This is a genomic window from Clostridium sp. 'White wine YQ' (genome assembly GCF_028728205.1).
GTDB lineage: Bacteria > Bacillota > Clostridia > Clostridiales > Clostridiaceae > Clostridium_T.
This window is the reverse complement of record NZ_JAQYUU010000011.1, coordinates 1-57,671: the sequence shown is the minus strand read 5'-3', so window position 1 is coordinate 57,671 and position 57,671 is coordinate 1. Positions and strand designations below refer to the sequence as shown.

The 57,671-nt window shown below is 30.6% G+C and carries 60 protein-coding genes, 10 tRNA genes, 1 pseudogene and 1 riboswitch (1 of these 72 running past the window's edge); of the genes and pseudogenes, 21 read left to right on the top strand and 50 right to left on the bottom strand.

What is annotated here, in order from left to right:
* The 8 genes from PTZ02_RS18735 to PTZ02_RS18700 all read right to left on the bottom strand — a co-directional run.
* A protein-coding gene (locus tag PTZ02_RS18735) for a trans-sulfuration enzyme family protein (protein WP_274229266.1) crosses the window boundary here: on the bottom strand, nt 1–1,115 show its 5' portion. The gene continues 19 nt to the left of window position 1, outside the view; the window shows 1,115 of its 1,134 coding nt (coding positions 1–1,115); it begins with the start codon at nt 1,113–1,115; its stop codon lies beyond the left edge, outside the window.
* 5 nt (nt 1,116–1,120) lie between these two features.
* Entirely contained in the window at nt 1,121–2,281 is a 1,161-nt protein-coding gene (locus tag PTZ02_RS18730) for a trans-sulfuration enzyme family protein (protein WP_274229265.1), read from the bottom strand.
* Nucleotides 2,282–2,366: 85 nt separating this feature from the next.
* Nucleotides 2,367–2,483: riboswitch (SAM riboswitch) on the bottom strand.
* Nucleotides 2,484–2,581: 98 nt separating this feature from the next.
* Nucleotides 2,582–3,223 (bottom strand): lactate utilization protein, encoded by a 642-nt coding sequence (locus PTZ02_RS18725; RefSeq protein WP_274229264.1) that lies wholly within the window; start codon nt 3,221–3,223, stop codon nt 2,582–2,584.
* A 95-nt stretch (nt 3,224–3,318) separates the two neighbouring features.
* Nucleotides 3,319–3,822 carry an SEC-C metal-binding domain-containing protein gene (locus PTZ02_RS18720; protein ID WP_274229263.1) on the bottom strand — a complete coding sequence of 168 codons (504 nt, stop codon included), beginning with the start codon at nt 3,820–3,822 and terminating at the stop codon, nt 3,319–3,321.
* A 114-nt stretch (nt 3,823–3,936) separates the two neighbouring features.
* A complete protein-coding gene (locus PTZ02_RS18715; protein ID WP_274229262.1) occupies nt 3,937–4,095 on the bottom strand; it encodes a CxxH/CxxC protein in 159 nt (52 codons plus the stop codon).
* Between the two features lie 16 nt (nt 4,096–4,111).
* A complete protein-coding gene (locus PTZ02_RS18710) occupies nt 4,112–4,903 on the bottom strand; it encodes an MBL fold metallo-hydrolase (protein ID WP_274229261.1) in 792 nt (263 codons plus the stop codon).
* 17 nt (nt 4,904–4,920) lie between these two features.
* The gene (locus PTZ02_RS18705) at nt 4,921–6,183 is read right to left on the bottom strand and encodes a UDP-N-acetylglucosamine 1-carboxyvinyltransferase (protein WP_274229260.1); all 1,263 of its coding nucleotides are present in this window, start codon (nt 6,181–6,183) and stop codon (nt 4,921–4,923) included.
* Between the two features lie 347 nt (nt 6,184–6,530).
* On the bottom strand, nt 6,531–6,692 hold the full coding sequence (locus tag PTZ02_RS18700; protein ID WP_274229259.1) for a DUF1540 domain-containing protein: 162 nt from the start codon (nt 6,690–6,692) through the stop codon (nt 6,531–6,533).
* Between the two features lie 130 nt (nt 6,693–6,822).
* On the opposite strand from PTZ02_RS18700, the gene PTZ02_RS18695 reads away from it, so the two are divergent.
* From PTZ02_RS18695 to PTZ02_RS18675, 5 genes are all read left to right on the top strand, one after another.
* Nucleotides 6,823–7,371, top strand: a complete 549-nt coding sequence (locus PTZ02_RS18695) for a 2'-5' RNA ligase family protein (RefSeq protein WP_274229258.1) — start codon at nt 6,823–6,825, stop codon at nt 7,369–7,371.
* 136 nt (nt 7,372–7,507) lie between these two features.
* Entirely contained in the window at nt 7,508–7,984 is a 477-nt protein-coding gene (locus PTZ02_RS18690) for a dUTP diphosphatase (RefSeq protein ID WP_274229257.1), read from the top strand.
* Nucleotides 7,985–8,097: 113 nt separating this feature from the next.
* Nucleotides 8,098–8,526 (top strand): DMT family transporter, encoded by a 429-nt coding sequence (locus tag PTZ02_RS18685; protein WP_274229256.1) that lies wholly within the window; start codon nt 8,098–8,100, stop codon nt 8,524–8,526.
* Nucleotides 8,527–8,535: 9 nt separating this feature from the next.
* Nucleotides 8,536–9,351: an MBL fold metallo-hydrolase gene (locus PTZ02_RS18680; RefSeq protein WP_274229255.1), complete on the top strand. Its 816-nt coding sequence runs from the start codon at nt 8,536–8,538 to the stop codon at nt 9,349–9,351.
* Between the two features lie 74 nt (nt 9,352–9,425).
* Nucleotides 9,426–10,619: a S8 family serine peptidase gene (locus tag PTZ02_RS18675; protein WP_274229254.1), complete on the top strand. Its 1,194-nt coding sequence runs from the start codon at nt 9,426–9,428 to the stop codon at nt 10,617–10,619.
* A 53-nt stretch (nt 10,620–10,672) separates the two neighbouring features.
* Here PTZ02_RS18675 and PTZ02_RS18670 read toward each other — a convergent pair whose 3' ends face one another.
* Entirely contained in the window at nt 10,673–11,923 is a 1,251-nt protein-coding gene (locus PTZ02_RS18670) for a peptidoglycan DD-metalloendopeptidase family protein (RefSeq protein ID WP_274229253.1), read from the bottom strand.
* Nucleotides 11,924–12,239: 316 nt separating this feature from the next.
* Here PTZ02_RS18670 and PTZ02_RS18665 point away from each other — a divergent pair, with 316 nt between their 5' ends.
* Entirely contained in the window at nt 12,240–13,235 is a 996-nt protein-coding gene (locus PTZ02_RS18665; RefSeq protein WP_274229252.1) for a DnaD domain protein, read from the top strand.
* Nucleotides 13,228–14,217 (top strand): ATP-binding protein, encoded by a 990-nt coding sequence (locus PTZ02_RS18660; protein ID WP_274229251.1) that lies wholly within the window; start codon nt 13,228–13,230, stop codon nt 14,215–14,217. Before PTZ02_RS18665 ends, PTZ02_RS18660 begins: the two co-directional genes overlap by 8 nt.
* A gap of 91 nt (nt 14,218–14,308) precedes the next feature.
* Here the strand turns inward: PTZ02_RS18660 and PTZ02_RS18655 are convergent.
* The 12 genes from PTZ02_RS18655 to PTZ02_RS18600 form a co-directional block, all read right to left on the bottom strand.
* Nucleotides 14,309–14,385: transfer RNA gene (locus PTZ02_RS18655), tRNA-Asp, on the bottom strand.
* 14 nt (nt 14,386–14,399) lie between these two features.
* Nucleotides 14,400–14,475 (bottom strand) — tRNA-Val (locus tag PTZ02_RS18650).
* Between the two features lie 22 nt (nt 14,476–14,497).
* A tRNA-Glu gene (locus PTZ02_RS18645) sits at nt 14,498–14,572 on the bottom strand.
* Between the two features lie 9 nt (nt 14,573–14,581).
* A tRNA-Thr gene (locus tag PTZ02_RS18640) sits at nt 14,582–14,656 on the bottom strand.
* Between the two features lie 28 nt (nt 14,657–14,684).
* Nucleotides 14,685–14,761: transfer RNA gene (locus tag PTZ02_RS18635), tRNA-Asp, on the bottom strand.
* Between the two features lie 12 nt (nt 14,762–14,773).
* Nucleotides 14,774–14,849 (bottom strand) — tRNA-Val (locus PTZ02_RS18630).
* Nucleotides 14,850–14,870: 21 nt separating this feature from the next.
* Nucleotides 14,871–14,945: transfer RNA gene (locus tag PTZ02_RS18625), tRNA-Glu, on the bottom strand.
* A gap of 31 nt (nt 14,946–14,976) precedes the next feature.
* Nucleotides 14,977–15,053, bottom strand: a tRNA-Asp gene (locus PTZ02_RS18620).
* An 11-nt stretch (nt 15,054–15,064) separates the two neighbouring features.
* Nucleotides 15,065–15,140, bottom strand: a tRNA-Val gene (locus tag PTZ02_RS18615).
* A gap of 22 nt (nt 15,141–15,162) precedes the next feature.
* Nucleotides 15,163–15,237 (bottom strand) — tRNA-Glu (locus PTZ02_RS18610).
* A 215-nt stretch (nt 15,238–15,452) separates the two neighbouring features.
* Nucleotides 15,453–15,602: a hypothetical protein gene (locus PTZ02_RS18605; protein WP_274229250.1), complete on the bottom strand. Its 150-nt coding sequence runs from the start codon at nt 15,600–15,602 to the stop codon at nt 15,453–15,455.
* Between the two features lie 17 nt (nt 15,603–15,619).
* The gene (locus PTZ02_RS18600) at nt 15,620–15,979 is read right to left on the bottom strand and encodes a CoA-binding protein (RefSeq protein ID WP_274229249.1); all 360 of its coding nucleotides are present in this window, start codon (nt 15,977–15,979) and stop codon (nt 15,620–15,622) included.
* Between the two features lie 167 nt (nt 15,980–16,146).
* Between PTZ02_RS18600 and PTZ02_RS18595 the strand changes: the two genes are divergently transcribed.
* Nucleotides 16,147–17,406 carry an NAD(P)/FAD-dependent oxidoreductase gene (locus PTZ02_RS18595; RefSeq protein ID WP_274229248.1) on the top strand — a complete coding sequence of 420 codons (1,260 nt, stop codon included), beginning with the start codon at nt 16,147–16,149 and terminating at the stop codon, nt 17,404–17,406.
* Nucleotides 17,407–17,424: 18 nt separating this feature from the next.
* Here the strand turns inward: PTZ02_RS18595 and PTZ02_RS18590 are convergent, their stop codons facing one another.
* Together PTZ02_RS18590 and PTZ02_RS18585 are read right to left on the bottom strand one after the other, a co-directional pair.
* A complete protein-coding gene (locus tag PTZ02_RS18590; RefSeq protein ID WP_274229247.1) occupies nt 17,425–18,174 on the bottom strand; it encodes an acyl-[acyl-carrier-protein] thioesterase in 750 nt (249 codons plus the stop codon).
* A gap of 132 nt (nt 18,175–18,306) precedes the next feature.
* Nucleotides 18,307–18,489: a DUF1858 domain-containing protein gene (locus tag PTZ02_RS18585; protein ID WP_274229246.1), complete on the bottom strand. Its 183-nt coding sequence runs from the start codon at nt 18,487–18,489 to the stop codon at nt 18,307–18,309.
* A gap of 172 nt (nt 18,490–18,661) precedes the next feature.
* On the opposite strand from PTZ02_RS18585, the gene PTZ02_RS18580 reads away from it, so the two are divergent.
* The gene (locus PTZ02_RS18580) at nt 18,662–19,711 is read left to right on the top strand and encodes an AI-2E family transporter (protein ID WP_274229245.1); all 1,050 of its coding nucleotides are present in this window, start codon (nt 18,662–18,664) and stop codon (nt 19,709–19,711) included.
* 37 nt (nt 19,712–19,748) lie between these two features.
* On the opposite strand, the gene PTZ02_RS18575 is transcribed toward PTZ02_RS18580, so the two are convergent.
* Complete coding sequence (locus tag PTZ02_RS18575; protein ID WP_274229244.1) at nt 19,749–21,029, bottom strand: adenylosuccinate synthase; 1,281 nt, start codon at nt 21,027–21,029, stop codon at nt 19,749–19,751.
* A 397-nt stretch (nt 21,030–21,426) separates the two neighbouring features.
* Between PTZ02_RS18575 and PTZ02_RS18570 the strand changes: the two genes are divergently transcribed.
* Complete coding sequence (locus PTZ02_RS18570) at nt 21,427–22,599, top strand: NAD(P)-dependent malic enzyme (protein WP_274229243.1); 1,173 nt, start codon at nt 21,427–21,429, stop codon at nt 22,597–22,599.
* 60 nt (nt 22,600–22,659) lie between these two features.
* Here PTZ02_RS18570 and PTZ02_RS18565 read toward each other — a convergent pair whose 3' ends face one another.
* Nucleotides 22,660–22,818 carry a hypothetical protein gene (locus PTZ02_RS18565; RefSeq protein WP_274229242.1) on the bottom strand — a complete coding sequence of 53 codons (159 nt, stop codon included), beginning with the start codon at nt 22,816–22,818 and terminating at the stop codon, nt 22,660–22,662.
* Between the two features lie 504 nt (nt 22,819–23,322).
* On the opposite strand from PTZ02_RS18565, the gene PTZ02_RS18560 reads away from it, so the two are divergent.
* On the top strand, nt 23,323–23,715 hold the full coding sequence (locus tag PTZ02_RS18560) for a hypothetical protein (protein ID WP_274229241.1): 393 nt from the start codon (nt 23,323–23,325) through the stop codon (nt 23,713–23,715).
* Nucleotides 23,716–23,767: 52 nt separating this feature from the next.
* On the opposite strand, the gene mgtE is transcribed toward PTZ02_RS18560, so the two are convergent.
* The 13 genes from mgtE to PTZ02_RS18495 all read right to left on the bottom strand — a co-directional run bounded on the left by mgtE (nt 23,768) and on the right by PTZ02_RS18495 (nt 35,037).
* Entirely contained in the window at nt 23,768–25,111 is a 1,344-nt protein-coding gene (gene mgtE / locus PTZ02_RS18555; RefSeq protein WP_274229240.1) for a magnesium transporter, read from the bottom strand.
* A gap of 129 nt (nt 25,112–25,240) precedes the next feature.
* On the bottom strand, nt 25,241–26,572 hold the full coding sequence (locus PTZ02_RS18550) for a replicative DNA helicase (RefSeq protein WP_274229239.1): 1,332 nt from the start codon (nt 26,570–26,572) through the stop codon (nt 25,241–25,243).
* Nucleotides 26,573–26,720: 148 nt separating this feature from the next.
* Nucleotides 26,721–28,580, bottom strand: coding sequence for a Lon family ATP-dependent protease (gene lonC, locus PTZ02_RS18545; protein ID WP_274229272.1), 1,860 nt, complete (start codon nt 28,578–28,580; stop codon nt 26,721–26,723).
* A gap of 52 nt (nt 28,581–28,632) precedes the next feature.
* A complete protein-coding gene (gene rplI / locus PTZ02_RS18540; protein WP_274229238.1) occupies nt 28,633–29,079 on the bottom strand; it encodes a 50S ribosomal protein L9 in 447 nt (148 codons plus the stop codon).
* A gap of 1 nt (nt 29,080) precedes the next feature.
* Complete coding sequence (locus tag PTZ02_RS18535; protein ID WP_274229237.1) at nt 29,081–31,036, bottom strand: DHH family phosphoesterase; 1,956 nt, start codon at nt 31,034–31,036, stop codon at nt 29,081–29,083.
* A gap of 30 nt (nt 31,037–31,066) precedes the next feature.
* The gene (locus PTZ02_RS18530; protein WP_274229236.1) at nt 31,067–32,020 is read right to left on the bottom strand and encodes a DUF2232 domain-containing protein; all 954 of its coding nucleotides are present in this window, start codon (nt 32,018–32,020) and stop codon (nt 31,067–31,069) included.
* 32 nt (nt 32,021–32,052) lie between these two features.
* Nucleotides 32,053–32,373: a MazG-like family protein gene (locus PTZ02_RS18525; RefSeq protein ID WP_202765890.1), complete on the bottom strand. Its 321-nt coding sequence runs from the start codon at nt 32,371–32,373 to the stop codon at nt 32,053–32,055.
* A 166-nt stretch (nt 32,374–32,539) separates the two neighbouring features.
* Nucleotides 32,540–32,785, bottom strand: coding sequence for a 30S ribosomal protein S18 (rpsR, locus tag PTZ02_RS18520; RefSeq protein ID WP_202765889.1), 246 nt, complete (start codon nt 32,783–32,785; stop codon nt 32,540–32,542).
* Nucleotides 32,786–32,808: 23 nt separating this feature from the next.
* Nucleotides 32,809–33,258, bottom strand: coding sequence for a single-stranded DNA-binding protein (locus PTZ02_RS18515; RefSeq protein ID WP_274229235.1), 450 nt, complete (start codon nt 33,256–33,258; stop codon nt 32,809–32,811).
* A 14-nt stretch (nt 33,259–33,272) separates the two neighbouring features.
* Complete coding sequence (gene rpsF, locus PTZ02_RS18510; RefSeq protein WP_238886543.1) at nt 33,273–33,560, bottom strand: 30S ribosomal protein S6; 288 nt, start codon at nt 33,558–33,560, stop codon at nt 33,273–33,275.
* Between the two features lie 97 nt (nt 33,561–33,657).
* Nucleotides 33,658–33,864 (bottom strand): DUF951 domain-containing protein, encoded by a 207-nt coding sequence (locus PTZ02_RS18505; protein ID WP_202765886.1) that lies wholly within the window; start codon nt 33,862–33,864, stop codon nt 33,658–33,660.
* 28 nt (nt 33,865–33,892) lie between these two features.
* Complete coding sequence (locus PTZ02_RS18500) at nt 33,893–34,774, bottom strand: mechanosensitive ion channel family protein (RefSeq protein ID WP_274229234.1); 882 nt, start codon at nt 34,772–34,774, stop codon at nt 33,893–33,895.
* Between the two features lie 17 nt (nt 34,775–34,791).
* Nucleotides 34,792–35,037: a DUF3343 domain-containing protein gene (locus PTZ02_RS18495; RefSeq protein WP_202765884.1), complete on the bottom strand. Its 246-nt coding sequence runs from the start codon at nt 35,035–35,037 to the stop codon at nt 34,792–34,794.
* 184 nt (nt 35,038–35,221) lie between these two features.
* Between PTZ02_RS18495 and PTZ02_RS18490 the strand changes: the two genes are divergently transcribed.
* From PTZ02_RS18490 to yyaC, 3 genes are read left to right on the top strand one after another with little or no spacing between them, the layout of a single operon-like run.
* Nucleotides 35,222–36,382, top strand: coding sequence for an aminotransferase class V-fold PLP-dependent enzyme (locus PTZ02_RS18490; protein ID WP_274229233.1), 1,161 nt, complete (start codon nt 35,222–35,224; stop codon nt 36,380–36,382).
* Nucleotides 36,379–37,437 carry a sporulation integral membrane protein YtvI gene (gene ytvI, locus PTZ02_RS18485; RefSeq protein ID WP_274229232.1) on the top strand — a complete coding sequence of 353 codons (1,059 nt, stop codon included), beginning with the start codon at nt 36,379–36,381 and terminating at the stop codon, nt 37,435–37,437. Before PTZ02_RS18490 ends, ytvI begins: the two co-directional genes overlap by 4 nt.
* A 58-nt stretch (nt 37,438–37,495) precedes the next feature.
* Nucleotides 37,496–38,092 (top strand): spore protease YyaC, encoded by a 597-nt coding sequence (gene yyaC, locus PTZ02_RS18480; protein ID WP_274229231.1) that lies wholly within the window; start codon nt 37,496–37,498, stop codon nt 38,090–38,092.
* Between the two features lie 48 nt (nt 38,093–38,140).
* Here the strand turns inward: yyaC and PTZ02_RS18475 are convergent, their stop codons facing one another.
* The 12 genes and pseudogenes from PTZ02_RS18475 to rpmH form a co-directional block, all read right to left on the bottom strand.
* Complete coding sequence (locus tag PTZ02_RS18475) at nt 38,141–38,641, bottom strand: DUF4446 family protein (RefSeq protein ID WP_274229230.1); 501 nt, start codon at nt 38,639–38,641, stop codon at nt 38,141–38,143.
* A gap of 40 nt (nt 38,642–38,681) precedes the next feature.
* On the bottom strand, nt 38,682–39,533 hold the full coding sequence (locus tag PTZ02_RS18470; protein ID WP_274229229.1) for a ParB/RepB/Spo0J family partition protein: 852 nt from the start codon (nt 39,531–39,533) through the stop codon (nt 38,682–38,684).
* Nucleotides 39,530–40,303: a ParA family protein gene (locus PTZ02_RS18465; protein WP_274229228.1), complete on the bottom strand. Its 774-nt coding sequence runs from the start codon at nt 40,301–40,303 to the stop codon at nt 39,530–39,532. Before PTZ02_RS18465 ends, PTZ02_RS18470 begins: the two co-directional genes overlap by 4 nt.
* 171 nt (nt 40,304–40,474) lie before the next feature.
* Complete coding sequence (gene noc, locus PTZ02_RS18460) at nt 40,475–41,251, bottom strand: nucleoid occlusion protein (protein ID WP_274229227.1); 777 nt, start codon at nt 41,249–41,251, stop codon at nt 40,475–40,477.
* Nucleotides 41,252–41,395: 144 nt separating this feature from the next.
* Nucleotides 41,396–42,115 carry a 16S rRNA (guanine(527)-N(7))-methyltransferase RsmG gene (rsmG, locus tag PTZ02_RS18455; RefSeq protein WP_274229226.1) on the bottom strand — a complete coding sequence of 240 codons (720 nt, stop codon included), beginning with the start codon at nt 42,113–42,115 and terminating at the stop codon, nt 41,396–41,398.
* Nucleotides 42,116–42,124: 9 nt separating this feature from the next.
* The gene (mnmG, locus tag PTZ02_RS18450; RefSeq protein WP_274229225.1) at nt 42,125–44,008 is read right to left on the bottom strand and encodes a tRNA uridine-5-carboxymethylaminomethyl(34) synthesis enzyme MnmG; all 1,884 of its coding nucleotides are present in this window, start codon (nt 44,006–44,008) and stop codon (nt 42,125–42,127) included.
* 7 nt (nt 44,009–44,015) lie between these two features.
* Nucleotides 44,016–45,389, bottom strand: a complete 1,374-nt coding sequence (gene mnmE / locus PTZ02_RS18445) for a tRNA uridine-5-carboxymethylaminomethyl(34) synthesis GTPase MnmE (protein WP_274229224.1) — start codon at nt 45,387–45,389, stop codon at nt 44,016–44,018.
* A gap of 177 nt (nt 45,390–45,566) precedes the next feature.
* Nucleotides 45,567–46,193: an RNA-binding cell elongation regulator Jag/EloR gene (gene jag, locus PTZ02_RS18440; RefSeq protein WP_274229223.1), complete on the bottom strand. Its 627-nt coding sequence runs from the start codon at nt 46,191–46,193 to the stop codon at nt 45,567–45,569.
* A gap of 49 nt (nt 46,194–46,242) precedes the next feature.
* A complete protein-coding gene (gene yidC / locus PTZ02_RS18435) occupies nt 46,243–46,923 on the bottom strand; it encodes a membrane protein insertase YidC (protein ID WP_274229222.1) in 681 nt (226 codons plus the stop codon).
* A 28-nt stretch (nt 46,924–46,951) separates the two neighbouring features.
* Complete coding sequence (yidD, locus tag PTZ02_RS18430) at nt 46,952–47,161, bottom strand: membrane protein insertion efficiency factor YidD (RefSeq protein WP_274229221.1); 210 nt, start codon at nt 47,159–47,161, stop codon at nt 46,952–46,954.
* Nucleotides 47,124–47,514 (bottom strand): annotated as a pseudogene (rnpA, locus tag PTZ02_RS18425) (ribonuclease P protein component). The gene yidD and the pseudogene rnpA overlap by 38 nt, the downstream one beginning before the upstream one ends.
* 53 nt (nt 47,515–47,567) lie before the next feature.
* Complete coding sequence (gene rpmH, locus PTZ02_RS18420) at nt 47,568–47,702, bottom strand: 50S ribosomal protein L34 (protein WP_040214767.1); 135 nt, start codon at nt 47,700–47,702, stop codon at nt 47,568–47,570.
* A gap of 554 nt (nt 47,703–48,256) precedes the next feature.
* On the opposite strand from rpmH, the gene dnaA reads away from it, so the two are divergent.
* The 7 genes from dnaA (at nt 48,257) to gyrA (ending at nt 57,180) form a co-directional block, all read left to right on the top strand.
* On the top strand, nt 48,257–49,615 hold the full coding sequence (gene dnaA / locus PTZ02_RS18415; RefSeq protein ID WP_274229219.1) for a chromosomal replication initiator protein DnaA: 1,359 nt from the start codon (nt 48,257–48,259) through the stop codon (nt 49,613–49,615).
* A gap of 267 nt (nt 49,616–49,882) precedes the next feature.
* A complete protein-coding gene (gene dnaN, locus PTZ02_RS18410) occupies nt 49,883–50,995 on the top strand; it encodes a DNA polymerase III subunit beta (protein WP_274229218.1) in 1,113 nt (370 codons plus the stop codon).
* Between the two features lie 61 nt (nt 50,996–51,056).
* Nucleotides 51,057–51,263, top strand: coding sequence for a S4 domain-containing protein YaaA (gene yaaA / locus PTZ02_RS18405; RefSeq protein ID WP_274229217.1), 207 nt, complete (start codon nt 51,057–51,059; stop codon nt 51,261–51,263).
* A gap of 33 nt (nt 51,264–51,296) precedes the next feature.
* Nucleotides 51,297–52,382, top strand: a complete 1,086-nt coding sequence (gene recF / locus PTZ02_RS18400; RefSeq protein WP_274229216.1) for a DNA replication/repair protein RecF — start codon at nt 51,297–51,299, stop codon at nt 52,380–52,382.
* A 15-nt stretch (nt 52,383–52,397) separates the two neighbouring features.
* Nucleotides 52,398–52,658: an extracellular matrix regulator RemB gene (gene remB, locus PTZ02_RS18395; protein WP_202765865.1), complete on the top strand. Its 261-nt coding sequence runs from the start codon at nt 52,398–52,400 to the stop codon at nt 52,656–52,658.
* 61 nt (nt 52,659–52,719) lie between these two features.
* Nucleotides 52,720–54,636 (top strand): DNA topoisomerase (ATP-hydrolyzing) subunit B, encoded by a 1,917-nt coding sequence (gene gyrB, locus PTZ02_RS18390; protein WP_274229215.1) that lies wholly within the window; start codon nt 52,720–52,722, stop codon nt 54,634–54,636.
* Nucleotides 54,637–54,657: 21 nt separating this feature from the next.
* Nucleotides 54,658–57,180, top strand: coding sequence for a DNA gyrase subunit A (gene gyrA / locus PTZ02_RS18385; protein ID WP_274229214.1), 2,523 nt, complete (start codon nt 54,658–54,660; stop codon nt 57,178–57,180).
* The last annotated feature ends 491 nt before the right edge of the window (nt 57,181–57,671 follow it).

The window sequence follows — 57,671 nt, the reverse complement described above, 5'->3', positions numbered from 1 at the left end:
AAACTTTCAACTAAATCTTCAAATTCTTCAAGTCCAACAGATACCCTGATTAATGTATCACTCACTCCAAGTGCTTCTCTTTCTTCTCTTGGAATAGCTGCATGAGACATTTTAGCTGGATATGAAACTATAGTTTCCACTCCTCCTAAGGATACTGCAAAAGCTGCATTTTCTATATTATTTAAGAAATATTTTGTTTGTTCCAAAGTCTTAAACTTAAAAGAAAGTACTGCTCCAGCTCCTGACGCTTGAGAGAAGTGAATTTCTTTTCCTGGATGTCCTTCTATTCCTGGATAATAAACCTCTTCAACTTGTTCTTTTTCACTTAACCACTTAGAGAGTTTTCCGGCTGTTTCTTGATGTGCATCTAGTCTTACTTTAAGGGTTTTAATTCCCCTAAGTAATAACCAGCAATCCTGTGGTCCTAATATCGCCCCGAAAGAATTTTGAATTGCATATATTCTATCTGCTAAGTCCTTATTTTTTGCTACTGCTAAACCACCAACTACATCACTATGCCCACCTATAAATTTAGTTGCACTATGTACCACAATATCTGCTCCTAAGTCTAAAGGTTTTTGAAGATATGGTGACATAAAAGTATTATCTACTATAACAAGTATGTCCTTTTCTTTTGCTATTGAGATAGCACCTTTTAAGTCAGTTATCTTTAATAATGGATTTGAAGGTGTCTCTAAAAATATTGCTTTTGTATTTTCTTTAATAGCTTTTCTTATATTCTCTACATCAGAAGCATCTACAAAAGTAAATTCTATATTGAATCTGCTTAAAACTTTAGTAGTTATTCTATAAGTTCCCCCATAAACATCTTCACAAATTACTATGTGATCTCCTGCAGAAAATATTGATAAAACTGATGAAGTGGCTGCCATTCCAGATGAAAAAGCAAATCCCTTATATCCATTTTCAAGCTGTGCTATAGTGTTTTCTAATGCTTCTCTTGTAGGATTTCCACTTCTTGAATAATCATACTTCCCAAAGTTATCGATATCTCTTTGATGATAAGTTGATGCTTGATATATTGGTATACTTAATGCCCCAGTTTCTTCATCTATTTCGTTGCCATTATGAATTAATTTTGTTCCAAATCTCATTTATATCACCCCAATGCATATTCTAAATCTTCAATTAAATCATTAACATTCTCAATTCCAACAGAAAGTCTAAGAAGCGTTTTTGTTACCCCAAGCTTTTCTTTTATTTCATCTGGAACCTCTGCATGTGTTTGAGTTTGAGGATATGTAATCAAGCTTTCTACTCCCCCTAAGCTTTCAGCAAAAGTTATAACCTTTACTTTCTTTAATACCTTTGCTACATCCTCCACATCTTTAACTTTAAATGAAATCATTGCTCCAAAGCCAGTAGATTGTTTTTTAGATATTTCATATCCCTTAGATTCTGGGAGTCCCACATAAAATACCTCTTCTACCTTTGGATGCTTCTTTAAGAATTCAGCGATTTTTATTGCATTTTCTTGGCTTTTCTCCATTCTTATATGAAGAGTCTTAATACCTCTTAATAAAAGCCATGAATCAAATGGTGATAATGTTGCCCCAGTAGATTTATGATAAAATCTTAATTTTTCATCTATTTCCTCATCATTTGTTGCTATGAATCCTGCTAATGTATCATTGTGTCCTCCTAAAAATTTAGTTCCACTATGAACTACAATATCAGCACCTAAGCTTAATGGTTTTTGGAAATATGGTGTTAAAAACGTATTATCTACGATTACCTTAATTCCCTTTTCTTTTGCAATTTCAACTATAGCTTTTATATCAGCAACCTTCATCATAGGATTTGATGGAGTTTCAACAAAAATTGCTTTAGTATTTTCTTTAATATTATTTATTACATCATTTAGATCTGTAGTATCAACAAATGTATGTTGAATTCCAAAAGGTTCATAAATATCTCTAAATAATCTAAAGGTACCTCCATATAAATCATCTGAAACAATAATATGATCTCCTGCCTTAAACAAATTAATTATAGCTGTTATGGCTGCTACCCCTGTAGAAAAACCTATGCCCCATTTAGCTCCCTCTAACTTAGCAACCGTACTCTCTACTTCTTCTCTCGTAGGATTTTGAAGTCTAGAGTAATCATATCCAGTACTTTCATTTAAACCACCATGTTTGAAGGTAGCCGTTTGATAAATTGGAAAACTTATTGACCCTGTTAGTGGATCAAATCCTTTATCTCCATGTACTGCTGTCGTTTCAAATCTTAATACGTTTTTTTCACACTCTCCACACATATATAATGCCCCCTTAATATTTTTGGAAAATAAAAAATGCCAGAGAATAAACCCTGACATTGTGATAAACAGCAACAGAAATCTATTCTCATCTACCAGTTAATTAAAACTGCAGGAATTAGCACCAATACATAAGTTAAATGGAACCTACGCTGGTTGCTGGGCTTCATAGGGCCAGTCCCTCCACCTCTCGTGATAAGATTATAAAATTATTATTTAATTTATAAGTATTATATACACCTTTTGGTTTTTTTGTCAAACCTTTTTATGAAACTTAAGATATATATTTTAAATTTATTTCTAATATCCAAGTTCCTCATTTAAGAAAATCACATGGATTCTATCCTTATCCCCTTGGCTTTTTATCACTGTATATTCTCTACATATCCTATCTGGTGATTTACAATCCATGCAATAACCAACCCTAGTACAAGGAGTTGCTTTGTTAAGTCTCTTTGCATTTGCCGGAGCTGAAACTGCCCTATTTCTCTTTATTGCTTCATCTAAGTCCTTAACTATTTTATTAATTCCAGCTACTATTATTACCTTATCTGGTCCATATAATATAGCTGCTACTCTATTACCATTCCCATCAACGTTATATATTTCACCACTTTCAGTTATTGCATTAGAGCTAGCAAAATATGCATCACTAAAAAATGATTGTCTAAATATATTTTTTATTTCTTCTCCTGTTAAACCTTCTTCATATCTATCTAAAAAATCATATCTATTACTTCTTAAGTGTTCTATTACCCCTGTTTCAAAAAGTGTCATTGAACCACCACAAGCTACTTTAGAACCTTCTTTAACAAGTTCCTTGATTTTATCAATTAACTCATCCTTCGAATTTACAAGGTATCCGTTCATATTATTTTTATTTAGTGCATCTATTACTCTCTCAATTTTTTTCTCTTTAACATAAGCTATACTACTATCCATAACTATCCCCTCCTAAATAATATTATATCACCATAATAAATTAAAAAAAATTAGGAATCCCTTTAAAGGATTCCTAATTTATAATTATCTTTATGTTATTTTCCTGCTCCACAGCACTTCTTGTATTTCTTTCCGCTTCCGCATGGACAAGGATCATTTCTTCCAATTTTGTTTTCGTTTCTTACTGTTTTAGAATCTTTGTATTTTCTAGCTATTTCTTCTCTCTTTTCAACAGAGAAAATTCCATCCCATTGTGGTAACTCATACAAATACTCAGCCTTAGCATCTAACATATTAAAGTATAAGTTCTCAAAATCTATATCAAAAGTTAATTCTTCCTCTGCAGTAACTTTTTCTAAATCAAATGGAGTCTTTAAACTATCATTAACACCATCCACAAATCCCATTACAAACTCATTAGATGCATTAAATTCTTTAGCCAAAGCTTCTATGCTTATTTTGACTACTTCATTGTGGTTAGCTAGTAACTTTTTGTAAATTCTAGTTTCTATGTCACTATATTCTTCCCAAAAAGCTTCTTCTCCTCTTGTTTTAACATATTCTACAACCATGTCGGTCCATTGTTTGTAAAGACTCATTTTATCTTCTCCTCTTCTTTAATTATGTTTATTATAAGGCTTTTATGAACTTAATCAACTATTACGACCAAAACCCTATGAAAAATTATACTAAAGCTTATATGTAATAGCAAGTTATCCCTGTTTTTCCAAGGAATAGCTTGCATCTTTTTCACAAAAACTACATACTCCTTCTTGAACCTTCTCCAAGATTGGAAATGTTTCTTTCTCTACAATGAATTCATCTAAAGCTTCGTCTATATGTTCCTCACATGCTAATATTTTGTTATCCATATAGTTTTCTCTCCTTTTAGAATTCTATATAATTACTTGGTCTATGCCTTTCAGCAATTGCTACTCCAAGATCTACATTTACCTTAATATTGTTCTCATTAAGTACATTAATTACTGTTTGATATGCTAAATCAGGGTGATTATTTGTATTACTTAAGTGACCTAAAAATAAATTCTTAAGCTTTCCATTAGAAAATAAATCTACTATAGCTTTGCCACAATCTTCATTTGATAAATGGCCTATTTCACTTAAAATTCTTCTTTTTAGAACATAAGGATATGGTCCATACTTTAACATCTCAATATCATGATTGCTCTCTAGTAGTATTACCTCAGAGTCTCTTATATTATCCCTTATTTCCTCTGTAAATGTTCCAAAGTCAGTTGCCACACTAGCTTGCTTTCCTTTAGAAAAGAAGGTATATCCAACTGGTCCTGCTGCATCATGTGGAATATTAAATGATTTAACACTAATATCTTTTATTTCTACAGTAGTTCGCTTGTCCATCACTCTTATATTATGTTCTTTTATTTTTCCTAAACCTGATTCCATTGCACACCAAGTAGAATCATTTGCGTAGATTGGAATATCATATTTTCTAGATATTACTCCAACCCCTTTAATATGATCTGTATGCTCATGAGTTATAAATATCCCATCTAATTCTTTTGGATTTTGCCCTATGGATTCAAGAGCTTCATCTATCTTTTTTCCTGGAAGACCTGCATCTACCAAGATTTTTGCGTTCTCTGAACCAACGAAAATTGAGTTTCCGCTGCTCCCACTATATAGTGAACAAAAAATCATCTCTTGTTCCCCCAATTTTATTCAGTTTCTATTCTTGTTATTTGGGCTCCTAGTGCTTTAAACTTTTCTTCAATATGAGGATACCCTCTATCTATATGTTCTATACTTAATATTTCTGTTTTTCCTTCTGCTATAAGTCCTGCAATAACCATAGCTGCTCCTGCTCTAAGGTCTGTCGCTTTAGTTATAGCTCCAGTTAATTTCTTAACTCCATCTATAATTGCAGTTCTTCCTTCAACCTTTATGTTTGCTCCCATTTTCTTAAGCTCATCTATATGTTTATGTCTACTTTCCCATATAGATTCTGTAATAATACTTCTTCCGGCTACAGAACTTAATAAAGTTGACATTGGTTGCTGAACATCAGTTGGGAATCCTGGGTATGGTGCTGTTTTTATATTTACACCTTTTAATGCTCCCTCTACATAAACTCTTACTGAATCGTCACCCTCTTCTACCTTAGCGCCCATTTCAATAAGTTTTGCTGAAATAGACTCTAAGTGCTTAGGAATAACATTCTTAACTAATACATCTCCTCCTGTTGCAACAGCTGCAATCATAAATGTACCAGCTTCAATTTGGTCCGGTATAACACTATAGTTACATCCCTTAAGTGAGTCTACCCCCTTAATTCTTATAACATCTGTTCCCGCGCCCTTAACATCTGCTCCCATGGAGTTCAGAAAATTCGCCACATCAACAACATGTGGTTCCTTTGCAACATTTTCAAGCACAGTAGTTCCCTCTGCTAATGTTGCTGCTATCATAACATTAATAGTTGCTCCAACGCTTACAACATCAAAAAATACGTTGGCTCCTTTTAACTTTTCTGCCTTTACTCTAACTGCTCCATGCTCTATAGTTACGTCTGCACCTAATGCCTCAAATCCTTTTATATGTTGGTCAATTGGTCTTACTCCTATAGGGCATCCCCCTGGAAGGTCAACTTTTGCTTCCTTAAACCTAGCTAAAAGTGCACCAATAAAATAGTAAGAAGCTCTCATTCTCCTCACATCTTCTGTGCATGCATCTACGCTTGCAATTGTTGTTGCGTCTATTTCTAATGTATTTCTATCAATTTTATTTACAGAACAACCTAATCCCTTAAGTATTCTTTCTAAACAATGTACATCCTCTATGTCAGGTATATTATCGATTAAACATTTATTTTCACTAGCTAAAATGGCAGCTGGTAGAATGGCAACCGCAGCATTTTTGGCACCATTTATATCAACTTCTCCTTTTAAGGACCTGCCTCCCTCTATAACTAATCTTTCCATATATATTCACCCTTACTAAATTATTTATAATATAATTATAAAGTTCCCAAATTCAAAATAATTATCCATTTTTTCCATCAATTTCATATATTTAAGTAATTATTAATTATTTAGTGCTTATTTAAATATATCCATTAGTTTTCATTATAACATAAACAGAGAATATTTAAATAATTTTTTAGTGGTTTTTTTTAGTAATTTGTTGGGTTTAAGAACATTTTAGCAATATTTTATTTTTACGGAGGATATTTAATTAATATTAATAAAAATAAATTAATTGTCTTAATGACTTTTCATAACTATTCTAAACAGTAAAAAAATCGAACCATTAGGTTCGATTTTAATTATTAATAATTAGATTCAAAGCTTCCACAATCAGTGCATTCTGTTGTAGTGGCTTTCATTTCATGTTTTACTACTTGTATTTGATCTAAAGTGCAATAATCATCGTCTTTACAATGATATTTGCATTCCTCTACTGTACATCCAATGCTTTCATTATGATCCATTAGTTATTCCCTCCTTTCACTCAAAACTAGTATTGTTCTTAAGAAAATTTTTTATACTAGTTTTACTTTGTAAAAGTGTGATATAATCTATAGAAATGATGAAATTATTTACAATGAGTGAGGGTATAAAATGAGGTATTATCTAGTAGCATTATTTGATGATGAGTCATATAAACAAATTGAACCTATTCAAAAGAGTATTTCTAAGAAACATAGGTTATACAGAAATCTTCCTACGCTTCATATAACTTTGGAAATTATCGAAGACCCAAATATTGAAAAGTTAGATGCAGTTTTAACGAAAATTATAAATCCATATAAGAGATTTAAGGTAGAACTTAAGGATATAATTTGTTTTAATGAACCTCATAAATCTGTTAATCTTAAGGTGGAGAAAAAAGGATATATAAGTAGATTATCTAGAAACATAAATGATACACTAAAACTCCATGGTTTTAATGTTAGAGATAATATTGAATATTGGGATCTTCACGTATCCTTAGCAAATACAAACTTCGCTCAAAGAGAATGGAAAAAGAATGAGTATGAATTAGCTTGTAGTACTGCAAAGACTCAAGGGTTCTACGATATGGCTAAAATTGATAGAATTGAATTATGGAAGCCAGTAAATAATAAGAAAGAAATGGTTATAAAATCTTATAAATTGAAAAGTTACTAATATAAGTTTTTATAAATTCGAAAAAAATTTTTCTGAAAATTCCGTGTATTCGTTTTCCCCTTCTTTTCAATATTGAAAAGATTATGTACAATATAGAAAGCAGGTTTTGCTAAGTTGAAACGGGGGAGTAAATATTATGAATTTACAAAAGTTTTTTAATGCACAAGAAGAAGCAAATAATAAGTTAATAATAAATGAAAAGCTTAGTGATTATCAATTAACAGCTAGAAGATTCTTAGCTCTTCATACAAAAATCAGCGAATTAGCAAATGAAACTAAGTGCTTTAAGTTTTGGAAGGATTCCCAAGAAGAACTTATATCAAGAGAAAATGTTATGGTTAAATACATTAAATGTTTAAGTTGTATATTAAACATCGGTTTAGATAAAAAATATACCGATTTAGAAGATATAGAAATTAGACCTAATGATTATTGTTTAAGTGATCAGTTTTTAAATATTCTTATAGATCTTAACGACTTAATAATTTCTCCCTCACAAGATCACTATAAGACACTCCTTGAGGATTTTGTAAGTATTGGCATAAGTTTAGGCTACTCAGAAAAGATTATAGAAGATATGTTTTTTTCAGATATTTACAGCCTATCAAGATAGAATATACATATAATTTAATAAACAACTGAAGGCTAAGGAATATTAAAAGTTTTCCTTAGCCTTTTATATTTAGAGATTTTTTGTGGAATAATACTCTTGAGGTGATAAATCATATGGGAATAATTTTTTCTATAATTGCTGGTCTTGCAATGTCATTACAAGGAGTATTTAATACAAGGTTAAGTGAAAAGGTTGGTATTTGGGAAACAAATGTTTTTGTTCAAGGTTCTGCCTTTATTGTTACACTTATAATTACTTGGTTTTTCGGTAAAGGTGATTTTAAACAATTATTAAGTGCTAAAAAATTATATTTACTTGGAGGAATTTTAGGTGTAATTATTATTTTCACTGTAATGTATGGTATAAAAGATCTTGGAGCTACTTATGCCATAGGAATTATTCTAGTAGCTCAACTTACAGCTGCTGGTCTTATAGACGCCTTTGGAATTTTTGATACAACAAAAATAACCTTTGGTTTAAATGAGATCATTGGTGTTGTTCTAATGATTGTTGGAATAATAGTTTTTAAATGGAGGTTCTAAAAGTACAAAATGAGAGTATTATCAAATATTAAGTTCTTAACTACACTAACAATAAATAACATAAAAACTTACGGTAAACCCGCAGGTGTAGAGTTTAATGACCCAATTGAGAACAATTCTGTTTACTGGTATGGTCATGCTACAACAATAATAAATCTTGAGGGGAAACTAATACTTACAGATCCTGTTATTACTAATAATTTAGGATATTTTAAAAGGCAAGTTAAAATTCCAATGAACTTAAGGACTCTAAAGTTTGATTATATTCTTTTATCCCATGGTCATTCTGACCATATACATTTCTCATCACTCATGCAAATTAACAAAGATGCTAAGGTTATAGCTCCAAAGGGATATAAGAGATTCCTAAACCTTTTGGGCTTTAAAAATGTTTTTATATTAAATCATGGTAAGGTATATGATGATGACATAATAAAAGTTAAGTCCATAGAAGCAAAACATGACGGAAGAAGATATTATTTAGGAAAGCCAACTGAAAGTCATTCATTTTTAATTAAAGGAAAATATAAAAGTGTTTTTTTTGCAGGTGATACTGCATATACAGAAAACTTTAAAGGTATCAGTTGTGATATAGCTCTAATGCCCGTAGGATGTTATAAACCAGATAAGTTCTTAGCGATGCATTGTTCACCCTTAGAAAGTTACAAGATGTTTGAAATGATGGATTGTCCAATTATGCTTCCAATTCATTATAAGACCTTTATTTTATCCCTTGAAGACTTTAATGAAACTTTTACTTCATTAACTTCTATTGAAGATGAAAAAGTAGCTATTGCTAAAATAGGTCAAGTAGTTAAATTCTAGCTCCTTATTTATTATAGTGTCTAAATTAATATCATATATATATAATATAGAGAATTAATTTTTAGGAGTTAACTATGCTTTCCTCAAAAACCAAATTAGATTTTTCTCTCAAGAAAATAATTTCACTTAATTTATATAAAAAATTCAGAATAATCATAAAGTGCAAAAGTTTCCTTAAGGATATTGAACGGAAAGTCGTATCCTTTAATGGTACACATATTGGATCCTTCCCTGAATTAAACTTAATTTTTGCGGAAGTAAATAAGAGGGCCTTAGAAAGGTTATCTGAGTTTCCACAAATTGAAGTTATTTTTCTTGATGAATTCTGCCACTTATGTGGTGGACTTTCAACTATAAGTGCTAACAGAGTATCTTCAAGTACTAAGTATATGTTAACAGGTAGGGGAATCTCCATTGGAATAATAGATTCTGGTGTATACCCTCATGAAGATTTAGTTGTTCCTTCAAATAGAATTTCTGGTTTTTATGATTTTATTAATAAATATAGTTATCCTTATGATGATAATGGTCATGGGACAATGGTAGCCGGAATAATTTCTGGAAGTGGTCATTGTTCTAGAAGTTCTTTTAGAGGAATTGCCCCTGAATCTTCTATTTATGCCTATAAGGCTTTTGATTTAACTGGTAAAGGCTATATCTCAAACATATTTTTATCTATAAATACTATTATAACTACGAATGAAAAAACAAAAATTAAACTACTTTGTTTACCGTTCGAATACTTAGGAAATAGTCCATATATTCTTGATCTTTTCTCTGATGCTTTTAAGTTGCTAATTAATAACAATATTATTCCTATAGTTCCTTCTGGTAGTATGAAAAATGATTCATTATCAATTACAGGAATAGCTATGTTAAAAAATTGTATAACTGTTGGAGGTTTAGATACAACTAATGAGCCTAAGCCATATGAATATTCCTCCTGTGGTTTCTCGGGTAATATTCAAAAACCAGATTTATCTGCTGCCGCTAAAAATATAGTTTCTTTAAATACTCATAAGTACTATATTCCAGAAAGAAATGGTGTTAAGATATATGCTCCTAAATTAAATAAATCTTATGAAACCTTTAGTGGTACTTCGTGCTCTTGCGCCTATATAACTGGATTATGTGCAATTATTTTTGAAAACAATCCAAGCCTAGGCTTTAAGGATTTAGTTTCAATATTAAAATTATCCTGTGAGTCTATTGATTATGATAAAAATTTATATGGTGAAGGTTACGTAAATTTATCAAAACTATTTTAATAAACTTACTTGAGAAAAAGAGAGCTTTATTTTTACAATAAAGCTCTCTTTTTTTACTTAACGTATTTAATTGGGTTTATAGCCTCCCCATTTACTCTTAACTCAAAATGTAAATGCGGTCCAGTGCTTCTTCCTGTTGTTCCTATTCTTCCGATAAGATCTCCTTTTTTAATCTTTTCTCCAGCACTCACAAGAATTTTACTACAGTGTCCATAAACAGTTTCTACACCTTTTCCATGGTCTATCACTATCATCTTTCCGTATATACTATTGTATCCAGTATCAGCTACAGTTCCATCAAATGCAGCTTCAATAGGATCTCCTGTATTTCCAGCAATGTCTATTCCATGATGTTTAGAACCCCACCTAGCTCCATAACTTGAAGTTATGCCTCCTCTTGATGGGGGATCTAAAAATGCTACTCCACTAGAAATAGGGTCTTTTGCTCCTTTGTATATAATACTATCTGTTGCCTTTGTTATTACTTTTTCAGAAATTCTCTGCTCACTAATAACTACCCCATTTTCATAGGTTAAATCCCTTAAAACTTCTTTTGTCCCTGCTTTACCTTGAACTGTGTTGCTTTCCCCCCAATATAAATCTTTTGTTGAAACAATTTTAGTTGATGGTGGTATTTCTTCATTTACAATATTTTTTACAACTATATCTATTTTTATTAATGGATTACTTGATTTTTTATTTTCATTGTATATATTACTTGCAATAATTTCTATTGGCTCAATTTTTGATATATTTATTGTTTCATCTTCTAATTTTATATTTCCTGAAACATCAACTTTCTTTACTTCATCTCTACATATCCCATTCTCTTTTATATATGCACTAGCAAGTTCCTCAAATACTTGTTTTTTTTCCTTATCAGATGAAACATATCCTAAAGTCCTATCCCCTAAAATTAACTTTTTAGCTTTTACGCTTCCCTGCAAACTTTTGAGTATATTTTCCTTAACCTCAATATTATTAGAAAATTCAACATCTTTATTCCAACTACTTTTAAAAACCACACTAGTCTTATCTATATCCGCTTCTTCATATTTATTCTTTAAATAACTTAACACTTCTTTATATTCTTTTTTTATTTCTTTTTTATTATTTGTATAAGTAATAAATCTATCATTTATATAAACTTCATAATATCTTCTTTCATCATATATTCTATTTGAATATGTAACAAGCAGCAAAAATAGTGCTGCTAGAACTATTATCTTTTTATCTTTAGTTACTTTATTACAAAATATCTCTATATTAATTTTTCTTGATAACTTTCTCAGGCTACACTTCATTGTTAATCCTCTTTAAAACTTTATTTTTTAAACACAAATATTACTGTTCCCAAAATTTAAAATACTATACCACCAATTATTCTATTGTTAACTTTATATAATGCAAGAGTCATATTACATCTCATGGTCCAACTCTTAGACGTTTCAACTAAGAGTTGGACAGTGACATGTAAATTCCTTAATGCATTATATATATAATAAATTGAAAATTGTATTAAGCATCTCTGTTTGTTATAATATCCTTACACTTAGAAATAATTATATTTTATATACTAATTGTGTAAGTATATAAATTTTAGTGAAAGGTAGATAGCCTATGAGTACATTTATGTTAAAAAACTCACCTGTTTCTTTCACTCCTGTAAATAATATATTTATTGAAAAATATATGCCTAAAGCACGCGGCGAGTTTGTTAAGGTATATATTTTAATGCTTAAATATATTTTGTCTGGAGAATTAGGTGTTAGTTCCTCAATTATTGCTACAAAGCTTAACCTTTTAGAATCTGATGTGATGAATGCCTTATATTATTGGCAGGAAGAAGGTCTACTAAAGCTTATACCAATAGATAAAATGAATAACTTCAATTTAGAATTTACTAGTTTTGCAGAAGAAAATGAAGAAGCTTCTAATAGTATAAGTCTTCTAGATGCACTAAATACTGATTCTACTAAGGATATGTTAAAAGATATCGAAAGACTTATTGCAAGACCCCTATCCCCTAAAGAAATGACTTCTTATTTAAGTTGGCAAAAAGATTTTGGTTTTACTTCTGAGTTAATATTGTTATTAATTGAATATTGCGTTTCAAAAGGGAAAAGAGATGCCCGCTACATAGAAAAAGTTGCCTTAGCATGGAATGATAATAATATAAAGACTATAGAGGATGCTCAAAACTATATTAAAAAATCTGAAGATAAGTGGGTAAAAATAAAAAATATACTTTCTTATCTAGGAATTAAGAACTCTGAAATTATGAAACCTCAAGAGGAACTTTTAGATAAATGGATTTCTAAATACAATTTCTCACTAGACATAATATATAAAGCATGTAACATATGCTTTGAGAGATTAAATCGTGCAGATTTTAAATATATTGATGGAATATTATCTAAATGGCATGCAGACAACTTAAAGACCCTTGATTCTATTGCAGAAAAAGAAGCTGCTTATAGAGCTAAAAATACAAAAAACACATATCAACCTAAAGAAAAAGAAAAATCTAAGCTTAGATTCGATAACTTCGAGGGAAGAAATTATGATTATGATTCTTTAGAAAAAAAATTATTAGGATGGGATAATGATGATTAAAGGTTATAAAGCTGAAGTTTTAAGTCTTTATGAACAAATTAGAGAAAATGAAGCAAAAGCGTTAAAAACTAGAAAACAAGAAATAGAAAGACTTTATCCTGAAATAATTGAATTAGATCAGGAAATAGGAAAACAATCTTTGTACTTATCAAGAAGTATATTGAAAGCCGGTAATAATTCAGAAGCTTTAGTTTTAGAAATTAAAAATAAAATTATGGATCTAAGGGCAAGAAAATACGAATTATTAGTTTCTAAAGGGTATCCACAAGACTACTTAAATATTCATTATCACTGTAATATTTGTAAGGATACTGGTTACGTAGGAGTAGATCCTTGTTCATGTTATAATGCAAAGTTAGTTCAAGTGTATTATAAAAATTCTCAATTATCTGAAGCTGTAAAAAAGAATAATTTTGATAATTGGGATATCTCATTATATTCATCTCATAAATCAGATACTGAGAAATACTCTCCTAGAAAGAATATAGAAACTATTTATCAATATGTTTTAAAAGAGTACATTCCAAATTTTAAAAATCATAATGAAAATTTATTATTCTTTGGTGGCCCTGGTACGGGAAAAACTTTTTTATCTGATTCTATAGCTAAAGATTTGTTAGACAGTGGTTATTTAGTTCTCTATAGAACTTCTGACGAGCTTATTAAGAACTTCAGAGAAATAAAATTTGATAATAATCGTGACTTAGAAGAACTTCTGATTAACTGTGATTTGCTTATTATAGATGATTTAGGGGCAGAACAGATAACTGAGTTTACCATAACTGAATTATTTAATCTTTTAAATGCTAAATTATTAAAAAATAAGAAGATGCTTATTTCAACTAATCTTTCTCTTATTGATTTAGCAAAGAGTTATACTGAAAGAATTAGTTCAAGATTAATTGGAAACTTTAGACTATGCAAGTTTTATGGAGACGATATACGTGTTAAGCTTAACTTATTAAAACCAAATAGAGGTTAGAGTCTTATTAATTTAAGGCTCTATTTTTTTATATAAACTTTAAAATATTATAAAAAGCAAAAAAGTCTTAGTAATACTAAGACTTTTTCTTTGGCGACTCAGAAGGGGCTCGAACCCTCGACCTCCGGCGTGACAGGCCGGCACTCTAACCAACTGAGCTACTGAGCCATATTAAGTTTAATTGGTGGGCACAACAGGGATCGAACCTGTGACCCCCTGCTTGTAAGGCAGGTGCTCTCCCAGCTGAGCTATGCGCCCATATAATAAATCTGAGATAAAATGGTGACTCCTAGGGGAATCGAACCCCTGTTACCACCGTGAAAGGGTGGTGTCTTAACCGCTTGACCAAGGAGCCATATTAAATTGGAGCTGGCAATAGGAATCGAACCTACAACCTGCTGATTACAAGTCAGCTGCTCTACCGTTGAGCCATGCCAGCAAATAATTTTTTGTTTTATTAAATTAAATGGCGACTCAGAAGGGGCTCGAACCCTCGACCTCCGGCGTGACAGGCCGGCACTCTAACCAACTGAGCTACTGAGCCGTATTAAATTTATGGTGGGCACAACAGGGATCGAACCTGTGACCCCCTGCTTGTAAGGCAGGTGCTCTCCCAGCTGAGCTATGCGCCCATAAATAAACATGGGATAAAATGGTGACTCCTAGGGGAATCGAACCCCTGTTACCACCGTGAAAGGGTGGTGTCTTAACCGCTTGACCAAGGAGCCATATTAAGTTTACTTTTGGTTGAGTTTTAATTGGCGACTCAGAAGGGGCTCGAACCCTCGACCTCCGGCGTGACAGGCCGGCACTCTAACCAACTGAGCTACTGAGCCGTATGAATTTATGGTGGGCACAACAGGGATCGAACCTGTGACCCCCTGCTTGTAAGGCAGGTGCTCTCCCAGCTGAGCTATGCGCCCATAAATAATTCATGGGATAAAATGGTGACTCCTAGGGGAATCGAACCCCTGTTACCACCGTGAAAGGGTGGTGTCTTAACCGCTTGACCAAGGAGCCATGAATAACAACAACCTTATTCGGTGATTACTCTCGGAGCAACCCGACAAAGAATATAATACCGAAATTTAATAATAGTGTCAACACTTTTTTTATTTTTTTTAATAATCCACCTAATTTTACTCTTATTTATAGATTATTTAAGTTATATTTTACAAGAAAAGACCATCCTTTACAAGATAGTCTTTCAAATAAATATAACTATTTGTATTAAATTACCTATCTTTATGGTTTTTTGAATTTGCATAATGGCCTATCTTTTCGCCATTTTCAACTCCAATATCTGCTCCACCCTTAGGAAACATTTTTCTAAGTTCTGCATTAGATTTTTCTCTGTCTCTAATTCTATTTTTATTGTCATCCATATGTAAGTCTCCTTCCTCTATCCAAGAGCAATTAATGCACATCCTTCAATAGCTACTATATCATTTTCTTTGCAGTAATCTAATATTTCTCTACTTTCTGCTCCTGGTTGAATTAAAATATATTTTATGTTTAAAGTTTTTGCTTCTTCAATAAATTTTATTCCACTAATAGGATTTATACATAAGTCTATAACATCAATTTTATATGGAACTTCTTTTAATGTTTTATAGGTTCCGTCTCCTTTAGGATGTACTCCTTCTACATTAAAATCTCTTGACTTTAATTTTTTTAGTATCTTGGCGGCGTATTTACTTTCATTTGTAACATCCCCCACTACAACCCAATTTTTAAAACTCAATAATTCAGTAGCATTCATTTTCTCTACCTCCTTTTGTTACATATAGTTAAAATCTACTATATAAATTAATTATATACCTTTTTTCTTTTCTTTGCATATTCACTTTTCTCCCCTAGTTATATTATTTCAATAATGATACAATTTATTTATTCTAATTAATCAAAATGTTAAAAGGAGAGTTTGATATGATACATCATGAATTATTAATAGTTGGTGGTGGTGCTTCTGGTTTACTTGCAGCTATTTATGCAAAAGACTTAGGAATTGACGTTGCAATTTTAGAAGCTGGAGATAGAGTTGGTAGAAAAATTTTAACAACTGGAAATGGACGTTGCAATATCTCTAACTCAACAATAACTTCTCCTTTCAAAGGATTTCACAGTTCAAATGAGAAATTTCCTATAACTACATTAGAAAATTTTTCAGTAAATGATACTATAGATTTTTTTTCATTTTTAGGTCTTCCTATTGTGGAACTTGAAAACGGAAAATTATATCCCAAATCATTACAAGCCTCTTCAGTTGTTGATGTTTTGAGGTTAGCCTTAGAAGATCGTAGTATTCCTGTTTATAATTCTTGTAAGGTAAAATCTATCCACAAGAATAAAAAATTTATTTTATCCACAAGCAATGAAGAATTCGACTCCTTCTCCTGTGGAAAATTAATTTTAGCCTGTGGAGGAAAATCTGCTGAAAAAACTGGTTCTGATGGCTCTGGATATTCCTTATCTAGAGATCTTGGTCATAAAGTTATTACTCCTTTACCTGGAATAGTGCAGCTTAAATTAGATTATCCTTATTTAAAAGCCCTATCGGGAATTAAATTTGACGGCTTAGCTTCTATTTCAATAGATGGAAAAGTTCATAGAAAGGAATTAGGAGAGCTATTATTTACTGACTATGGAATATCCGGTCCACCCATTCTGCAGCTGTCTGCACTAGCTTCTAGAGCTATTTATGAAGGCAAATCTGTTGATATCTTAATTGATATGAATCCGGAAGCTTCTCATACAGATGTGGATAATTTCCTACAAGGCCATTTAAGTATTTTTTCACACAGGAAAATTTCTGATGCTCTTATAGGAATTGTTAACAAAAAACTAATTCCTACTTTACTTAAAGAAGCTTCTGTTGATAACTTTCATAAGCCGGCTTGGGAATTATCATGGCAGGAAAAATCCAAACTTATTTCTCTAATGAAGGAATGGAAATTTAAATGTATTGGAACAAATGGATTCAATAATGCACAGGTAACTATAGGTGGTGTAGATACTCGTGATGTTAATGAGGAATCCTTGGAATCTAAATTGGTTTCTGGATTATATTTTATAGGTGAGATCTTAGATGTTCATGGAGACTGTGGAGGATATAATCTTCAATGGGCTTGGAGTTCCTCTCATAAAGCAATAAACTCTATTCTTAAAGCAAATAACCCTGAGGCATAATGCCTCAGGGTTATTTCACTATATCTTCTTCCATAGACTTGTTAAGGATGTTATATCATTTCCTTCATCATCTTTAATTAAGTGTACAATTTTAATCTTATTTCCTTCTTGCTCTTCAGTTGCACACATAGTTCTTACCATATGTCCATAAGTAATTTCCTTTATAAATACTATGTTAATGTCTTCTAATGTGTAGTTAGTAATTATTTCTTGAGGAACAACTTCTAATGCCCATTCCACATATCTCGTGTTATTAACGTGTTTATTTGAATCTATATCACTATATCTAACATAAAATTCTTTTGAATATTGAGCCTCCTCAAGCTTATCAGGTTCATTCATAGGAATAGTCTCTTCTATATCACCACTACAGCCATAAGCTTCATATAGGTCTTTTGGAATTCTAGATGGCCTTCTCCTACTAATGTCTATTAAAAAAAATAAACTCATACCCTCAGCTATTAAGTTATCTTTTTCATCATATAAAAAATACTCTCTATAGGCATAGAACTTTTTAAACCCTGTTGGAATAGTTTTTATCTTAATATTTTCACCAAAACCAGGATACCGATATATTTTAAGATTGTATTTATAAAACACCCAAGTTAAGTTCTTCTCTAGTAACTTATCTACCCCTACTTCTAATCTTTCGGATTGCTGCATTCCTATATCACACAAAAAATCAAAAATAGAAGTTATTTTACATTTTAGTCCTACATCTAAATTATAATAATTTATTGGATATATATATTCAAAACTCTTCCCCATCTCTTACCTCCACAATAAATACTTATACAATATATTCTATCACTTAATATATAAAACTCAAAAATTTAAAGGGTTGTAAAAAGTCATTATTCATACTTTCTACAACCCTTTCCTACTCTTTTAAGTAAAAATTTATTTATTTAATGCAGTCATTAATTCTGTCAAATTTAATCCGTGTACGATAGCAGCTTCTTCTAATGTTTCTGATTGAGCTGATGGGCATCCAACACATCCCATACCAAAGCTCATTAATATTTCTGCCTTTTCAGGATTAGTTCTAACTACTTCTCCGATTGTCATTTCCTTTGTTATCATCCTTACCACCCTCGCTAAAATAGATTCGTTGCTGTTCCCAACAAAGAAATTATATTATTATGTTAAAACAAAGTCAAGTATTTTAGTCGGATTTAATTTTGTTAAATTTTCGAAACATAATTTTCTCTCTTTGAGTAAAAATAACCATAATAAAAATATTAAGGAGATCATTATGGAAAAGAAGAGTTTACTATATAACTTATTAATATTAAATCTATTTTTAATCTTTATATTATTATTGTCAAGATCCACTATTTTAATAACTTTTATTAAAAAAGCTTCTAAGGTAATTATATTACCTATAGTTATTGCTTTATTCCTATATTATCTTATAAATCCCTTAAAAAGATTATTCGTTAAAAAAGGACTCTCATTAAAATTATCAGTTTTTTTATCACTAATAATTTCATCCTTAATTTTATATGTTTTTTTCTTTATAATTATTTCAAATCTTGTTGAGCAAAAAGATTATTTTATTTATAGAGTTTCTTTATTAATTACTCAATATAAAGACGGAAACTTCAATTATATTAAAGATCTACTTTCAAACTACATTGATTTTAATGCTATTAAAGATTATTTTATGAGCCAAGGACAAAATTATATATCAAGAATAATTTCTATTCTGAGAGCTTTATTTGATTTCGGATGGAATCTTTTTTCTAATGTAATTTTAGTTTTATTAATCGTTTATCATCTATTAAATGGTGATACAAAATTTAAAAAGTACTTATTATCCTTACCTTTTGTAAGAAAGCATAAAAGAGCTAATTATATTATTGAAGAAGGTGATACTGTTCTTTCTAAGTACATAACTGGGCAGGCAACAGTGGCTTTTTTTCTTGCCCTTTCAGTTTTTATAGGTTATTTAGCTATAGGTTTTCCTGGGAAATTATTTTTATCGTTACTAACCTTTATACTCGCCTTCATACCTTTTTTGGGGTTTTTTATATCCATGATTATTCCATATATAATTGCTTTGACTATGGGGCTTCCAATGGTTATAAAACTTACTCTGGTTTTTATGATAGCACAAACTATTAAAGGTAGGTTTATTGTTCCTTTAGTTATGTCAAAAGCAATGAAAATACACCCTCTTACTGACATATTCCTAGTAATAGCTGCAGCTACTATATTTGGGATTGCTGGTGCATTTCTTGTAGTGCCAGTATACTCTATACTTAAAATTGTTTGGAGCAGTCGTAATATTGAATTGCAATAAAAAAAGAGGGGTATACCCTCTTTTTTGTTATTAAAGCTTATTTTACTCTTATAGTTTGATCTCTCTTAGGTCCAACTGATACTATATCAATTTTTACACCTGTAATTTCTTCTATTCTTCTTAAATATACCTTTGCATTTTCCGGTAACTCATCATAGCTTCTTGCTTCTTCTATGCTTTCATCCCAGCCATCAAATTCTTCATAAACTGGTTCACATTTAGCTAAATCTTCAAGAGATGCAGGGAAATAATCTATTACCTTATCCTCAAACTTATATCCTACACACATCTTAATTTTATCTAATCCTGCAAGAGTATCTATTTTAGTAACTACAAGAGATGTTAATCCACATACTCTAACAGTAGTTTTTAATATAACTAAGTCTAACCATCCACATCTTCTAGATCTTCCAGTAGTAACGCCATATTCATGCCCTTTTTGTCTTATCCATTCACCAGTCTCATTTTCTAACTCTGTTGGGAATGGTCCCTTACCAACTCTTGTAGTATATGCTTTTGCAATTCCTAAAGCATTTTGGATCATATTAGGGCCAATTCCTACTCCACTTGCAACTCCACATGAAGTTGTATTTGATGAAGTAACATATGGATAAGTTCCGTGGTCTATATCAAGAAGCATTCCTTGAGCTCCCTCAAAAAGAACATTCTTATCTTTTTTAATTTCATCATATACTCTAACTGAAGTATCTTGAACGAATGGTCTTAATCTTTCAGCTAATTTTGAGTATAGATCATATATTTCATCAAATGATAGCTCTTCGCCACCTAAAACCTTAGTAATATATGGGTTCTTAAGGTTTAAGTTTTCAGCTAACTTTTCTTTAAATACATCTTCATGAAGAAGATCACATATTCTAATTCCACTTCTCTCATATTTATCAGTATAGCAAGGTCCAATACCCTTACCAGTTGTTCCTATATCATTCTTTCCTCTAGCTTTTTCTTTAAGTTTATCTAAAACTTTATGATAAGGCATTATTAAATGTGCTCTATCACTAATTGCTAGCTTCTCTGGAGTTACCTTAACTCCTAAACCTTCTAAATAATCTATTTCTTCAAATAATGCAACTGGGTCAACAACAACTCCATTTGCAATTACATTTAATTTATCATCATATAATATTCCTGAAGGGATTAAATGAAGCTTATATTCTTTATCTCCAACGACTACTGTATGTCCTGCGTTGTTTCCACCTTGGAATCTAACTACTACATCTGCCTCTTCTGCTAGGTAATCTGTCATCTTACCTTTTCCTTCGTCTCCCCATTGGGCTCCTAATACAACAAATGCTGACATATTATTTCCTCCTCAAATATGCTAATAAAAATTAGCTTGTTATTAAGTATTTTGAGTGTTTATTGCTTATAAATTCACTAAATTTTATTGGTGGATTTTTATAAGTAATTAAACTTTATCCCCTATACAATACTACCAAAGTAAGTTATCAAGGTCAACAAATTAGCGAATATTTATTTATAAAAATTTTTAAAAATTCGTGTATTTTTCCATTATGTATCAAATATCTTTGAAATACTTAGCATAATCACCTTAATTTGCTTTCATTGTATTTTATAATTTTCGTATATTTGATTATAATTATAAATAAGTCATTAATAGGGTTTTTTATATAAAACTTAATAATTATTAGTTGTACTTAAAACCCTATAACTAAAATTAATCGTGAGGTGTTTTAATGGATATATATCAAGAATCACTAAAATTCCATGAAATGAAAAAAGGTAAGATAGAAGTAATTTCTAGAGTAGAAGTTAAAGATTCTATGGATTTAAGCTTAGCTTACACTCCAGGAGTTGCTGAACCTTGTAAAGAAATACATAAGGATCCTGAAAAAGCATATTTGTACACTCGTAAATGGAATACAGTTGCCGTAATCTCAGATGGTACTGCTGTATTAGGATTAGGCGATATTGGACCATTAGCATCTCTTCCTGTTATGGAAGGGAAAAGTGTTCTGTTTAAAGAATTTGGAGATGTAGATGCTTTTCCTATTGTTCTAGATACCAAAAACGTCGAAGAAATTGTTGAAACAGTTATTAGAATATCACCTTCCTTAGGAGGCATAAATCTTGAAGATATATCTGCTCCAAGATGTTTTGAAATAGAAAGCAAGCTTAAAGAAAAACTCGATATCCCTGTGTTTCACGATGACCAGCATGGTACTGCTATTGTTGTACTTTCAGGCATCATTAATGCATTAAAACTTGTAAATAAAGATATTGATAAAATAAAAGTAGTCGTAAATGGCGCTGGTTCTGCTGGGACTGCCATTGCTAAATTGTTACTTTCCATGGGTGTTAAGGATATGATAGTTTGCGATAAAGTTGGAATTCTTTATGATGGTATAGAAGAAGTGGATGATGCAAAAAAAGCCTTAGCTAAAATAACTAATTTCTCAAAGATGAAGGGAACACTAGATGATGCCTTAGTAAATGCTGATGTATTTATTGGTGTTTCTGCACCAGGAATACTAAAACCAGAAATGGTAAAAAAGATGAATAAAGATTCTATTGTTTTTGCAATGGCAAATCCTGTTCCTGAAATTTTCCCTGAAGATGCTAAAAAAGCAGGAGTAAAAGTAATTGGCACTGGTCGTTCCGATTTTCCAAACCAGGTAAATAATGTTCTAGCCTTCCCTGGAATATTTAGAGGGGCTTTAGACGTTAGGGCTAAAGAAATAAATGAAGAAATGAAAATAGCCGCAGCTTATGCTATCGCAAATTCAATTTCTAGTGAAGAATTAACTGAGGATTATATTATACCAAAATCTTTTAATAGAGATGTTCAAAATAAGGTGGCTGAAGCTGTAAGAAATGCAGCTATTAAAACTGGGGTTGCAAGAATATAGTTTAAAAAGTCATAAGAGTAAAAAAATAAAGCAATTTATTAATTGCTTTATTTTTTATTTTTAATCTTTTTTCTTAGATTTAAATATACCAGGTTGACGACCTGTATTTCCTGTAAAGTTAAATCCAGTTGTCGAGCTAGATGATTCATTAGTTTTATCAAATATCTTTTGATTCTCTGCAATTTGTCCTTGAGAATCTGGATTTTTATTTTTTCCCATTTCCATCACTCCTCACGATATATTCTTTATTATTTTTTGCTCAATAAGAGATTATATACTTATAGAAAATTTCATGAATTAGGTTAATAACGGAAAAAAACCTAGGTCTGCCCATGACCTAGGTTTTTAGAACAAAAGTAAATATTAAGAGGAGTCTTACTTTGTTATATTAATGTGTGTTGCTATTGTAAAGTCAAGAATAATCGTTGGTTTCTCAACTGTTGATAATGATTATCACTATCCTTGAGTTAAGTATATAATAGTTTTGCACTGCTGTCAACAAATTTTAATATATATTTTTATAATTAATTTTATATGGATTTTTTATAGAAAACTTAGTTTATTCTTGTTTCAATAAGTTATTAGTTAAACTAAAATCCTATTATGATTGCTAATATTATTCTCTCTTCTTAAGTTTTATATACTGTCCCAAAAATCTAATAGTATAGGTTGGACTATTTTTACATAAGATATGTATAGAACTTTAGAAGGGAGGTTTTTATTATGAATCTACCTATTATAAAGTCTCCAATTTCATTAAGCTCAAAAGAGTTTTTTGAATATATTTGGGAAAAGTCTTTTCAAGATAATAAAAATAAAATAAAGGCAAATAATACATTTTTCAAACCTTACATATTAGAACTAGATAATGAAGTAATTATCTATGCTGATATTCCTGAGGTACTAGAGGAAGATATAACCATAAGTTACGAACACTTTTTTTTAATTATAAGTATAAAAAATCTAAACATTACTAATAATGATTTTAATATTACTTCTACTAAAGCATCATGTGAAGTAAGAAGAATTTTCTACATACCTTATATCGACATTGATACGCTTAGTCTAAATGTTGAAAATGGAGAATTAGCTTTAAGTATAAAAAAATGTATATAATCAAAAAGAGATATCAAAAGTAACCTTGATATCTCTTTTAAAAAACTTATTCTTATGTTAACTTGCTTATAAATAATGTAGCTAATCCTAAGAAGAAAAAGAAACCACATACATCAGTAAAAGTTGTTACAAATACAGCAGAGGCTAATGCTGGGTCCACTCCTACTTTTTTGAGTACTACCGGAACTGCATATCCGACAATTGTTGCCAATGCCATGTTAAGTATCATTGCTATGCCAACTACTAAACCAAAAATAGGATTACCTGACCAAAGTACACCAAGCATACTTACTGCAACTCCAATAGCCGCTCCATTTACCAACCCAGTTAATACTTCTTTAAAAAATACTCTTCTAGCATTTTCACCAGTAAGCTCCCCTAATGCTATTCCTCTTACTATGAGAGTTAAGCTTTGAGTACCTGCATTTCCACCCATACCTGCCACAATAGGCATAAAGCTCGCCAATATTACTACTCTATCTATCGTTCCATTAAATATATTAACTGTTGCTCCTGCTAAAATTGCTGTAATTAAATTAACGAATAACCAGGGTAATCTACTCTTAACTGATTCTCTAGCTCTTCCATCTAATACTTCACCTTCATTAAGTCCTCCAAGACGGTATATATCCTCATTATCCTCATCTCTAACAACTTCAATAATGTCATCTAGCGTTATTACTCCAAGCATATCTCCTTTATCTCCAACAACTGGCATTGCTTGAAATCCATATTTCTCAAATATTACTGCTACATCTTCCTGATCCATAAAAACTGGAATACTCTTCACATTTTCATGCATTATATCCCTTATTATTATGTCAAATGATGAAATAACAAGTTCTCTAAGTGATAGTATTCCTTTTAAACTTTCTTCTTCGTCTAAAACATATAAATAATACACTGTTTCTGCTTCAATTCCTGCAGTTTGAAGATAAGTTAATGTTTCTGCTACTGTCATGTTTTCTTTTATGGCAATAAATTCTGTTGCCATAAGTCCACCAGCGGTATCCTCTTGATAAGTTAGTAGTTCTTTAACCTCTTCTTGATCTTCCTTGTCTAGCGCTTCAAGTAATTTATTAGCCTTATCTGGTTCAACGCTTAAAAGTAAATCCGTTATTTCATCTGAACTCATCTCATTGACTATATTTCCTTGTTCAATATCAGTAAATAGATTAAGGAATTCTTCTTTCTCTTCCTCTTCCATTTCTTCTATTACATCTGCTAATAGCCAATGTGGAAGTTTTTTAATTAAATAAGCCTTTTCTTCTTCTGACTCTCTAATAACATCTAAAATATCTGCTGGATGAATATCCTCAATAAATTCCAAGAACTCATTTCCTGGTAAATTTATAAGTCTTTCTTTTAATTCATTAATGTTTAAGCTTTTGTTCATTTTAGCTACCTCCATCTTCAGGAGGAAGCATTATAGATTGATATATATGAATCCTCCTGGATTAATATTTAGTTTTTTATTTAAATTCTTACTACTATACCCACTGGGATCCATATATCTCACCTCTTTCTATTCTTTATGTACTGAATCTAAATTTCCAAATTTACTGTATTGTCCAAGCCAAGCCAATTTTACTGTTCCTACTGGACCGTTTCTCTGCTTAGCTATGATACATTCTCCTACGTTCTTTTCTTCAGTTTCTTTATTATAATACTCATCTCTATATAAAAACATAACTAAATCGGCATCTTGTTCAATTGAACCTGATTCTCTTAAGTCTGAAAGCATAGGTCTATGGTCTGCTCTTTGTTCTGGCGCACGAGATAACTGTGAAAGAGCTATAACAGGGCATTCCATTTCCTTTGCTAATGCTTTAATACTTCTAGATATTTCTGAAACTTCTTGTTGTCTACTTTCCCCTGAACCAGACATAAGCTGCAAGTAGTCAATCATGATTAAATCAATTCCGTGCTCCATCTTAATTCTTCTACACTTACTTCGCATTTCCATAACTGATAGACCTGCTGTATCATCGATATATATTTTTGCCTTTGATAGTGGTCCTGCTGCTCTTGCAATATTATCCCAATCCTTATCCTCTAGATTACCTGTCCTTAACGCTAGCATATCTACATTAGCTTCTGAACATAACAACTTATATGCAAGTTGTTCTTTAGACATTTCCAGTGAAAATACCACAACGCTTTTTCCTTCTCTTAAGGCAGCATGCTCAGTTATATTTAATGCAAAAGTCGTCTTTCCCATTGACGGTCTTGCTGCAATAAGCACCATATCTCCTTTTTGGAAGCCTGAAGTTTTGGCATCTAGATCATTAAACCCAGAACCTACTCCTGTTATATCTCCCTTATTATTGAACAGTCTTTCAATCTGTTCAAAACTTCTCTCTAATACATCACTAAGTGCTTCATATTCTGATGTATTTCTCTTTTCTCCTATATCAAAAATTCTTTTTTCAGCTTTATCTAGAACCTTTTCTACTTCCCCTTGCTCATTATAACTAGATTCTATTATCTCTGTAGATGCTCTTATTAATCTTCTTAATGTTGATTTTTCAGAAACTATTTTTATGTAAGCCCCTAAATTCGCTGTTGTTGGAACAGATCCACTTACCTCTGTAACGTAAGTAGCCCCCCCTGCATTTTCAAGTTTTCCTGTAGACTTCAGATACTCTAACAAAGTTATTAAATCTACTGCCATATCTCTTTGAAACATATCTACAATACTTCTAAATATAACCTTGTGTGAGTCTCTATAAAAATCCTCTTCTTTTAAAGCTTCTGCGGCTTGTGCAATAGCTGTTTTATCTATAATCATAGATCCTATTACTGATTGCTCCGCTTCAATACTTTGAGGCAAACTCTTCATAAGAGTATTTTCCATAAAAATCACCTCCTTAATTTCTATGTGAATATATATAATTATAATATTTTTCCTAATAATCAATACTGAATTTTTGTTACGTTACTATTATACTAAAAAAAAGAGGCATTGCCTCTTTTTTTCTCAAAATTTTTAATATCTTCGAATATTAATTGAATAGGACTTCAATTGCTTCTTCAATTGATTCAATAGCTTTCACTTCTATATCCTTTAAACCTACTGGAATTTCTTTTTCATTATCTTTAGGAACTAAAACAAGTTTTATTCCTTTTCTTCTAGCACCATATATTTTTTCAAAAATTCCACCTACTGGTTTAGCTTTTCCTCTTAATGATATTTCACCAGTCACAGCTACATCTTGTCTTAGTGGCTTTTCTTCTAATGCACTAATTATACTTAGTGTAATTGCAACCCCTGCAGAAGGACCATCTATATTTCCTCCTCCAATAACATTAACATGAATATCATAGTCTTTAATATCTTTATTGGTTATTTTTCTAATTACAGATGCAGCATTGAAAACTGAATCCTTAGCCATTGATCCTGCAGTCTCATTAAATCTTATGGTTCCAGCTCCTTTTTCTTTAGCCTCATAAACTGATGCCTCAATTTCTAGAGTTGATCCTAAAAATCCTGATACTCCTAATCCATATATATGTCCAATTTCATATGCATTATCCTTGTCCACTCTTTCGTATGGAATAAATCTTCCTATTGCAAGAACCTCTTCAACATCTTTCAATGTTATAGTTATTTTTTCTGGAAGGTTGTCCTTTTTATTGTAAAGAGCATATCCATAAGCATCTGCTAATATATTTACAGCTTTTCTACCTTCTATAGTATATCTGCTTATCAATTCTGGAATTTCCTCTGCTAATAATACACCTAACTTTTCTGCTGCATTTTCAATAATTTTTTCTATATCCTTTGCTCCTAATGGTTCAAAATAAACTTCAGTACATCTTGATCTTAATGCAGGATTAATTTCACTTGGTTCTCTAGTAGTCGCCCCAATAAGTACAAAATCTGCTGGAGCACCATTATCAAAAAGATATTTAATATACTTAGGCGTATTTTCATCATCTGGGTCATAGTATGATGATGAGAATTCTACTCTTTTATCTTCTAATACCTTTAATAACTTGTTTTGAAGTATGTCATCCAGTTCTCCTATTTCATCAATAAAGAGAACTCCACCATGTGCTTCAGTTACCAAACCTGGCTTTGGTTCAGGAACACCTATTTCAGCTAAATCTTTTTTACTACCTTGATATATAGGATCGTGTACTGACCCCAATAATGGGTTAGTTATTTCTCTAGGGTCCCATCTCAATGTAGTTCCATCTACCTCAACAAACTTCGATTCTTCATCAAACGGAGTAAAATTCATCTTCCTTGCAGCTTCCAATGCAATTCTTGCTGCTGTAGTTTTACCTACTCCCGGTGGCCCATAAAGAATTATGTGTTGTGGATATGGCGATGCCATCTTTGATAATAGCGATTTTATAGCTCTTTCTTGACCAACAATTTCCGAAAAATCTGCTGGTCTAAGTAAACTCATTATATTTTTATTTGCTTTTCTAGCATCTAAAACTTCTAACTTAGCATATTTCTTTAATGTCTTTGCATTTTCAGGACCTTTTTGTTTCCTTATAATGCCTAATCTCATTTCATCTATATACTTATCTTGTTTTTCTACTAAAACTTGCTCAACTTGTGATTCTATTCTATTTTGAATAAATCTTTTTGCTAATTCATCAGAAACCCAATTAAAAGTATCTTCCATTGCTTCATTTACATTTTCTGATGTCGGAACTACCTTCACGCCTTTTCCATCAGATGCAATTTTATTTAATGCATAAACTCTTTCATATATTAATTCTGATTTAATATGTTTTTGAAGTTTATACTTTACTGTTCTTGCTCTAATAGCTCCCTCATCTAAAACATTTTTTAATATATCAAATAATACATTAACTTGAGACTCTAAAGAAAGTTCATTGCTCATTAATTCCTCTAATACATTTGCTTGGTTTCTTGTCCTCAATATATAGTCCTCCTTAAGTTTCAGAGACAATAACAACCTTCATCTTAGCTGTTACTTCAGGGTATAACTTTAGTTCAATATTATATACTCCTGCAAGCTTAATAGTATCCATAACTATCTTTTTCTTATCTATCTCAACTTTATATTGAGTTTTAATAAGTTCGGATACATCTTTGCTTGTTATTGCTCCAAATAATCTTCCTTGCTCACCTGTTTTTGCTTTTACAGTTATTTCTTTATCTTTAAGTTCAGCTGCTAATTTTTGAGCTGCTTCTATTTCCGCTAATTTCTTTTTTCTTTCATTTTCTTTTTTATTATTTAGGATATGCAGATTACTTTCATTAGCTTCTTGTGCTAATTTTCTAGGAAATAAAAAATTCCTAGCATATCCATCTGACATCTCTACAACATCACCTTTTTTTCCAACCTTCTTTACATCTTCTAATAATATTACTTTCATGTTATTCACCTTCCCTTAAGTAGTTTGATATAGCTGCTTTCAGTTTCTCTTTAGCTGCTTTTATATCTGTATTGCTAAGTTTTGCACCAGCCATAGTCATATGACCTCCACCCCCTAAGGTTTCTAGAATAACTTGAACATTTATATCTCCTAGTGATCTTCCACTTATATAAATATCCTCTTCTATTCTAACAAACACAAAGGACGCTTGAATACCTGTAATATTTAGTAGATCATCCGCTACTTGTGCAGCTAATACAACTTCTGTTGCTTCTGGCGGACATATGGCAATAGCTACATTATTTTCTACCTCTGCAGATTTAATTGTCTGAGCTTTTATTATATAGCTTTCTAAATCATCAGAGAAGAGTTTCTTTATGTGTATTGTATCTGCACCTAGTCTTCTCAAGAAAGATGCAGCATCAAAAGTTCTTACCCCAGTTTTGAAAATAAAGTTTTTAGTATCTATGAAGATACCAGCTAGTAAAGCTTCTGCTTCTATTACTTTAAGTTTCGGCTTATCTAGCATATACTGTACAACCTCTGTAACCAATTCTGAAGTTGATGATGCATATACCTCAATATAATTCAGTAATGCACCTTCTATCATATCAGGACTTCTCCTGTGATGATCTATTATGACAATTCTTTTGCATTTATTTAATATGCTATTTGTTTGAATATAATTAATGTTATGAACATCAACTACAATTACTAAATCTGTTTCTTTAATTTCATTTAGAGCATCTTCTACATTAATAAATAAATCGTCATATGAGGAGTCTTTCTTAACCTCTTTTAAGTAAAAATCAATATTTCTATTGTCATTGCCTAAAATTATCTTACACTGCTTACCTATTTGCTTAATTGCTGAAGATAAACCAAATGCTGCTCCAAAACAATCCATGTCTGGGTTCTTATGCCCCATTATATAAACTCTTGAACTTTCATAAACTAAATCCTTTAGTGCTCTTGCCACAACTCTAGCTCTTACTCTAGTTCTCTTTTCCAGTTCCTTAGTATTACCACCAAAAAAAGCTTGTTTATCTGGCCATTTTACAACTGCCTGGTCACCGCCTCTGCCTAAAGCAAGCTCCTTTGCTGTAACTGCATAGTTATGATTTTCTTGAGGGGATCTCCCTCCTATACCTACACCTATTGATAGAGTCACATCCATTTTATTTCCCATATCAATATCTCTTATAGTATCTAATATTTCGAACTTTTTCTTTATCTGTTCCTCTACTAACCTATCAGGTATACATAATACATACTTATTTGAGTCGTATTTTCTTATCATAGCATTATGACTTATTGCATAGTTGTTAATGGTTCTCTCAACCTCTGCGATAAGTAGAGGAGCATCATTCTCCTCCATAGACTTTGCTGCATCACTCATATTGTCAACTTCTATCAATACTATACTGTCTTTAGTCGCTGATCCATTTTCTAAATAAGTAATATCATTGAAATAGAGTAAATATGCTTCTTGCTTTTGAAAAAATTCTATTTTTTGACTATAAACTTCATATATTATATCTCTAAACTTTACTTTTTGCGAGTTTTTTATATTACTTTTTATAACTTTTTCTAGTGAAATGTCTCTAAACAAACCTACTATATTGTTATCTTTTAATTCTTCGGAATTAATTTCATCCTTAAACTTTTTATTACTCCATAATATGCTACCACTATTGTTAATTATTGCTATAGAATATAACATATTCTTTAAATTTTCTTCCATTTCATTTGATAAATAGGTAGCCATATTATTTATATTATTTTCAAATCTTTCTTGTGCCTGAAATCTCTTTCTAAGATTATACGCTGCTACTATTAAAGCCGTTATTGTAATAACTAATAGCAAGTCTATTCTATTTATTACATATACCACTATTGATATTAGTACAATTACTAATGTAAAAACTATATTATAATTTTTACTTTTTTTATTCATATGAGCCTCCTTAGGGCTATTATTGAGGTTTTATTTTTTACTTTTAAGAACCTTATTAAAGGATACAAATCCTATTTTTCTTAAGTCAACTACACTATCAACTAATCCAATAATAAACAAGAATTGGTTCGTAAAAGATATAAATAAAAATATAACAATTATTGCCCTAGTATTACTTTTCAACTTGTACTTTATTTTCAAAAAATAGCTTATTACTGCTCCTCCTATGATTGCCATAGTAAATTGCAATATAGCTGAAGATGAAAGAATAATATATTTTGAAAATGTAACATTGCCTAACTTTAATAAATAACCAATAGTTGATATTATCATCACAACTACTATAACTTTTATATTAATATACCAATTAGAGAAATTCCTTATTGGCTCCATTTTATAATTAAATCTTCTTATTACCTTCATACATATTATATATGTTAGTAAAGAAGAAAGAAGCATTGATAAAACTAATCCTGCAGGCAACATATATATTAAAGTATTAAAGTCAATGTTTGAAGCACTTCCAGTTAATTTTGCAACACTTTCTGAACTACTCTTTGCAGATTCTATCATTAGATTTATTTGCTCACTTACTGTACTACCTAAAAAAACATTTATATATAAAAATATATCTACTATATTTCCTATTAAACTTGCTATTGTTAATAAACCAAATGTCTTTACAAAACTTTGCTTATATTTTATACAATATCCAAGACTTAAGGATGTTAATGCCGTAATTATCATTGTCCCTGACATTAAAATAATATTATTAAATAAACTTATTAAAATTCCAGAAACCAAAAGTGATAATACTGCTGCTTTTAAACTATTTCTTAAGTATATAAGTATAACTGGTATAGGTAATATACAAGTTATAAGTAGCGAAGTTCCTGGCACAAATGTACTTATAGTCATTAATATGAATGTCACTGTAGCCATTATACCTGCTTCTACTATTGCTTTTGTAGAAATCTTGTTCATATTCCCTCCATTTATCTTTCGTTAATAAATTACTAGTCTCTTCTCTCTTTTAAATGATGATGTAACTTTCTTAGTGCATCACCATAATTCTCCTGATTATCCTCGTCAACAATTCCTATCCTAATTTTTTCTTTAGTATTTTCATCTATTTGTAAATATGAATATCCTAATTTTTCCCCTAATAGATATAATATAATCATTGCCGAAGATATGCATTCTAATACAGCATCTTTGGCTACATTACTTCCTCTTGTTAGTAATTGAAAAAATTCCCCTATAACACATATTAATTGCGCTTTTAATTCCTCAATAAGTTTAATATCCCCCATTATGTTAAATTCATCCTTCCTCAACAACCTCTCCCCCTCTCATCTCTTTATCCTGTATATTTATTTTAGTTTTTTTTGGATATTATTTCAACTAAGTATTTTTCACCATTCTATTAATATTTAATTATTTAGTCAATTTTTATATTTCAGTAATAAAAAAAATAAAACCCCATATGGGGTTTTATAATTTTTACTCTGTAGTAAAAGGTAATAAAGCTATGTTTCTAGCTCTCTTAACAGCATCTGTTAGCTGTCTTTGATGCTTAGCACATGTTCCAGAAATTCTTCTTGGTAAAATCTTACCTCTTTCAGTAACATATTTTCTTAGCTTATTTATATCTTTGTAATCAATAGACTCAGCTTTATCAACACAAAAAGCGCAAACTTTTCTTTTTGGTCTTCTCATTTTGCCGCCTTTTCTTACTTCTCTGCTCATTTCTTTCCCTCCTTACCTAAATTCTAGAATGGGATATCTCCGTCATCAACTGGCGTCATATCCTCTTCGAAGCTCATTCCACCACCAAAACTATCGTTTGATGGTGCAGCATATTCAGAACCATTGTTGAAACCATTGTTTTTGTTTCCAGAAGCATTTCCTTTACTTAAGAAATTAACTTCATTAGCTACTACTTCTGTAACATATCTCTTAGTTCCATCCTTAGCATCATAAGACCTAGTTTGGATTCTACCGCTAATAGCCATTAAACTTCCTTTGTTCATGTAATTAGCTGTAGATTCTGCTTGTTTACCCCAGATTGTTACTGAGATAAAGTCAGCTTCCCTTTGTCCAGTTGAAGCATTATACTTATCAACTGCTAGGGTTACAGTGGTCACTGCAGTACCATTTCCTGGTGTAAATTTCAACTCAGGATCTTTAGTAAGTCTGCCTATAAGAATTACTTTATTCATTCAAAAACACCACCTTATTTTTCTTCCTTAACTATTATGTGTCTTACGATTCCGTCTGTAATTCTGAATATTCTGTCTAACTCGCTTGGTAATTCTGGGTTAGCACTGAAGTTAACTAAAGTGTAGTAACCTTCATTGATTTTGTTTATTTCGTAAGCAAGTTTTCTCTTACCCCAGAAATCTACATTATCAACAGTTCCTCCACCGTTTTCGATAACACCCTTAAACTTCTCGATTGTAGCTTTAACAGCCTCCTCTTCGAATGATGGATGAATTACGAATATAGTTTCATACTTTCTCATTCTTTTCACCTCCCTCCGGACTATTGGCCATGCTAATGCATAGCAGGGACTTACAATTTTACAGTATATCACTTTGCTCTAATAATTTCAACATATTTTATAAAATTTCTTCTTTGTTTGTATTAGAAGATACTATTTTTTTTATTCCTTTTTGAAATTTACTCCTTGGAAGCATAACTAATCTTCCACAACCTAAACATTTTATTTTAATATCTGCTCCTAATCGTATTACTTCCCATTCAGAGCTTCCGCAAGGATGCTGTTTTTTCATTAATACTACGTCTCCCAAATTAAATTCTTGCATTTCTACTCACCCCCATATTTATATCTTATTACTTACTTTTTATAACTTCTACCTTTCCTTGTGGTCTTTCTATTCCTTCTCTTTCCATAGTAAGTTTAATTTCTTTTCTTAATTCTCTTTCTAGTGCCCATTGATACATTGGTTCTGTTTTTCCTATCACTCTTATTACTACTGCAGATACCCCTAAGGACTGCACCCCTATTACTTTAGGTTTTTCAATTATATGCTCTTTTTCAGAAGCTACCTTTTCACATGCACTATTAATTACTTCAATGGCTATATCAATATTCTCCTTATATGCAATCTCTACATCTACAATAACACTCATATCTCCTCTAGAATGATTCGTTACTTGAGAAATAGTTCCATTAGGAATATAGTGCATATCACCATTAAAATCCTTAAGTTGAGTCATTCTGATCCCTATGCTCTCAACAATACCTGAGTTATCACCTATGGTTATATAATCCCCTACTGCATATTGATCTTCGAACAATACAAAGAATCCATTTATTATGTCTTTTACTAAACTTTGGGTACCAAAGCCTAGTGCAACTCCCCCAATTGATGCAAAGGTTAAGGAAACACCCGAGAATAAATTCGCAAATATTCCTATTCCACCAATAAAATATACTGAATATCTAAGAATACTTTTTAGTACTTCTCCAACAGTATTTGCCTTCTTTTCGTCCATTGTAAATCTTATTTGACTTTTTATCTGATTATGGACAAATTTCTCAATTATATAATTTCCTATTCTCACTGCCATGTACATTAAGAGCAGTATCACTAATATTTTTATTATTCCCCAGGCTATATTGAATAAGAACTGAATATCAACAATTCTCCCACCAATATCCAATGTTTTTTTCTCCGCATCTATGGAAAATAATGATTGAAATATATACATTTCTCTCATCCTCCCTTTTATAATCTAGAAAATCCTTCTTCATTCTTTATATATAATCCATTAATCTCTAGCTGGTTATTTTCTATACTCTCTTTAACATTGATCAAGATATTCTCATTAAACCTTATACATATACCACAACTTCCTGTTATTACAGATGGGGTTGGCATAACCTCAATATCCAAATTATCTTCTTTTAATTTTTGTTCTCCTTTTATAGCTCCTATTGTATTTTTAAATACCACTAAACAATATCTATTCATATGTATTCCCTCCTAAACTTATATTATAACACTTCCTCTTTTTTTCTTGAAAATTTATTTTAACCTTTATATTATTTCTAAATAGTGTATATAATTTTAATGTCTGTCTATATTATTAGACTTTCTGTTATAATTAGTAATTAAGATAATATATTTTTATTTCACTTTATTTTAAGGAGTTTTTATGAATATTTATTTAGATAATGCAGCTACATCCTTTCCTAAACCAAGCATAGTTTCTGAATCTATGTTTAATATAATAAATTCTTTAGCTTCAAATCCCGGAAGAGGTGCATATAATTCAGCCCTTACTGGAACTAGAAGTGTTTATGAATGTAGAGATTCTATTGCTAACTTTTTTGGTTTTAATAAAGCTGAGAATGTAGTTTTTACGCCAAATATAACTTATGCTTTAAATACCTTGATTCACTCAATTGTTAAACCTGGTTGGCATGTAATAACTTCTGAGATGGATCATAATTCAGTCTTGCGCCCGCTTAATACATTAAAAGCTAAGGGTGTAATTGATCTTGACATAGTAAAATGTGATTATTCAGGTAAAATTATTTTACAAGATTTTATTGATAAAATAAATAATAATACAAAACTTGTTGTTTTATCTCATGCATCAAATGTATTTGGTACTATACAACCCTTGGATATTATTGGTAAAATATGTTTAGAGAAAGGTATTTATTTCATTATTGATTCAGCTCAGAGCGCAGGCCATATTCCAGTAAGATTTGACGACTTGAAAGCTGATGCTATTGCTTTTACTGGGCATAAAAGTCTTTTAGGACCTCAAGGAATAGGTGGATTTATAATTAATGATAAACTAAATGAAATTGCTTCTCCTATCTTTTCAGGTGGTACAGGAAGTAATTCGTCTGATTTGCTTCAACCAAGCTTTTTACCGGATAAATTTGAGATTGGTACCCTTAATACTCCTGGAATTGTAGGTTTAAGTTCTGCACTTAATTACTTAAGAACAGAAGAATATAACAATCTTTTAGTTAAAGAAAAAAACTTATTTAAATATTTTCTTGAACAACTAGATAAAATAGATAACTTAATTATATACGGAACAAAAAACTCACTTAAGTCTACACCTACCGTATCAATAAATATGAAATCAAAAGATACTTCTGAATTGTCTTATATTCTTGATAAAAATTATGGTATTATGACCAGAACTGGTTTGCATTGTGCCCCTTTAGCTCATAAATCAATGGGAACTTTTCCTTCTGGTACTGTTAGATTTAGCCTTGGTATATTTAATAATGTAAATGAAATAAATTATGTTTTAGAATCTCTTGATTCCATTGCAAAGGAGGTTATCCTATGAAAGAATTTGAAGAAAAGATAAGTAAGTTAGGAATATTTTTTATATGCTATACCCTACTTTTCTTAATATTCTTTAAAACTCTGCCTTATACAATTCCATTTGTTCTTGCTTCATTATTTGCATTAATTTTAAGACGTCCTACTAGGTATTTAATAAAAAATTTTAAGATCAAAGATTGGTTTGCATCTTTAATTACAACTATATTATTTTTATCCACGGTTATTATTTTTATTATAATTTCTGTTGGTGCTTTAGCTAATCAGCTTATAAACTTAACTAAAAATGTACAACACTATTTAACTGATAATTCTTCATATATTATGGATAAGTTTACTGAGATTCAGGATTACTTTTATAATTTAAATATTGATCCTTCTATTATCAACTCAGTTAAAGATACTGCAACTGGTTCCTTAAGCAAAATCGTTAACTATAGTGTTTCAATTGGATCTGGGGTTGTATCTTTAGCTATCTCAATAGTTTCATATATACCCTATATAATAATGGTTATTATTTTCACACTATTAGCTACCTTCTTATTCACTAAGAAATTTGCTGCTTCAAATACTAAATCCCTTTTATCTGGTTTACCAATTGAGAATAATTCTCTTTTGGGTATAATTGGAAAAATACGCCACAAATTCTTTAACTATGCACTTTCATATATGTTTTTAATTTTTGTTACTTTTTTAATTACTTTTATAGGATTCTATAGCTTTAGGATTAACTATGCTTTAATTTTAAGTGTTTTGTGTGCTATTTTGGATTTGCTTCCTGTACTAGGTATGCCAATGGTCTATATCCCACTTGCTGGATATAACTTACTTACTGGTAACTATTTAGTTGGTATTGGGCTTCTAATTCTATATGCTATTGTCTTTATTACAAGGCAAATATTAGAACCTAAAATTATGTCTACTTCTTTAGGATTAAATCCTATAGCTGTTTTAGCAGCTATATTTATTGGGATAAGCGTAAACGGAGTTGGTGGTATGATCTTTTGTATGTTCTTAGTTGTTTTTTATACTGTTCTTAAAGATGAAAAGGTATTGTAAATTTTTAGTATATTAACCTTCTTTAATGGAAATAATTCTATTAAAGGAGGTTTTTTTTATGAGTTCATTAGTATGTGATTCAACATCATCCAGTTCAGTTTTGCAGATTAGAGATTTTTTATATTCTGAATTATCTCCTGTTATTAGAAGCAAAAGGACTATTGTCATTGTCTGTATTGGCACAGATAGATCTACTGGAGATTCCCTTGGCCCTTTAGTAGGCTATAAACTCAAGTGTTTAGTAAGAAAAAATTTAATAATCTATGGAGACTTGGAAGAACCCATACACGCTAAAAATCTTGTCTCTACATTAGAAACAATTAAATCTGAGTATAATAATCCCTATGTAATTGCTATTGATGCCTCTTTAGGTAAACTTCAAAATGTAGGTAATATATATATAGAAAAGAAGCCTCTTTTCCCTGGAATGGCTCTAAATAAAGATCTTCCTTCTGTTGGTGACCTGAGTATAACTGGTATAGTTAATATTTCTGGGAATTTTGAGTTTATGGTTCTTCAGAATACAAGATTGTTTACTGTCATGACAATAGCTGATACCATCTCTAAGGGTATTTATCACTTTGCAATCAAGTCATTAGGTGGTAAGAACTCTTCTCTTGAGGACGTTCTCAATAATATTAGCTCTTCTAATTAATTCTATTCTATATTAAAATATCCCCCCTATTTTATAAGGGGGGAATGATTACTTACTATTTATAGACTTATTTAATACAGTTATTTCTTCTTCTGATAAATCATATCTTGATATTCCTTTATCTATTGGCTTAGCATATGTTGTACTTTCATGTCTTCCATATATACCAGTTAAAACAACTCCATCATCATTATCATCTAATAATGCAATTGAAAAGCTTAAGTCACTTCCAACATCCTCAAAAGCCTTATATCTCATAACGGATACCTTTTGAATAGATTTTTTCATCTTCTCTTCTAGGAATTTTCCTAATTTAACAGCTTCCTCTGAATTTTTATTTGCTTCGTCTACCTTGTCTAAATATCCTATAACAAATTCCTCTAGGTTCTTATTATTTACTCCTCTCATAAGTTTCCTATATCTTTTTTCTACTTTGTTTAAGGATCTAAAAAGTATCAGTACTAATATAAAAAGCAATAATATTACTGCTGCCATCCCTATTATTATATATACACTATAATCATTAATTGAATTTATTATGCTATTCATTTATTATGTTCTCCCTTTCCTCATGTTTCACGTGAAACAATTATAAATTGATTAATTCTAAAATTCTTTCTAAATCTTCATTAGAATAATACTCAATTTCTATCTTACCTTTGCTTCTCTTCTTATCTATATTAACTTTCGTACCAAAGTGACTCTCTAACTTTTCTCGCAAATCTTTGAGATAAGGAGATATTTCACCTTCAACATTTTCTGGCTTTTTCTTTTCTTTTCCTAAGTTTTTAATGATCTTTTCTAATTCCCTTACTGTTATTTTATCATCTATTACTTTTTGAGCCATTTCATATTGCACTTCTTTATCGTCAATCGCAAGTAAAGTTCTGCCATGTCCTTCAGAAAGTACACCTTCTATCACATAATTTTGAACTCTCTCATCTAAATTAAGCAATCTCATTGAATTTGTTATTGTAGTTCTTGATTTACCAACTCTTTCACTAAGAGCCTCTTGCGTCAAGTTGAATTCACTTATTAATTGCTTAAAGGCCTTAGCCTCTTCAATTGGGTTTAAGTCTTCTCTTTGAATATTTTCAATTAGAGATATTTCTAGTAATTGACTCTTAGAGAAATCCATAACTACTGCAGGAACTTCCTTTAAACCAGCTAGCTTGGCAGCTCTCCAGCGTCTTTCTCCTGCAACAATAATATAGTTTTCATTATCTTTTTGAAGGATTAACGGTTGAATTACACCGTGATTTAAGATTGATTTTGATAACTCAGAAATTTTTTCACTATCAAAGTATTTCCTTGGTTGTTCTGAGTTAGCTCTAATTTTATTTATAGATATGTATACCTTTGAATTTTCATCAACTTCATCAATATCCTCGCTTGGAATTAAAGCATTCAATCCTTTTCCTAGTCCAAACTTTTTACTCATACACTATCTCCCTGTCTACTTAAAAATTCTTTAGTTAAATTTAAATATGCTTCTGCACCTTTACATTTATCATCATAAAGCATTATTGGCAATCCGAAGCTAGGAGATTCAGCTAACCTAATATTTCTTGGAATAGTTGTTTTATATACTTTATCACCAAAATATTTTTCTACTTCTTTCTGAACCTCAAGGCTTAAATTCGTTCTAGCATCGAACATGGTCATTACAACACCCTCAACATCAAGCTTTTTGTTTAAAGCTTTCTTTACAAGCTGAACAGTATTAATAAGCTGTCCTACACCCTCTAATGCATAAAATTCACATTGTATTGGTATATAAACTGTATCAGAAGCTACAAGGGCATTAATTGTCAAAGTCCCTAATGAAGGAGGACAATCTATAAAAATAAAATCAAAATTCATTTCTAAACCTTTAATCTTATTTAAAAGTATCTTTTCCCTATCACTTTTAGAGATAATTTCAACTTCTGCTCCAGCAAGTTCCATAGTTGATGGCGCAATGTATAGATTTTCAACTAAATTACATTGCATAATCACATCATTTAATGGTGTATCTGAAGTTAACACATCATACATAGATTTTTCTAAAGTTCTTTTGTCGATTCCAATCCCAGAAGTAGTATTACCCTGTGGGTCAATATCTATAGCTAAGATTTTATACCCTTCCATCGCAAGATAGGCACATAAGTTAATATTAGTTGTTGTCTTTCCAACTCCACCTTTTTGATTAAAAACACATATAGTTTTCATTTATTCCCCCCCTATGCAATGAAACGCACTATACTTTCTATTATATATTTTTCTACATAATATTAAAAGAGAAAATAGAATATGTAACTAAATTTTTATCAATGTTTCACGTGAAACACTAATATAAATAAAAAAAGTATGAATGATTTACATATCACTCATACTTTAAATTTACTTTTTAGGAATGTTTACAGTTATTTGGATATACTCGCCACAATCCTTTGATTTATATTCAGCTGGAATTTTAAATTTATCAAAAACTTGCTTAATTGAATTAACATATATTTTAGGTGCAAATACTCCTGTTATTCTTTTCTTGCCTTTAGAGCTTAGCTCATTACCAGCTAATTTAAGAAGTTCTTTATTTATTAACTCCTCAGTTCTTTTAACATTCAAACTTTGCTTTATAACTTTCTTCACAATTTTTAGCTGATGAACTTCATCTGGCAATGAAAGTAATGCCCTGGCATGTCTTTCAGTTAGATTATTTTCCAAGCAAATATTTCTTACCTCTGAGCTTAACTTCAATAATCTTAACTTATTTGCTATTGTAGATTGCTTTTTACCCATTCTTGTTGCCAAATCATCTTGCGTAAAGTGGTGCTCATTTATCAAATTATAATATGCTTCTGCTTCTTCAATAAAATTCAAATCCTCACGTTGAAGATTTTCCAGCAAAGCAATTTCAGCTGATTCAGTATCAGTTATTTCAATAATTGTGCATGGAACTTCATTTAAATTAGCAAGTTTTGCAGCTCTCCATCTTCTTTCTCCAGCGACTAATTCAAATAAACCCCCTCTCTTTCTAACAGTAAGAGGTTGTATTATTCCAAACTGACAAATAGACTGAGATAATTCAGTAAGAGCAACTTCATCAAAAAATTTTCTTGGCTGATAAGTATTAGGTATTATACTATCAATACTTATATACATTATTTCGTTTTGCATTTAAAATCCCATCCCTTATGAAATTATATTAAAATCCATTAATTACCAATTTCTACAAAACATTTATTTTTCCTTCTATTTTTATGTAAAAATCGTAATACAAATAATTACAAATTAATATATTTTTTGTTAAATATATACAAATTATTTAATTGGTTTTTTTGTTATAGTACCAGCTTTTCTTGGATATATAGCTGATGTGCTAGAGGTTTTACTAACTATAACTAAGTTATGATTTAAATCAGTTCCGTCAACATTCACAGAAACAACTTCCTTTAGTTCTCCTCCAAGCGTACCAATTGCATTTTTAGCATCAATTAACTCTTCATCTATAGAAGGTCCTTTAAGTGCTATAAAATTCCCCCCAACTCTCACATATGGCATACAATATTCTGAAAGTACGCTCATATTAGCAACAGCTCTAGAAACAGCTACATCAAATTTTTCTCTTAATAACTTATTTCTAGCTCCATCTTCTGCTCTAGAATGAATAGTTTTAACATTTTTTAAATTAAGTTTGCTTACAACATCGTTTAAAAATAAGATCCTTTTATTTAGTGAATCCAACAAAGTGACCTGTATGTTACTATCCATTATAGCAATAGGCAAACCAGGAAATCCTGCACCCGTACCAACATCAATTATTGACTTAGAATTCCTAAGTTCTACTGATTTAAATATCTTTATACTATCAATGAAGTGCTTTTTAATTATCTCCTCTTCTTCGACAATAGCAGTTAAATTAATCTTTTCATTCCACTCTTGAAGAAGTTTTCTGTAGAGCTGAAATTGGTTATATTTTTCTTCAGTTAAAACCAAATCAACTTCTTCACATGCATTCTTCATCAACTCAAATAAATCCATAAAAACCTCCTAAGAATTAGTTTTTCTATTAAAGTGATCTACGTATATTAAAAGAACAGATATATCAGCTGGAGAAACTCCAGAAATTCTAGAAGCTTGACCTAAATTTATAGGCCTAATCTTTGAAAGTTTTTGAATTGCTTCTATTCGTAATCCCTTAACATCATTATAGTCAATGTCTTGAGGTATTAATCTTTTTTCAAATTTTTTAAATTGTTCTACCTGCTCTAGTTGCTTTTCAATATATCCTTCATATTTTGCAATTATGTTAACTTGTTCACCAATATCATATGGTAACTCTTCTCTTTCATGATCTAATGGACTAACCATGAAATAATCTAATTCTGGTCTCTTAATTAATTCATATAAAGATATAGGTTTTTTAAGTTCTGATGACCCTATAGATATCAAGAATTCATTTATTTCATTTTTATTGGTAATCTGAAGATTCATAACTCTCTTTACTTCATTATCAATCCTATTCTTTCTTTCCATAAACCTCTTATACCTGTCTTCTTTAACTAATCCAACCCTATAACCAATTTCAGTAAGTCTCAAATCAGCATTGTCTTGTCTTAATAAAAGTCTATATTCAGATCTAGACGTCATCATTCTATAAGGTTCACTTGTACCTTTTGTAACTAAGTCATCTATTAATACACCTATATATCCATCTGATCTTGTTAATATCATAGGTTCTTCATTTTTCACCTTTAGAGCTGCATTAATACCAGCTACTATACCTTGAGCACCAGCCTCTTCATAACCAGAACTTCCATTAAATTGACCAGCTCCAAATAAACCTGATATTTTCTTAAACTCAAGTGTTGGATTAAGTTCTGTAGGATCTACAGAGTCATACTCAATAGCATATGCGGTTCTAAGCATTTCAACATTTTCTAATCCTGCTAAAGTTCTTAACATTTGTATTTGTACATCCTCTGGTAAAGAAGAACTCATACCACCAACATACATCTCTTCAGTATCTTCACCTTCAGGTTCAATAAAAATCTGGTGCTGAAGTTTATCAGGGAACTTCATTACCTTATCCTCAATTGATGGACAATATCTTGGTCCAACTCCTTCAATTGATCCATTGTACATAGGTGATCTATCAATATTATTTTTAATAATAGAATGAGTATTTCCATTAGTATAAGTTAACCAACATGATACTTGCTCTTTATCAATATTATCATTCATAAATGAGAAAGGAACAATTTTGTCATCGCCCTTTTGTTCTATCATCTTTGAAAAATCTACACTTCTTTTATTTATTCTTGCAGGGGTTCCTGTCTTAAATCTTCTTAATGATACATCTAAATCCAGTAAAGATTGAGATAAATCATTTGCAGGGAATAACCCATTTGGGCCACTACTATAAGATACATCCCCAATAATTACTCTTCCTTTTAGATAAGTTCCAGTTGCTAAAACAACAGCCTTCGCTTTAAAGATTGCTCCATTCTTTGTAACTACTCCTGTGACTTTTCCATCTTCACTTTCAAGAGAAACAACTTCTAGTTGTCTTAAATAAAGATTTTCTTGTTTTTCTATAATATTTTTCATTCTATATTGATATTTCTTCTTATCTGCTTGCGCTCTAAGTGAATGAACTGCTGGTCCTTTAGAGGTATTAAGCATTCTGGACTGAATAAAAGTACTATCTATATTAATACCCATTTCTCCACCAAGCGCATCAATTTCTCTAACTAAATGACCTTTTGCAGTCCCTCCAATATTAGGGTTACAAGGCATTAATGCAATTGAATCCAAATTCATTGTGCATAACAATGTTTTACAACCTATACGTGCAGAAGCAAGTGCTGCTTCACAACCTGCATGACCTGCTCCAACTATTATTACATCAAACTCTCCTGCTATATATTTCATAATCTTCCTACTTTCCTACGCAAAATTCTGTAAAAATTTTGTTTACTAGGTCCTCTTCAAGCTCAGAACCAGTAATTTCTCCTAATGCCTTCAAACCTGATGTCACGTATATAGATACTAAATCTATAAAATCTCCATTTTTTATACTTTCAATAGCGGAAAGACAGTTCTCTCTAGCCCTATAAAGAGCCTCTTTATGTCTTGTATTTGATACAATAACACTCTCTCCATCTAATTTTCCATTAAAGAATAATTCTTTAATTTTATCTTTTAAATCTTCTAACCCTAAACCTGTTTTTGCTGATATATTAATTTTATTTTCAAGTTCATCCAATACTTCTCCAGAAATATTGCTATCTAAATCTACCTTATTAAATAGAACTATGTATTTCTTATCTTTGACATAATTAATTATTTCTAAATCTTCGTCATCTAAAGGTCTACTAACATCAAGCATCAGTACAACTAAATCAGCTTCCTCTATCTTTTCTCTAGATTTTTCAACTCCAATTTTTTCTACAATATCTTCTGTCTCTCTTATTCCAGCCGTATCAATAATTTTTAATGGTATACCATCAAGATTAATGTACTCTTCAATTACATCTCTTGTAGTACCAGGTATATCAGTAACTATTGCCCTCTTTTCTTGGAGTAATGCATTAAGTAAAGAAGACTTTCCAACATTAGGCTTACCAATTATAACCAATTTTAACCCATCTCTTATGAGCTTTCCTTCTTCTGCATTCTCTAGTAGATTATCTATATCCTTAACTGTTTTAAGCAAACTATCATTTACCCTTAAAGGAACTGTTTCATCTGGCTCCTCATCATCTTCTGTAAAATCAACATCATATTCAATAAGAGCTAAAACATTAAGAAGATACTCCCTTAATCTATTTATTTCCCGGGAAAGTTTACCCTGACTTTGTACTAATGCAGATTTCATAGATAAATCAGTCTTTGCTCTAATTATATCTATTACAGCTTCTGCTTGACTTAAATCTATCCTTCCGTTTAGGAATGCTCTTTTTGTAAATTCACCTGGTTCAGCTAATCTTGCACCAGCTTTAACTATAACATCAAGAACTCTATTTGTAGAGATGACTCCGCCGTGGCAATTAATCTCAACTACATCTTCTGCTGTAAAACTTTTTGGTCCCTTCATATAACTAACTATAACTTCGTCAATTAATTCATTATTATCAATTATAAAACCATATCTCATAGTATATGATTTAATATCTATTAATCTTCTTTCATTAACTCCTTTGAAAACTCTATCAACAATCTCCAAGGATTTTTGTCCAGATACTCTAATAATTGATATTCCACCTTCGCCAACGGGTGTGGCTACAGCAGCAATAGTATCAAATTCCTTCATTCAGAATAGGCCTCCTTAATTTTCCTTTACCTATATTATTGCTAATAATTAAAATCTAATATTCATTTTACATAATTAAATTATAAAATACTATATAAAATAAAAATTTTTCTCAATAAACTAAGAGATGACCCAAAAGCCATCTCTTTATTTTTTTTATACTATTTTAAACATACTTTAATTCTTTTTTAGATCAACAACGATTCTTCTATATGGTTCTTCACCTTCACTATAAGTATATACAGAATCATTTCCTTGCAATGCTGCATGTATGATTCTTCTTTCATAAGGATTCATTGGTTCTAATTTAACAACTTTTTTAAATTTAAGAACCTTATAAGCAGTTTTACTAGCTACTCTTTTTAGTGTTTCTTCTCTCTTAAATCTATAATTTTCAGTATCTAATATAACTCTCTTATATGAAGTCTCATGGCCTTTATTTACAACAAGAGATACTAAGTATTGTAAAGAATCTAGGGTCTCTCCTCTGTAACCAATTATTAGTCCCATCTTAGGTCCAATTAAGTCGATTTTTATTACATCGTCCTCTTCTTTAATCTTAATCTCAGCTTTGATATCCATTGAGTTTAAGACATCTCTTAAAAATTTCTTAGCATCAAGAATATAGTCTCTTTTAACCTTTACTCTAACTTTTGCAGGTTTAGATCCAAATAAGCTAAGAAACCCCTTATTTCCTTCATCTAAAATCTCAATTTCAACCTTATCTTTAGTAACATTAAGTTCCTTTAAAGCACTTTCTACTGCTTCATCAACAGATTTTCCATTAACTTCAATCTGCTTCATACCCAATTCACCCACCTTGTTGTACTTAAAATATACTTATAAATTAAAACTAAGCTGCCTTAGCCTTATTTTTCTTTGGCAGAACAACTATTACATATGTTTGAAGCATTTGAATCAAGCTTCCTACAATCCAATAAATTACTAATAAGGATTCAAAATTAATAGCAGAAACACCTATCATTACAGACATACCTATATTCATAGTAGACATATTCATAGGTGAATTTTCTACACTTGCTGCATTTACTTTAGTAGTAAAAACTGTTGACAAATAAGTAGAACCTGCAGCTAAAACTGGTAGTATAAAATATGGATCTCTTAACGCTAAGTTAGGTATCCATAAGAAATCAGCGCCTGAAACTTGATGTATCTGTCTAAACGCCCAGTAAAGAGCAAAAAGTATAGGCATTTGTATGATCATTGGCAAACAACCACCAGTCATACTTACATTATTTTCTTTATATAATTTCATCATTTCCTGATTTAATTTTTCTGGACTATTCTTATGTTTTGCTTGTAATTTCTTAACTTCTGGTTGTATCTCCTGCATTTTTGCAGTTGATCTAGTTGATTTTATATTTAATGGTAATAAAAATAATCTTACTATTAATGTAAATAATATTACAGCTAGTACATATGAAACTCCCACATCCGTAATACCTATAGTAACAATTAAATCATGAAGCTTCTCCACGATGTTGTACATGAAATCAACAATAACTTGAAACAAATTAAATACCTCCTAAAATATTAACTCTTTACTTCACTGGATCATAACCACCCTTATGAAAAGGATGACATCTTAGAATCCTTTTTATAGCCATAAAACCACCTTTAACCGCTCCATATTTTTCAATGGCTTCTATTGCATATTGAGAACATGTCGGAGTATATATACAACTAGGTTTTGTATAAGGTGATATAAATTTCCTATATAACTTGATTGGAAAAATCAATAACTTTTTCATTATTTATTTAATCCTGCCCTTTTAAATAAATTTAACACAGATTTTTGTACTTCCCAATATGTTTTATCCTTTATTGCTGTTCTTGCAACAAAAACAAAATCAGATCCTTCTTTTAAATCTTTAGAATTAAGTCTATAACTTTCTAAAATTAGTCTCTTAACCCTACTTCTAGTTACGCTTTTTCCTACTTTTTTGCTTACTGAAATTCCTACTCTATTAAATTTTTCATTATTTTCATCTCTATTTCTTCCATTATTATATATATAGAGAACTAAATTTTCATTTGAAAGAGACTTCCCTCTTCTATATACGTTTCTAAACTCGATATTTTTTCTAATCTTATGCATACTCATTTATAAGATTCCCCTTTTTCTGCATTTGCAGAAAAAGGCCACAACTGCGGCCCTTATGCTGTTAATCTTTTTCTTCCTTTTTGTCTTCTTCTCTTAAGCACGTTTCTTCCTGATAGAGTGCTCATTCTCTTTCTAAATCCATGCTCTCTTTTTCTTTGTTTCTTTTTAGGTTGGTATGTCATGAACATAACGCTACACCCCCTTCAATATATAATTATAAAGTAAAACTATACTTATTTCATTTTGAAGTTTTACTTTATAATTATATATTTCAATACCTTTACTGTCAAGAAAACTTATTTTGTTGATAAAATTATTAACATAATAAGTTTTTGTGGATAAATTATTGAACCACTTTTACAGTTTATGATATTATTAATATACTGTTGTGAATAACTTATGTGGTGTAAAAGTTATCCACAGCTGTGTATAACTTTGTGTATAACTTGTTCAATTTTTCTTAATCTCTTTATTTCATTAAGTATTTTGAGCTGATTTCAACATTAATATTCATTGTTTATAATGTTAATGTTATTTTTTCCACAAATGTTGATAATATAACATATTTATTTTTTTAACTATTTATTCACAAAATAATTAACATGTGAATAATTCTACCTACAATGTCAATTATTTAAATGGTACAATTATTTCACTGTTAGTAATTTGTTTATATATATTCGTTTATTAATTATTTTGACTAATTTTTTCTTTTTTATAAAAAACGACTGGAGGATATAAGATGGATACCCACCTAAATCAATTATGGGAAAAAACATTAAATATAGTAAAAAGTGAGATGACTGAAGTTAGCTTTAACACATGGATAAAAAGTTGTGAACCCTTATCTATATCTTCAGATAGCATAAAGATAGGCGTTCCAAATGAATTTACAAGAGATATTTTAGAGCAAAGATACAAGGATCTAGTCGCAAATGCCATAAGACTTGTCTCCTCTAAAAAATATAATATAGAATTTCTAATAGAATCAGATTTTCAAAAGGAAGATGTTAAAGTTAAAGACACTACAAAGGAAATTCAAAAGGAAAGTTCAGTAGTTGTAAGTGATGAAATGTCGGCAACGTTGAATCCTAAGTATACTTTTGACTCTTTTGTCATTGGTAATTCAAATAGATTTGCGCATGCAGCATCATTGGCCGTTGCTGAAGCCCCTGCTAAAGCATATAACCCACTATTTATATATGGTGGTGTAGGTCTTGGTAAAACTCACCTTATGCATGCTATTGGACACTATATTCTACAAAACAATTCGAAATCAAAGGTAGTTTATGTTTCATCAGAGAAATTTACTAATGAATTAATAAACTCCATTAAAGACGATAAGAATGAAGAATTTAGAAACAGATATAGAAATGTCGATGTTCTTCTAATAGATGATGTTCAGTTTATAGCAGGAAAAGAAAGAACTCAGGAAGAATTCTTCCATACATTTAATGCGCTTCATGACGCAAATAAGCAAATAATTCTTTCATCAGATAGACCACCGAAAGAAATTCCTACATTAGAAGATAGATTGAGAAGTAGATTTGAATGGGGACTTATTGCAGACATTCAAGCTCCAGACTTTGAAACAAGGATGGCAATCTTAAAAAAGAAAGCTGATGTAGAAAACTTAAACGTAGCTAACGAAGTAATGGTATATATCGCTACAAAGATTAAAGCTAATATAAGAGAACTAGAAGGTGCTCTTATAAGGATAGTCGCATATTCATCCTTAACAGGAAGAGAAATAACCGTAGATCTAGCAAGTGAAGCTTTAAAAGATATCATATCTAATAAACAAAGTAAACATATTACAATAGACACAATTCAAGATGTTGTTTCATCATACTATAATCTTAGAGTTGAAGAGCTAAAATCTCAAAGAAGAACACGTAATGTAGCATATCCAAGACAAATAGCTATGTATTTAAGCAGAAAGCTTACTGATTTATCTTTACCAAAGATAGGAGAAGAATTTGGTGGAAGAGATCATACTACTGTAATACATGCCTATGAGAAGATATCTGAAAATTTAAAAACAGATGAAGTTCTACAAAACACAGTAAACGACATAACAAAGAAATTAACTCAAAAATAAGTAACAATGTACATAACATAAGTTAATATCATGTGGATAAAATTTCAGGAGATACCTTTCATCTAATAATGTGGATAAATCATAGTAATTTGTACGGACTTATCCACAGTATTTTTTTGCAAACTTTCTTGATTTTATAAGGGCTGAAGGTACTTTTCAACAAATTCACAGCCCCTACTACTATTATTACTATATTTTTATCTATTATTTTATCTATAATAAGTAATTTATATTGTTAGTAAATGTTCATAATTATGGAGGTTAAATATGAAATTTATATGTGAAAAATCAAAATTACAAGATGCTATATCAATAGCTCAAAAAGCAATAACAGGAAAATCTACAATGCCTATATTAGAAGGTGTTTACCTAAATGCAAAAGATTCCAAATTAACATTAATAGGATCAGATGTAGATGTATCAATAGAAACAATTATTGATTCTGAAGTTATCGAACCTGGATCAATTGTTGTTGATGCAAAAATATTCGGAGAAATAATAAGAAAGTTACCTAATGACTTAGTGACAATAGAAACTCTAGGTGTTGAAGAAGGAAATAATATAATACAAATTACTTGTAAAAAATCAGTATTTAACTTAGTTCATATGAATCCATCAGATTTTCCAGAGCTTCCAGCAATTAATGAAACTAAGTTATTTTCCATTCCTCAAAATCTATTAAAGAATATGATAAAAGGTACATCTTTTGCTATCGCGCAAGATGAAACAAGACCAATACTTCAAGGAATTTTATTTGAGGTTAACAATTCATATTTAAATTTAGTAGCCTTAGATGGATATAGATTGGCAATAAGAAGTGAGTTAATAGATTCTGAAAATACAATTAGTTCAGTAATACCTGGAAAAACACTAAATGAAGTAGCTAAAATCTTAGAGGATAGTGAAGATGTTGTAGATATCACTTTTACAACTAATCATATATTATTTAATCTAGGTGAAACTAAAGTTATATCAAGGTTATTAGAAGGAGAATTTATTAAATATAAATCTTTATTACCTCAAGAATATAAAGGATTAGTCACTGTAAACAGACAAGATCTACAAAATTGTATTGAAAGAGCATCATTAATGGCAAAAGAGGGAAATACTAATTTAATTAAATTTGAATTGGTTGGTGACACTTTAATAATCACATCTAATTCTCAATTGGGAAAGGTAAGAGAAGAAGTTGGTGTAAATTTGCAAGGAGATGAGATACAAATTGCATTTAACTCTAGATACTTAATTGATGTTCTTAAGGTAATGGATTCTGATGAAGTGATGCTTGAACTTACATCAAGCGTTAGTCCATGTGTAATAAGAAATAATGAAACGGATAATTCTAAATATCTTGTCCTACCTGTAAGATTAGCAAGATAGTTGGCGAAAGGAGAATATTCATCTTTAATGCATAAATATGCATTGAGCTGATTTTAAAGTTATGAATGAAATAAAAATAAGTACTGAGTTTATAAAATTAGATTCTTTTTTAAAATGGGTTGGAGTAGCCTCTCTTGGATCTGAGGCTAAGTTTTTAATTCAAGAGGGTGAAGTAAAAGTTAACGGAGAAGTATGCATCCAAAGAGGTAAAAAATTAAGAGTAAATGACGTAATAGAGATACAGCAAGAAAAGTTTAAAATAATTTAAGCATATTGTGCTATAATTAAATTGGGTGTTTTTATGTTTGTTAAAAGATTACTTTTGTTAAATTACAGAAATTATAAAAGTTTAGAGATAGAATTATCAAATAGCGTTAATGTGTTTATAGGAGATAATGCACAAGGCAAAACAAATATTTTAGAAGCTATATATTATTGCGGTTTTGCAAAATCTCACAGAACCTCAAAAGATAAGGAATTAATTAAATGGAATGAGGATAGATCGTACATAAGTTTAAAGGTTGGAAAAGAGAGACTCGATAAGACAATAGAAATAAATATTTTAAAAGATGGTAAGAAAGCTATACGAGTTAATTCCGTAAAAATTAATAAAATAGATCAATTAATCGGAATATTCAATGTAGTTATGTTTTCACCAGAGGATTTAAAAATTGTAAAAGAATCTCCGGGAATCAGAAGAAAATTTTTAGATATGGAATTATGTCAGTTAAGTAATAAGTATTACTATAATCTTGTTCAGTACAACAAAATTATAAACGAAAGAAATCTTATACTAAAATCTAAAAAAGTAGATAACTTTATGCTGGATATATATGACGATCAACTTGTTGAATTTGGAAGTTATATAATCAAAAGCAGATTAGATTATATAGATAAGTTAAATCTTCATAGTTATGATATTCATAAAGAAATAACTTCTGGAAAAGAAGAGATTAAATTTAAGTACACATCCACTGTTAAAGATAATGATAATATAAAAATATCCTTTAAAGATTTATTGGTTAAAAATAGATCGAAAGATATTGAAAGAAGATTAACTAGTGTAGGACCTCATAGAGATGACTTTGAAATATTGATAAATAACATAGATGCAAAAAGTTTTGGTTCTCAAGGGCAGCAAAGAACGTCTGTCTTAACCATTAAATTTGCATCTCTAAGCATTATAAAAGATATTACTGGTGAATATCCAGTACTTCTTTTGGATGATGTTTTATCAGAATTAGATTTTACAAGAAAATCTTATATATTGAATTCAATAAGTGGAATTCAAACAATAATAACCGGAACGGGAATAGAAGATATATCTAGATATTTAAATAGTGAATCTAAAGTTTTTAAAGTTAACGATGGAGTTGTTATTAGTTAGCGAGGAGGAATATTTGTGTTTTTACACTTGGGAGAAAATGTAGTAGTTCCAGTAAAAGACGTTATAGGGATATTTGACTTACAAAATACAATGTATAGTTCTGACACTATACAATTCTTAAGATTGGCAGAAGAAGATGGTTTTGTAGAGAGAATCTCAAAAGAAAAACCAAAGTCTTTTGTTATTGCAGAAGTAGATAAAAAGAGCAAGATTTATCTTTCTCCGATTTCATCATCTACGTTAACAAAAAGAACTGATGTAGAATATAATCCTTAAGTTAGTCCAATGTTTAACTTAAAGATATAATATCTTAAATTTTAGAAGTAGGAGGAGTTACATGTTGGAACAGAATAAACAAAGTTATGATGAAAGTCAGATACAGGTTCTTGAAGGATTAGAGGCAGTAAGAAAAAGACCTGGTATGTATATAGGGAGTACTAGTTCTAGAGGATTACATCATTTAGTATACGAAATTGTTGATAATAGTATTGATGAAGCTTTAGCTGGATATTGCAAGAATATAGATGTTTATATACATGAAGATAATTCAATAACTGTAATAGATGATGGAAGAGGTATGCCAGTAGGAATGCATCCTAAAATGGGAAAACCTACAGTTGAAGTTATTATGACAATACTTCATGCTGGTGGAAAATTTGGCGGCGGAGGATACAAGGTTTCTGGAGGATTACATGGTGTTGGTGCTTCAGTTGTTAATGCCTTATCTGACGAATGTGAAGTTACTGTAACAAGAGAGGGGCATGTTTGGAAACAAACATATTCTAGAGGTGCAGTTACAAGTGATTTAATTAAAATAGCAGATGCTGAAGATGAAGAACACGGAACAAAAGTTCATTTTAAGCCAGATGCTGACATTTTTGAAGAGACTGTATTTGATTTTGAAATATTATCAAATAGATTAAGAGAGCTAGCGTTTTTAAACAAAGGAATAAGTATTAGGTTAATCGATGAAAGAGATGAAAAAGAAGAAGACTATTTCTATGAAGGAGGAATCAAATCCTTTGTAAGTTATTTAAATAGAAATAGAGAAGTTTTACATGAAGAGCCTATTTATGTTGAAGGTGTAAGAGATGGGATAGCTGTTGAAGTTGCCTTACAATATCATGATGGATATAACGAAAATATATTTTCTTTCGCAAATAACATAGATACCATTGAGGGTGGAACACACTTAGTTGGATTTAAGACAGCTCTTACTAGAGTAATGAATGATTATGCTAAGAAATTTGGGCACTTAAAAGAGAATGATAAAAATCTTTCAGGTGAAGATATAAGAGAAGGATTAACAGCTGTTATATCAGTTAAAATATCTGAGCCTCAATTTGAAGGACAAACAAAAACTAAACTTGGAAACTCTGAAGTTAGAGGTGTAGTTGATGGTATTCTAGGTGAAAGTGTAGCTTTATACTTAGAAGAAAACCCTTCAGTAGGTAAGATTGTGGTAGACAAAGCTTTAGTAGCAGCAAGAGCAAGAGAAGCAGCTAGGAAGGCAAGAGAACTTACTAGAAAATCTGTGTTAGAAAGAAGCGCATTACCAGGAAAACTAGCAGATTGTTCGTCTAAGGATCCTATGGAATGTGAAATTTATATAGTAGAGGGAGACTCAGCTGGTGGATCTGCTAAGCAAGGCAGAGATAGAAAATTCCAAGCTATACTTCCTTTAAGAGGAAAAATAATGAATGTTGAGAAACAGAGACTAGATAAGATTCTTAACTCAGATACAATAAGAAGTATGGTTACTGCATTTGGAGCAGGTATTGGTAAAGATTTCGATATAGAAAAGATAAGATACAATAGAATAATAATAATGACAGATGCGGATGTTGATGGTGCTCATATTAGAACACTACTATTAACATTCTTCTACAGATACATGAGAGAACTAGTAGACCAAGGACATGTATATATAGCACAACCACCTTTATATAAGGTGTCAAAGGCTAAAAAGGATGTATATGTATATTCAGATAAAGAATTAGAAAATACATTAGTTGAACTTGGAGGAAAAGATAATAATACTGACATCCAAAGATACAAAGGTTTAGGTGAAATGAATGCCACCCAGTTATGGGAAACAACTATGGATCCTGAACAAAGAGTATTATTAAGAGCAACTATTGAAGATGCAATGGCTGCAGATGAGATATTTACTATTCTTATGGGAGATAAAGTAGAACCTAGAAGAGAGTTTATTCAAAATAACGCAAGCAAAGTGGTTAACTTAGATATTTAGTACAGAATTGAGGTGAAAGCAATGAATAATAACGAGGGAAAAGTAGTTCAGGTTGATATAAAAAATGAGATGAAAAAATGCTATATAGATTACGCTATGAGCGTTATAGTTGGGCGTGCTCTTCCAGATGTTAGAGATGGTTTAAAGCCAGTACATAGAAGAATACTATTTTCTATGCATGAACTTGGATTAAGACCTGATAGAGGATATAGAAAGTGTGCAAGAATAGTTGGAGAAGTTTTAGGTAAATATCACCCACATGGAGATACTTCTGTTTATGAAGCATTAGTAAGAATGGCTCAAGATTTTTCTATGAGATATATGCTTGTAGATGGTCATGGAAATTTTGGTTCTGTCGATGGTGATGGCGCAGCTGCAATGAGATATACAGAAGCAAAAATGAATAAAATTGCTGCTGAAATGCTAAGAGATATAAATAAAAATACTGTAGACTTTATACCAAACTTTGATGGTGAAGAGCAAGAACCTGCAGTATTACCTTCAAGGTTTCCAAATTTATTAGTTAATGGTTCTTCTGGTATAGCAGTAGGTATGGCAACAAATATACCTCCTCATAATCTTGGTGAAGTTATAGATGGAACAATTATGCTTATAGATGATCCAGAAGTAACAATTTTAGATTTGATGACTAAAATTAAAGGTCCAGATTTCCCAACAGCAGGTATAATAATGGGTAAGGCTGGAATTAGGGCTGCTTATGAAACAGGTAGAGGAAGAGTTGTTGTAAGAGCAAAAACTGAAATAGAAGAAGAAAAAGGAAGATTAAAAATCATAGTTAACGAACTTCCATACCAAGTAAATAAAGCTAAGCTAATAGAAAATATAGCGGATTTAGTTAAAGATAAGAAAATAAATGGAATATCAGATTTAAGAGATGAATCTGATAGAGAAGGTATGAGAATAGTAATAGAACTTAAGAAGGATGCAAATCCTAGTGTAGTTCTAAACTTACTATTTAAGCATACAAAGATGCAAGACACCTTTGGAGTAAATACAATTGCACTAGTAGATAATGAACCAAAGGTTTTAAATTTAAAGGAGATACTAGTACACTATGTAAACTTCCAAAAAGAAGTTATCACAAGAAGAACAGTATTTGAATTAAATAAAGCTCAAGAAAGAGCTCATATTTTAGAGGGATTAAAAATTGCATTAGATAATATCGATGAAGTAATAAGTATTATTAGAGGTTCTAAAAATTCAGAAATAGCTAGAAATACACTTATTGAAAGATTTAATCTAAGCGAAAAACAATCTCAGGCAATATTAGATATGAGACTTGCTAGATTAACAGGTTTAGAAAGAGACAAAATAGAAGATGAGTATAATGAACTTATGATTTTAATCAATAGATTAAATGAAATATTATCTTCTGAGGAAAAATTACTAGGCGTAATCAAAGAAGAACTTATAGAAATTAAAGAAAGATATGGCGATGAAAGAAGAACAGTAATCGAAAAACAAGAAAATGAAATAGATATTGAAGATCTAATTCAAGAAGAGGATGTTGTAATAACATTAACTCATACAGGCTATGTTAAGAGAATTTTAGCTGACACTTACTCTGCCCAAAGAAGAGGGGGTAAGGGAATACAAGCAATGACTACAAAAGAAGATGACTTTGTAGAGCATGTTGTTGTAACATCAACTCATTCAGATATACTATTCTTTACTAATAGAGGTAGAGTATATAAACGTAGAGCATATGAAATTCCTGATGCAGGAAGAACAGCAAAAGGAACTAATATTATTAATCTTATTCCGATTGAACAAGATGAGCGTATAGAAACAGTATTATCTGTTAAAGATGTTAATCCAGATGGATTCTTATTTATGGCTACTAAGAAGGGTATTGTTAAAAAGACCCCAATAGAAGAATTTAAGAATCTTAGAAGAAATGGATTAATTGCTATAAATTTAAGAGATGGTGATGAGTTACTAAAGGTTAAACAAACATATGGAGATGCAGAAATTATAATAGCAACACAGAATGGTATTGCTATTAAGTTTAGCGAAAAAGATGTTAGACCTATGGGAAGAACAGCATCAGGTGTAAAAGCTATATCATTAAGAAAAGATGATGTTGCTGTTTGTATGGATATAGCTACTCCGGATGAGGAACTATTAGTTATAAGTGAAAATGGATTTGGTAAAAGAACACCATTAACTGAATATAAAACACAAAATAGAGGTGGAATGGGTCTTATAACTTATAAAGTGGCTGAGAAAACAGGTAAGTTAGTTGGTGCAACTGTATGTAAGCAAGATGATGAAATGATGCTTATAAATACTTCAGGCGTAGCAATAAGAATAAATGTTGCAGGAATTTCTGTTACAAGTAGATCAGCAATGGGAGTAACATTAATGAGAACTAGTGAAGAAGAAAAGATAGTTGCAATAGCTAAAATTTCTTCATCTGAGTCTAGTGAAGAATCAGAACTATTAGAAAATGATAGTGAAATAAGTGATGTTAATGATAATTCATTAGAAAGTCTTTTAGAGAGAACAGAAGACGATAATTAAAAAAGTTATATAGTTAAGAGGATATCTTGAATGATTTTTTAATCATAAAATGAGATATCCTCTTTTTATTATGACGATTAAGTATAAAAACTTTTATGAATCTAGGATATATTAATATAAAAATATCAATATAGATCTTTGATTTACCTAAGTTTTTATGTAGCTAGGTGCTAATACTTAGCATTTATGGAAGGTATATTTAGATTATGCAACATAAACTTAACCTTGTGTATCAATAATAGGAATACATAGTAATTAGTAGAATAATAGAGGAATAACAGAATAACATAAGGTAATGATATTATAGTCAAACATATTATGTTTATATAGATGTTATTATAAAACACGTCCTTCAAATAAGGACAAACGAGTTAACGAAATTGAAAAAAAAGTAGTTGACAAACAAAAAATGTTTTGATAACATATAGAAGTCGCTTAAATGCGAAAAACAAATTGGTCTTTGAAAATTAAACAGAGGAAATGAAGTAAGA

Coding starts and splice junctions, on each gene's coding strand:
- PTZ02_RS18730 (WP_274229265.1), bottom strand. CDS start 2,281: ATGTGTGGAGAGTGTGAAAAAAACGTATTAAGATTTGAAACGACAGCA.
- PTZ02_RS18725 (WP_274229264.1), bottom strand. CDS start 3,223: ATGGATAGTAGTATAGCTTATGTTAAAGAGAAAAAAATTGAGAGAGTA.
- PTZ02_RS18720 (WP_274229263.1), bottom strand. CDS start 3,822: ATGAGTCTTTACAAACAATGGACCGACATGGTTGTAGAATATGTTAAA.
- PTZ02_RS18715 (WP_274229262.1), bottom strand. CDS start 4,095: ATGGATAACAAAATATTAGCATGTGAGGAACATATAGACGAAGCTTTA.
- PTZ02_RS18710 (WP_274229261.1), bottom strand. CDS start 4,903: ATGATTTTTTGTTCACTATATAGTGGGAGCAGCGGAAACTCAATTTTC.
- PTZ02_RS18705 (WP_274229260.1), bottom strand. CDS start 6,183: ATGGAAAGATTAGTTATAGAGGGAGGCAGGTCCTTAAAAGGAGAAGTT.
- PTZ02_RS18700 (WP_274229259.1), bottom strand. CDS start 6,692: ATGGATCATAATGAAAGCATTGGATGTACAGTAGAGGAATGCAAATAT.
- PTZ02_RS18695 (WP_274229258.1), top strand. CDS start 6,823: ATGAGGTATTATCTAGTAGCATTATTTGATGATGAGTCATATAAACAA.
- PTZ02_RS18690 (WP_274229257.1), top strand. CDS start 7,508: ATGAATTTACAAAAGTTTTTTAATGCACAAGAAGAAGCAAATAATAAG.
- PTZ02_RS18685 (WP_274229256.1), top strand. CDS start 8,098: ATGGGAATAATTTTTTCTATAATTGCTGGTCTTGCAATGTCATTACAA.
- PTZ02_RS18680 (WP_274229255.1), top strand. CDS start 8,536: ATGAGAGTATTATCAAATATTAAGTTCTTAACTACACTAACAATAAAT.
- PTZ02_RS18675 (WP_274229254.1), top strand. CDS start 9,426: ATGCTTTCCTCAAAAACCAAATTAGATTTTTCTCTCAAGAAAATAATT.
- PTZ02_RS18670 (WP_274229253.1), bottom strand. CDS start 11,923: ATGAAGTGTAGCCTGAGAAAGTTATCAAGAAAAATTAATATAGAGATA.
- PTZ02_RS18665 (WP_274229252.1), top strand. CDS start 12,240: ATGAGTACATTTATGTTAAAAAACTCACCTGTTTCTTTCACTCCTGTA.
- PTZ02_RS18660 (WP_274229251.1), top strand. CDS start 13,228: ATGATTAAAGGTTATAAAGCTGAAGTTTTAAGTCTTTATGAACAAATT.
- PTZ02_RS18605 (WP_274229250.1), bottom strand. CDS start 15,602: ATGGATGACAATAAAAATAGAATTAGAGACAGAGAAAAATCTAATGCA.
- PTZ02_RS18600 (WP_274229249.1), bottom strand. CDS start 15,979: ATGAATGCTACTGAATTATTGAGTTTTAAAAATTGGGTTGTAGTGGGG.
- PTZ02_RS18595 (WP_274229248.1), top strand. CDS start 16,147: ATGATACATCATGAATTATTAATAGTTGGTGGTGGTGCTTCTGGTTTA.
- PTZ02_RS18590 (WP_274229247.1), bottom strand. CDS start 18,174: ATGGGGAAGAGTTTTGAATATATATATCCAATAAATTATTATAATTTA.
- PTZ02_RS18585 (WP_274229246.1), bottom strand. CDS start 18,489: ATGATAACAAAGGAAATGACAATCGGAGAAGTAGTTAGAACTAATCCT.
- PTZ02_RS18580 (WP_274229245.1), top strand. CDS start 18,662: ATGGAAAAGAAGAGTTTACTATATAACTTATTAATATTAAATCTATTT.
- PTZ02_RS18575 (WP_274229244.1), bottom strand. CDS start 21,029: ATGTCAGCATTTGTTGTATTAGGAGCCCAATGGGGAGACGAAGGAAAA.
- PTZ02_RS18570 (WP_274229243.1), top strand. CDS start 21,427: ATGGATATATATCAAGAATCACTAAAATTCCATGAAATGAAAAAAGGT.
- PTZ02_RS18565 (WP_274229242.1), bottom strand. CDS start 22,818: ATGGGAAAAAATAAAAATCCAGATTCTCAAGGACAAATTGCAGAGAAT.
- PTZ02_RS18560 (WP_274229241.1), top strand. CDS start 23,323: ATGAATCTACCTATTATAAAGTCTCCAATTTCATTAAGCTCAAAAGAG.
- mgtE (WP_274229240.1), bottom strand. CDS start 25,111: ATGAACAAAAGCTTAAACATTAATGAATTAAAAGAAAGACTTATAAAT.
- PTZ02_RS18550 (WP_274229239.1), bottom strand. CDS start 26,572: ATGGAAAATACTCTTATGAAGAGTTTGCCTCAAAGTATTGAAGCGGAG.
- lonC (WP_274229272.1), bottom strand. CDS start 28,580: ATGAGCAATGAACTTTCTTTAGAGTCTCAAGTTAATGTATTATTTGAT.
- rplI (WP_274229238.1), bottom strand. CDS start 29,079: ATGAAAGTAATATTATTAGAAGATGTAAAGAAGGTTGGAAAAAAAGGT.
- PTZ02_RS18535 (WP_274229237.1), bottom strand. CDS start 31,036: ATGAATAAAAAAAGTAAAAATTATAATATAGTTTTTACATTAGTAATT.
- PTZ02_RS18530 (WP_274229236.1), bottom strand. CDS start 32,020: ATGAACAAGATTTCTACAAAAGCAATAGTAGAAGCAGGTATAATGGCT.
- rpsR (WP_202765889.1), bottom strand. CDS start 32,785: ATGAGCAGAGAAGTAAGAAAAGGCGGCAAAATGAGAAGACCAAAAAGA.
- PTZ02_RS18515 (WP_274229235.1), bottom strand. CDS start 33,258: ATGAATAAAGTAATTCTTATAGGCAGACTTACTAAAGATCCTGAGTTG.
- rpsF (WP_238886543.1), bottom strand. CDS start 33,560: ATGAGAAAGTATGAAACTATATTCGTAATTCATCCATCATTCGAAGAG.
- PTZ02_RS18505 (WP_202765886.1), bottom strand. CDS start 33,864: ATGCAAGAATTTAATTTGGGAGACGTAGTATTAATGAAAAAACAGCAT.
- PTZ02_RS18500 (WP_274229234.1), bottom strand. CDS start 34,774: ATGTATATATTTCAATCATTATTTTCCATAGATGCGGAGAAAAAAACA.
- PTZ02_RS18495 (WP_202765884.1), bottom strand. CDS start 35,037: ATGAATAGATATTGTTTAGTGGTATTTAAAAATACAATAGGAGCTATA.
- PTZ02_RS18490 (WP_274229233.1), top strand. CDS start 35,222: ATGAATATTTATTTAGATAATGCAGCTACATCCTTTCCTAAACCAAGC.
- ytvI (WP_274229232.1), top strand. CDS start 36,379: ATGAAAGAATTTGAAGAAAAGATAAGTAAGTTAGGAATATTTTTTATA.
- yyaC (WP_274229231.1), top strand. CDS start 37,496: ATGAGTTCATTAGTATGTGATTCAACATCATCCAGTTCAGTTTTGCAG.
- PTZ02_RS18475 (WP_274229230.1), bottom strand. CDS start 38,641: ATGAATAGCATAATAAATTCAATTAATGATTATAGTGTATATATAATA.
- PTZ02_RS18470 (WP_274229229.1), bottom strand. CDS start 39,533: ATGAGTAAAAAGTTTGGACTAGGAAAAGGATTGAATGCTTTAATTCCA.
- PTZ02_RS18465 (WP_274229228.1), bottom strand. CDS start 40,303: ATGAAAACTATATGTGTTTTTAATCAAAAAGGTGGAGTTGGAAAGACA.
- noc (WP_274229227.1), bottom strand. CDS start 41,251: ATGCAAAACGAAATAATGTATATAAGTATTGATAGTATAATACCTAAT.
- rsmG (WP_274229226.1), bottom strand. CDS start 42,115: ATGGATTTATTTGAGTTGATGAAGAATGCATGTGAAGAAGTTGATTTG.
- mnmG (WP_274229225.1), bottom strand. CDS start 44,008: ATGAAATATATAGCAGGAGAGTTTGATGTAATAATAGTTGGAGCAGGT.
- mnmE (WP_274229224.1), bottom strand. CDS start 45,389: ATGAAGGAATTTGATACTATTGCTGCTGTAGCCACACCCGTTGGCGAA.
- jag (WP_274229223.1), bottom strand. CDS start 46,193: ATGAAGCAGATTGAAGTTAATGGAAAATCTGTTGATGAAGCAGTAGAA.
- yidD (WP_274229221.1), bottom strand. CDS start 47,161: ATGAAAAAGTTATTGATTTTTCCAATCAAGTTATATAGGAAATTTATA.
- rpmH (WP_040214767.1), bottom strand. CDS start 47,702: ATGTTCATGACATACCAACCTAAAAAGAAACAAAGAAAAAGAGAGCAT.
- dnaA (WP_274229219.1), top strand. CDS start 48,257: ATGGATACCCACCTAAATCAATTATGGGAAAAAACATTAAATATAGTA.
- dnaN (WP_274229218.1), top strand. CDS start 49,883: ATGAAATTTATATGTGAAAAATCAAAATTACAAGATGCTATATCAATA.
- yaaA (WP_274229217.1), top strand. CDS start 51,057: ATGAATGAAATAAAAATAAGTACTGAGTTTATAAAATTAGATTCTTTT.
- recF (WP_274229216.1), top strand. CDS start 51,297: ATGTTTGTTAAAAGATTACTTTTGTTAAATTACAGAAATTATAAAAGT.
- gyrB (WP_274229215.1), top strand. CDS start 52,720: ATGTTGGAACAGAATAAACAAAGTTATGATGAAAGTCAGATACAGGTT.
- gyrA (WP_274229214.1), top strand. CDS start 54,658: ATGAATAATAACGAGGGAAAAGTAGTTCAGGTTGATATAAAAAATGAG.